The sequence below is a fragment of the Haloferax sp. ATB1 genome, from assembly GCF_000730175.1.
The window spans coordinates 1-54,638 of record NZ_JPES01000054.1 but is presented as its reverse complement, the minus strand read 5'-3'; the positions used below and the strand labels follow the sequence as shown (position 1 = coordinate 54,638).

The following is a 54,638-nucleotide window of genomic DNA, read 5'->3' as shown; positions in this document are numbered from 1 at the left end:
AGCCGATGTMCCATTGCCAAACAGCTTGATGAGACCGTTCAACGTCAAGCAATCGAAGAATTTCTTTTGTCTCTCTGAGAGAACAGCCGTCCAGCTTCACGCTCCCAAGTTTCTTCTAAATCCGTCGCAAAGCACTCGCTGAGCAGGTCTGCGAGCGACATAGCCAATTCACTCAATGACCTGCTCGCTTCTCAAACTGGCTTAACTAGACAGTGCCGGTAGTGCGTGCAATACAGAGTACGTATTCAACGGGGCCTCGCACCCACGGAGGGAGATTTGGCGAAGTGACGTTTGGTCCCACAGGCAGGCTAGTAGAAGCCCTATCTGATCATCCTCTTAGACTACACGCGAATCCATCGACAGATTCCGCCGTTTCACTGTATCCGGTAAGAGTCGATTCGGTATTAGAGTAGTTGGCTCTGGTAAATCGCCATACTGCGGTTGATTTGGCTATATTGCGGCACGCTTGATGTTATGAACGACATATTTCAAGATGAGTTCACGAAACTCTCAGTATAGTCTTTCGAGTGCATTGGGTCGTGCTTTTGGCGACGGCCATTTCGGTGCAGAATTCGAAGCAGCTTCCGCTGAGCTCCCAGATGTAGGTGTAGAGGTTGTTGTCAACAAGGAGGTGACCGATGCCGCTTCGAACTCCATTCCACGTCCCGCCATAGTGTCAAGGAATACTTTCAGGTGGCCAATGTCGTCGAATCCCCAGGCGACGTGGTGAAGACTCGTGTGGTCGGGGTTATTCGGAGGCATGGCTTTGAGTGCGATATCGTGGTGAAGGAGGCCACAGCGGGCGAACGCCATTTGATGTCGTCTATCGGCTAGCGGTGTTCGAGAAACACATACTGACGCTATCTCGGCGGACTTCGATGTCCACGTCGATGCCGGGTGTGAACAGCCGGATGTGGTCGATAGAGGACGGTGCTTGCCCGACGCGACCTGCTGCAGAGACGTTTGGGTGAGGGCAGTCCTCGTCAGCGATAGTCACGATCTCGAGGGGGTGCCAGACGGAATTTTGAACCGGACGCAGGCCAACTGGCTGGGTTCATTGTCGTCGACCCACTGGTTTCGACGTCCGCCCCTTCGAATTCATTCTCGTAGTCGTCGACGACAGCATCGTTGTCCGCACGGACCGCAACGTGTTCGATGCCGACTCTACCTTCAGTTACGGCTAGTTCGAAATTCTCTGTGAGGCTAGTACCGAGGTAGACCGTCCCATCTTCCCGGGCGATTTCGACGAGGCCTAGGCCGTCCGTGTAGAAGTCAATCGCCTCCTCGATATTCTCGGGTTGAATACTAGCATGTTCTATCCGCTGTGGGTCTGCTATATACTGTTATGTGGTAATAAGTCAAAGACCCCCCCGATTTATACAATACAAATGGTCGAATAACAGAGCCTAGGAAGATCTTTTAATTTGTGAGACGGAATTTCTTGACGGACACTTGGGTTTAGATTCAGCTGTAGCGTGCCTAATCTACCTTCTGGGTAGAACATGGTGTCGCGAATGTTGTAGACTACTATATCATCTGTGCTTGTATTTCTTCACACAATTCAATTACAACCGATGAATCCATGTTCAGAGAATAAACATTGGAACGGCCGCCAGCACGGCCTTGATTATCCTCCTCTTGAGTCAAAAACCCCAACATGACTAAGTCACTCAGATGATTTCGTAGCCCTTCAAGCGTTGTCAGCGGCTCCTCACCGTATTTTTCTGCTGTCTCTTCATATGATTTCTTTATGACCTTCGACTTCACAGGAGTTTTGTTGTGGAGATCGAGGTGAGCAATCGCTTCAAGTGCTAGACGAGTATGTGCAGGTTGATCACTAATTTTATCACTTAATCGTCCTCGTTTTACTTCTTCCCGGGCTTTTTTGATGTCGGATTCAGTAATGTATGGTGTTGATGTGACCTCTCGTTCCGCTATTTCGCCTCCTTTTCGAAGAAGGTCGATTGCTTGACGAGCACTTCCAGTATCTTTTGATGCAACTGCAGCTGCAAGTGCCAACGCACTATCATCGTACGTGTCATGGTAGAACGCAAGTTTGGCTCTTTCTTCCAAAATCCCCCGTAATTCGTCTGCATTGTATGTCGAGAACCGAATTTCGTCCTCCTGGAATGAGGATTGTACTTTTGGGGATAATTGACTGCGGAAGCGGTAGTTATTCGAGATCCCAATCACAACAATATGAGCATCAATAAGGTGTTCATTCGAGCGTGCTCGAGTGATATCGTAGAGTAGTTCATTGACTCCATCTAGATGGTCGATTTCATCAAGTACGATAATGTGGTTTTCGTCTGTTGCATCAATTGTGTCGAAGAACCGATCTCGGATATTGGAGTAACTAAACCCACGCTCTGGTACTTTCTCCACGTTGTCTGGTAGATAATTGTTTAGTAACGTTCGGATAGTGGAAAATATTGATTCTCTGTTACAATTATGCCAGTGGACGTGAACCGGCTTGGCGATATCGTGTTCTTCTGTTGCTTTGCATAATTCGTTGAGAATATACCGGGTGACTGCAGTTTTCCCTACACCTGCTTTCCCGTACAGAATGATATCGTTCGGCTCGTCACCCGGGTGAATGAGCCTTTTAGAGAGTATTTATATGACTCAATTTCTTTTTCTCGTTCAAGAATGTCGTTTGGTTGATACTCCTCCTTAAGCGCATACTTCGCTTTCCAGAAATCTCCTGTAGTATCTGCAAACAACCCCATTGTGATATTGTGTAACGTGGCCTTGCAACTTATAGCCACTGTTTGTTTGTTTTTTCTGTTCGCCTCATTTAAGTAGGTCTGGTAGGGGCCGTTTTGTTTGTTTTCAGATTCGTGAGAGTCTATACTGTACTATGTCGGCCTTTGCCTGTAACAGTGTTCCCTCTCAATTGACGGCGGCCATTTGTTGCCAACTTCTGATTTGGGTGTACAACACTCGAACAAACAAAACGAGCCCTCTTACATGTTGAAATATGGGTTCAGTTCACATTTACCCCGTATTTATTTCAAATAACTGTTCAGACCTATTCTTTGTTAAAGAAGTGTATGGGTGTGATCGTGAACTCGATTTGTGACTAATCTGTATTTCTATTACCCCGGCTAAAAGATGCCTGACTTTGGGAAGCCAGACATTGCCCAATGGCGAAGTAGTCCGGTACTGCAGAGACACCCAATTGGCACGGGCGAGATAGCTTCGCTCCCTCCCGGGACTTTGTGGGATTGTGTGGGGCGATCAAAGCTAAACCCCATAATTACCATTATTCTATATCGTATTAAATATGTGGGCGATCTCAACAAACAGGTGACCGGACTGATTATCGCAGGCTGTTCGATATATCCAGACTGAGGATTGATAGCAGACCTCAACAATGGTTACACCAGTTCTGCGCTGGGCTATATTTAAAAACTGTTTTTATTGAGATGTAGTTTGAGGATCTGAGTGAATAGAAACTGTGTGTTCCTCAAGACGAGATAAAATAAACCAAATAGTAGGATCTACAGTCGGAATTCAATTTGTATCATACTCTTCTAGGAATTACAACCATAGTATTGTTATGTAGTTCAAAATCACAGCAGTAGTATTGTAATGGATTGCCCTCTCTCTCGTTCGGTATTCTCGTCTTTGTACAGATCCGAACTTGGTCCAGCATGTGTCCCTTACGTTGTGATCTGAGAGAGGGGGTCTCATTACGAAAGTCGAAAGCGCTGACTGTACATAGTGCTCGAATTATGTTCGGTATTCGAAGAGATTGCTACTCAAAAAGAACCGAAGAGCTTGAATTCAGAAAGACTCAGTATAGTGGTCTTAGGATGTGGTTTTCGGGTAGTATCGGTCTTTGGTTCGATGATAGTTCTCAACTTCCATTACACCTATACGAGTGTAAAAAGCGCTATTCAGGACTATGGAAATATCGAACGTCCCTGTGCCCCATTGGCACGGGGTAGTTTGCTCAAAACAGCACGGAGGTATTCGAGGTTGTGCGTGCCGGTTTGAACCAGGGCCGAATCAATTAGTGAACTGTAATCTGAACTCCTCACTACACGTACTGTTGGCCTGAGCTGTATGCCAGACGAAAATGTGTCTTTACCATTCCGACCGTAGGATGAACCCTAGTAAGTTGGTAGTGTAGAGTTTGATTGACCCTACGAAAACCAATTTGACAGACTAAAACGTAGGGCGGTGACGAAGTATTAGTCTCTCATCGTTGTCACGACTGGGCTTTGAGCGTTTAGGAGAACATCCTGTATCGTATTGCCGAAAATTGCCTTCCCGACAGGTGACTTTCGACGTCCACCGATTACGATGAAACGTGGTTCGAGCGAATCGGCTTCGTACAGAATCTCTGAGGAATGGTTCCCCACCCGTCCCCGCGTTTCAACCATTGTCGAGTCAAAGTCGTCAAGATAAATCTCGAGGATTTTCTCGGCGATGTCTGCGGCCTTGTCTGCCTCTTGCGTGAACGAATAGTCGTCGAACTCGGGCAGAGAAGTCAACGATTCCTTGTACGCTGCGAATTCCTTGTTGGGGATCACGTGTAAAGCGACGAGCGTGTCGTCGTACTTCTGTGCGATCTCATACGCTAACTGGACCGCTTCTTCTGAATTCGGTTCCTCACCAACTGGTACGAGTACAACCATATTCAATGGAACCACAGGACACTATAAGTAATTTTTGCCACTAGTTCTGGGATGGGTATCGTGACAGACAATGTTTAACTTGCTCTAGTTCGTACCCCTTTTCATGACCGAACAGCCAGTCGACCCTACGTTTCCGGAGTGTTGCACTCAGTGTCCGTTCCTCAAACCATTGAATGCGTCGTGTACGCACGACCTACGACAATCATTAATCTGGGAAGTAAGTACTGACCGGCCGTGTCCCGTCTTTTTGTCAGAAAAGAGCCAGAGTATGCGAAATCTGAGCGACTCGCTATAACCAGATCCGAACAAATCGTCGCCCGGGACGACCAATCATAATCTCCCGTTAGTCAAAATTGGGTGTCCCGGATGTGTGGCGCATGCTGTACGTATTGGGCTGGCTGTAACTCGTTATCACGAGATGCCATAGAATATCGCGACGATTACGTCGCTGGCAGGGGCCCGGGGGATTTGTCCCTCAAATTGGGAACTCGCGAGACTTGTTCTGGATTGAAATCCACTTCGTTTCGGTGAACTCATCGATGATCGCGTCGGTATTGTAGCGCCCGAGGCCCGAGTTCTTTACCCCACCGAATGGGATATGGGGTTCGTCGTTGATCGGTTGATCGTTGAGGTGAACCATCCCGGTCTCGAGTCTCTTCGCAATCGACTTTCCACGCTGAACGTTAGTGGTGTGAACGGAGGCAGTCAACCCATACTCCGTATCGTTCGCGATGTCGATAGCTTCCTCGACGTCTGAGAACGTAATGATGGGTGCTATAGGACCGAAGTGCTCGTTACACGAGATTGGCATATCGTTCGCAACGTTTGTGAGGACCGTTGGCTCGACATACAGTCCGTCGTTGTCACCGCCGGTCTCTATTGTTGCGCCTTGCTCAACGCTTTCTTCGAGGAATTCCATCATCTGGTCGCGCTGGGATTCGTTGATGATCGGTCCAATCTCGACGGCGGGGTCGTCGGGATTCCCGACGGTCAATCCCTTGGCCCGTTGCGATAGCCGTTCAACGTATTCGTCGGCGACCGATTCGTGAACGATGTGGCGGTTGATCTTGATGCAGACCTGTCCTTGGTGCATGAACGAACCAAAGCTTGCTGCATTGAGCGCGATATCCATGTCGGCGTCGTTGAGGACGATTTGAGGGTTATTCCCGCCCAGTTCGAGTGCCTGGACCTTCAGATCCCTCCCTGCGACCTCTCCGATTTGTTTACCGACTTCCGTCGAACCGGTGAAGGACACAACGTTCACATCCGGATGTGAGACGGCTCGCTCTCCGGCCTCAGTGCCGCCGGGGACGACATTGAGTACGCCAGCTGGTAACCCCGCGTCCTCGAATAGTTTGGCGAGAAGTAATCCACCCGTAACGGGCGTGTGAGGGTCGGGTTTCAACACGACGGCGTTTCCAAGTGCGAGTGCCGGAGCGACGGCCCGCATTGAGAGGTGGAAGGGGAAGTTCCACGGCGTGATGATACTCACGACCCCGGCCGGTTCTCGGTGAACTTCGTGTTCTTTGCCAGGGATAACGGAATCGGCAGTCTTCCCGACCATCCTTGTCGGGAAACTTGCGGACTCCGCCATAATTCCCGGAGCCAACTGCTCGAGTTCGACGCCCGCTTTGAATCTCGTACACCCACCTTCAGCAACTAGACTCTCTGCGATGGTGTCGCCATTTTCCTGGAGTATACCGAGTGCTTTCTGAATAACCTCAGCACGCGCTTGAGGGGGCATTGCAGCCCACTCTGACTGAGCTTCGACGGCTGCTTCGACAGCGTCGTCAACGTCGTCCGTCGTACTGACGGGAACTTCGGCGATGACGTCACCCGTTGCGGGGTTATTCACTTCTAGGGTTTCGCGGCCACGAGGCTGCAGTCGTTTCCCATTCGTGTAAATGTGGTCCCAGTTGCTGTCCAAGGCGTACGGCTCTATGGGGGCTTGTGCCATGTTATACTGTGGTCCATATCTAATTATAATGATATTGGCAAGCGTTATTCTTGCCGGTTAATTACTGACGCAGCCGGAGACGTTCGGTGTAATCCGAGACGGCTACCGAGCACAGATTGAGAACGAGCCATCACGGAGAGATCTCTTCAGGTCGTCCAACAGGTTCTGGACAATGATTAAGAAGTACCCCGCTCGATTAGAGGATGAGAGATGAAGGGAATTGAGAGTACGCCATTCGACCCAAGAAAATGAACCAAGAGCAACACGGAAGTAAGGAAGTCGCGGTTGGAGGCACGTTTGACCCCATTCACGACGGGCATCGGGTACTCCTTCGTCGTGCCTTCGAATTAGGAAACGTGACCGTCGGGGTGACTAGTGACACGCTAGCCCCAGAGACCCGGCACATGGACCGATATATTCGTTCATTTCGGGTCAGAAAATCCGGACTCGAGGACGAATTAACTGACCTCGCTAGCGAGTTCGACCGCGAGTTCGAGGTTCGTGAGCTCACGAAGCCGACCGGTATCGCCACGGAAGAACAGTTCGAGGTACTCGTCGTCTCTCGAGAGACTAGGGGAGGTGCTGAACGAATAAACGAGATACGGCAGGACGCGGGACAGGACCCCCTCCATATCGAAGTCGTGGACCACGTACCTGCTAGCGATGGCAAGCGCATCTCTTCGACTAGAATCGCTAAGGGCGAAATCGATGAACACGGTAATCTCACACCCGAACGCACCGGGCGAGAAATGTTTGGGGCGGGATCTGAGAACTCAGTATAGACAAGCTGCTGTTTCTCGACGGCTATTGAGACGGGACGGGTGATGATATCGCTCGACCGACATTCCCTGATTTGGGTGCGGGTAGCACGTTGAACCCTGAGTACTCGATACGTATGTTATTCATCGACGTGCCGCGATACGGCTCCATCTCTCACGAGTGGCGCAGAGCTGTTCCGACATCGGAAGCAAGGTTGTGATCCACGACGGGAGTCGTGGTGTACTGGCTTAAAAATCACCTTCGATTATGCGGACAGAAACCCATGGAATATCCGACGATTGGGACCTCTGGGGGTCAACTGCCTGCAGTGTTCGGTTTCTCGTTTCGATTAAACCAGGAGATAGATCTCGTCGTCCTGAACCCCAAGGTCGTACGTCATGCACGACAGGTCGTCTGAAAACGCCTGAACGTGTTCACCGGATTCGAGGTCGAACTCATACCCGTGCCACGGACAGTGAACCGTCTTCCCATTGACCTGACCATCTGCCAGCGGGCCACCCTGGTGTGGGCACGTGTTAGTGATAGCGAGGTACTCTCCATCAACCTCGAAAATGGCAATCTGCTCGTCGTCAACGGTCACGACATGGCCCTCGTCATCTGGGATGTCGTTCGTCTTGCACACCTTACGGTACGCTTCAGGGAACTCTTCGTTTCCTTGCATATGTCGAATGACCCCATCCACCAATATAAAATTAATTAGATTTAGTTGTCAATACCAGATTGTTAGTAGCGTCATGTCCTGAGGGTGAAAAGGGGCTGGCGCCCGAGACGCTGGTCTGAGCGTTCAGACGTCCAAGTCGGCGAACCGGAGATCTCGCTCCGTAACGGACACCTCCATCGAACCGATGTTTTCGATTTGTGCGTAAATTCGGTCTCCCGCCTGCAACTCACCAACCCCACTTGGTGTGCCAGTCGTGACTACGTCTCCTGCTTTGATAGTTGCGCCAATGCTTGCGTACTGGACGATGTCTGCACAGGAGTAAATCATGTCATCGGTGTTCACGGCCTGCCGCGTCTCACCGTTTAGCTGGAGTTCCATATCGAGTGCCTGCGGATCGCCCACTTCGTCAGGTGTCACCACGAACGGTCCAACGACGGTGAAGGTGTCGAAGGACTTCCTGTTTGAACGGTCTTGGTCGCCACGAAGTGAGATATCGAGCAAGATGGTGTAACCTAAGACGTTATCCCATACCTCTTCGGCCGGAATGTCCTTGACATCACTTCCCATGATGAACGCAAGTTCGACCTCGTAGTCGAACCGTTCATCAGAGTATGGGAGTTCGATCGTATCATTTGGACCGATGAGACTTGAGGGGGCTTTGAGGAAGTACCCTCGTTCGGCGATGTCCATGTCAACTCCCATCTCAGCGACGTGTTTTTCGTAGTTCAGGGGTGCGGCCACGATTTTACCGGGGCGATGAACGGGGGCCTCTAACCGAATCTCTGAAAGCGGTTGTTTGGTCCCTGACCCCTCGATATCTGAGAGATCGTACCCTTCGCTGAGGAATTCCCGGAGAGGGTCACTAGAGGAAAGTTCGAATTCACCAGTTATGTCAATGATCGTTCCACCATCGACTAAGCCAAGCTTCTCGCCGTTATAGCGTGCGAGCTTCATTGCCAATGAACCGATTCTCGCGGGGAGATAAAAAGATTGAGGCTTCAAATTTCGTCCTGGCCGGGCGGAACAACTAAACAATTGAGGTTGCTAGCAAATCTATGCAGCGGACAGTTGAACATCCGCAGGACTTTGGACGGGTCCTCTCTTCGATGTGTACATCTCCACATCCCGTCGCCCAAAACGCCGCACAACGCTTCCAGGCAACTAACCCGGGCGACCCGGAAACATACAAGGCGGTGAGCGATCTCGAAACTAGAACCGTCGAGGCACTTGGCCATGTCGTGGGGCTGGACGGTGCGAACGGATACGTGACCTCCGGTGGGACGGAAGCGAACATTCAGGCAGTGCGCTCTGCTAGAGATCGTCTCGATGTGGACGAACCGAACGTAGTCGGCGGCGAACACCTACATTTCAGTTTTCACAAAGCGGCTGATTTACTCGGCGTCGAACTACGAACGGTTCCCCTCACGGAAGACCGTATAACCGACTTAGACGCGGTTGCGGCGGCAGTGGATGAAAATACCGTTCTCGTCGTCGGAGTCGCTGGCTCGACGGAGTACGGTCGCGTCGACCCGATACCTGCCTTAGCTACACTGGCTACTGAGGTCGGTGCATTCGTACATGTCGATGCGGCTTGGGGCGGCTTCGTACTTCCCTTCACGGAGTACGATTGGAACTTCTCCGACGCACCCATCGATACACTCACCATCGACCTCACAAGTTCGGTCAGGCAGTCGTTCCCGCCGGTGGATTCATTGCGCGTGAGCAGGCTGCCCTTGACGTACTCGCGGTCAACACACCGTATCTCGAATCATCCGCCCAAGCTACCCTCACTGGTACCCGATCCGGCGCGGGAGTCGCGAGTGCGGCGGCTACACTTGCAGAATTGTGGCCAGACGAGTACCGCGCCCAGTACCGGCGGTCGATGGCCAACGCTGAGTGGTTAGCCGACGAACTTGAGATGCGCGGGTTGAACGTGGTTTCGCCGACGCTGCCTCTGGTGGCCGCTGAGCTTCCGAAACCGCTGTTTCGAGACCTTCGTGCGGAGGGGTGGCGAATTGCCCGAACGGCAACTGGGAAACTTCGCATTGTCTGTATGCCACACGTTACGCGAGCAACCTTGGCCACCTTTCTCGAGGACTTCGACCGCCTCGAAGAGGCTATTACGTAGAGAGATCTCGTCATCAGAGTCTAAATCACTCTCTCCAGCTTACTCTAGCTATACTCCTCCAAACGTGACGTTCCGCGGGCTGGATCTAGGAAAAATATAAGTAGACTATGCGAAATCATCTCATATGGGTTCGACAGCTCAAGCGGACAGAGAGTTGACTGAAGATCTGACTGTGTACGACGCGGAGGTTCACACGTCCGAGACGTGGGAGGAACTGATGGAGTACATGGAAGACGAAGAACTCCGAGAGCGTGAACAGAACGGCTACGGGAACGCACCGGAGGACTGGGGCCCGATCCCTTGGGACGGCTGGGACCGGACGAACGGCGGTCGTCACAAGTACGATCTCGGTGCCATCTCGAAAGCGGAAGACTACGAAGAGACACGCCAGCAATTCAACATCGACAAGGTGATTTTCTCCCCGGGGACCGGATTCAAGATTTTCCAGATCCCCGAGGCTCGAGCCCGAATCGGGTACATGCGTGCGATGAACAACTTCACGCTCGATCGGTTCGTCCGCGACGACGACACCTACTACGCTAAGGTCCACATCGTCCCGGACCATCCAGAAGAGAGCGCTGCGGAGATTGAGCGACTCGGCGACGAGGACGGCATAGTCAGTGTCTTCATGGCAGACCTAGGACTCGACTTCCCCCTCGGACATGAGCGATACGAGCCAATCTACGAGGCGGCCGAAAAACACGACCTGCCCATCACGCTGCACGCCGATAGCTCTGTGTACTCTGGGTTCCCAACGAACGGGTTCAAATTCAATACCTTCCTTGAGCTACACACACTTGTCCACCCAATGACGAAACTCTGGCACGCTACCAGTATCATCGGAGAGGAGATCCCAGAGCGGTATGACATAGATTGGTGCTTCCTTGAAGCAGGTCAGTCGTGGGTACAGATGCTTGCGAATCGAATGGACCGAGAGTTTATGGAGCGGTCGAGCGACGCACCAGGACTGACGAAACTCCCGAGCGAGTATCTGAGCGATTTCTACTACGGAACGCAACCACTTGAGGAGCCCCGGAACACTGATCTGGGTAACATTATCGAACAGAACCAGCTCGAAGATTCACTGGTGATGGCGACTGACTGGCCGCACCATGACTTCGATTCGACGACGTCAGTGTCGCAAAACGATGGTCTCTCCCGAGAGCAGAAGGTGAAAATTCTCCAGGATAACCCTGCTGAGCTGTACGGAATATAGGCACACAGGTTTTTTTTTTAGAAGCCACGGCGTTCCGCTTTCGCCGAGTGACGGTAGTAGAGTGGGTGACTGGTGATATTTCTAGCAGGTGGTTCATACCCTCCCGAAAATCAAGGTAGAAGCCGAGATAACACAGTTGGAACTGGGAGGGCAATCGAAACGGTTCGACAATGGGCGCGTTCTAGCCGAACCGAGAGAATGGAGACGAAACGTGGGATTACGCGCCCTTCGACTCGCTGCGGTGGAGGTTGAACGCCTCGAAGATCGGTCTGTCGGTCATATTGAAGAGTATAGCGTCGTCGTCTGACGTGACGCGGTGGTGGTGCCACCGATTCGGTGGAACGACGAAAAAGTCGCCTTCCTCCCACTCGAAGGTCTGGCCTTCGATTGACGACTCACCGGCACCCTCTACGACGTGATAGATCTCGGTGTTGTTGTGCCGGTGTGACAGCGTCTCGTCTCCAGTTTCGAGAAGTTGCAGACCGAGGGCGATGGTCTGGAGCACCGGACCGTGCCCAGTACGCGGATTCACGTATTCGAGGAAGTAACCATTGTGCGGGTCGTAGTGTTCGTCCTCGTCGACCGCCATCTGAAGGGATCGTCTCGCGGATTCCCAGGAGAACCGGTACGGTGGGGTATCATCAGACGGGTTCTCCTGGACTGGCCGCATCGTTCCGAACTGCGACTCGTAGTAGCCTGAGGTGTGTTTCTCGGATTGTCGCGCAGACTTGTACTCCTCGAAATGCATATCGTGCAGAGCGTCCGTGATGAACGGTGTGTTCAGACCGTCGATCCAAACGACGTCCTCGGAGGAGTTGTTAATATGGTCGTGCCACGCCATCCTCGGGGTGAGGAGGAGATCACCTGTCTGAACGGGGAGTGCCTCACCGTTGACGTTGGTGATTACGGAATCGTTGCCCTCGATGATGAAGCGAAACGCCTCGAAATTGTGGCGATGGGCACGAGCGACCTCCCCTGGAACGATCATTTGGACGGCCGCGAACAGTGTCCAACTCGGTCCCCTGAGGTCGGCCCCTTCCGACGGGTTGTCCAGAACGAGGGCTCGGCGCGAACCGGCACCCATCTCGTCAAGCGAGATGTGGTTCTTGGACTCGTTCAACAGTTCAATAATCTCGTTCCACTTCCAGAGATACGGCTCGAGTCTCGGTTCCCTCTCGTCGCTCTCGTGTTTCTCCCACTGTCCCTGGTAGTTCCGCTCGTGTAGTTCTCGATGAAACTCTTGCAAGTCGCTCTCACTCATGCGCGTTCGTGTGATGCACTACCACTATCCTATATCTTTCGATGATGCGGATAAACGCCGAGTGGGACCACTTGCCGATTACGCTTGTAGCCGGGGAATACCGGGCTACCAATACGCTATGGAGTGAGAACGGCGGTCCAGTTGAGGTCGTGAGAGACGAAACAGGCCAGTTGCAAGGTACCGACGAACCAGGGACGTTGCCAGGTTCGGCGACGAAAGTTATTAAAAGCAACTCACACATTGAGTAGGTATGTCTGTCGTACTCCAAGCCGGAGGTGAAGTCACCCGTCCGACGTTTTGGCAGATCAGCCCGGTCGGGAAAGCCGTGTTCTACTACCTCGCCGCGGTGGCCGTCATCGTGTTCGTTGTGGGACTGTACGAGCAAATAAAGAGTTACAGCCAAGGAAGTGAAGACGAGTTCGATCGTCTCGACGAGTTACCCAGTCGCGTGTTTGCCGCGGTGAGGGTCGTCCTCTCGAACAGATCGATATTCGACCGTGATTTCGTTGGGGGGGTCATGCACACCTTCATCATGTGGGGATTCCTGACGCTGCTCGTCGCGACCACGATACTCGGGATCGATATTGACCTCTATCGACCACTCACCGGGCAGTCGTTCTTCGTCGGGGACTTCTACCTATCATATTCGCTGATCGTAGACGCGATGGGATTGCTGTTCGTTGTCGGTCTCAGTGTCGTCCTCTATCGACGATACGCAGCGCGGAACCAACGTCTGTGGGGTCGCCACACTGGTCTTGAAGACGATCTCTTCGTCTGGACCCTGTTCCTCTTGGGGGTCGGTGGCTACCTGACAGAGGCCGTTCGAATCGTCGGACAGGGGTTCCCTTCGTTCGAGACGGTGAGTTTCGTCGGCTGGGCGGTCGCGCTCGTATTGAGCGAACTCGGTGTAACCGCAGCATCGGCCCGCGCGGCCTACCCGTTGGTGTGGTGGGCACACTCGGTACTGGCACTGGGGTTCATCGCGGCGATACCGATGGGGAAACCTCTTCATATGCTTTCCTCGTTCGCTAGCGTCGTCACGAAGGATGACGACGCCGGAAAGCGACTGCCGGGCATTCCGGCGGATCTCGAAGCAACCAATGCAGAGACTATAGGTGACTTTTCTTGGAGGAACATGCTCGAACAGGACGCGTGTACGAAGTGCGGGCGGTGTTCATCGGTCTGTCCGGCGAACGCCTCGAGTCGGAAGCTTGACCCGCGGGACGTGATTCTGGATCTGAAGCGCTACCGTGAGTCGGTGGACAGCGGCGGCGAAGAGATACCGATCATCGCCGACGGAGGAACGAGTGTGATCCAGGCCGAGACGATGGAATCCTGCATGGCATGTATGGCGTGTATGGATGCCTGTCCAGTCGACATCGAACACCTCAACAGCTTTACGAAGCTCAACCGCCAGCTCGTCGACGACGGGAACATCGATTCGAACGTCCAAGATACCTTCCAGAACGTGATGCAGCGGGGGAATACTTTCGGAAACCCGCAACGCAAGCGCGCAGACTGGTCGGACAAACTCGACTTCGATATCGACGACGTTCGCGACACCACGGTTGAGTACCTCTGGTACGTCGGTGACTTCCCGAGTTACGACGAACGGAACAAACAGGTCGCTCGCTCGTTAGCAACGCTGTTCGAGGCAGCCGATGTCGAGTACGGCATCCTCTATGAGGACGAGCAATACGACGGAAACGACATCCGCCGACTGGGTGAGGAGTTCCTCTTCATTGAACAGGCGGGCCACCACGTCGAATCTTTCGAGGAGTGTGACTTCGATAAAATCGTCTGTACCGATCCCCACTCGTTCAACACGTTCAAGAACGAGTACCCGGAGGTCGATTTCGATGAATTCGCCGATGACCCGATGATGGCCTTCGACGTCGATGGGTCCTGGGATGGTGTACCAGTGCTTCACTGGACACAGGTCGTCGAAGAGCTCGTCAACGACGAGGCGCTCGGTCTGGGCGGAACTGAACTCGACTACACCGTAACTTACCACGACCCCTGTCATCTCGGACGGTACAACGACGAGTATGAAGCCCCACGAAAGTTAATCGAGGCGACCGGCTGTGAGCTCGTCGAGATGCCGAGAAACCGTGAGAACTCGTTCTGTTGTGGCGGTGGCGGCGGGGGTCTCTGGATGGACTTCGACGATGAAACCAAACCGAGCGAAGAACGGCTCCGGGAGGCGCTCGAAGACACCGGTGCTGGAGCAGACGTGGAGAAATTCGTCGTCGCGTGCCCGATGTGTATGACGATGTACGAGGACGGTCGGAAGACGGGGGGCTTTGAGGACCAGATAGAGATCGTCGACGTGGCAGAGCTATTGATCGAGGCCGTCGAAACAACGGCTACCGAACCCACGGACTAACCCGCTCGACACGGTGTATTGACTGTCGGAAACGGCATCCAACCGTTGCTACAGACTCTCTTCCCCTTTGGTTGCTCGGCAGTGGTCCACTCGAGCCCAGAAGGGGTTCTGTCGTCTGTGCACCCCCGACGCGAATGACCGCTCCGACTCGCTACGAGACGACAAGGAGTATTGGCCCGCGAGGTGGTACCTAGTGCTCGAGTTCAGAAAGGTGGCTCGTGGTTCGAAGCGCCAGTCGACGGGGACGGTGAGTTCCATGAACTGCCGTCACTCGACGCGCTGAGTATCGACCGCAAGCCGAAACCCGACGTTTCCTGCGGAGCTATCCGGAGTGTTCTTCGACCGCGCAGCGACGCGATACCGGTTACACCACGACCGATGGCAGAGGTACGAGCCCCCACGCATCACGCGATGGGTGCCAGAATTGGGGCCGGTCGGATTCATTCGTGAGTAGCCGTCCGTCGTGTGGTAGTCCGGACTGAACCAGTCTGCACACCACTCCCAAACATTTCCAGCGACGTTGTAGAGACCATAGTGGTTCGGGCGAAACTCGTCGACAGGAGCGGTTCGGAGGTACCCATCTTCGGCAGTGTTCTGGTCCGGGAACGAACCTTGCCAGATGTTACACCGGTGTTCTCCGCCGGGAGTGATGTCGTCGCCCCATGGGTATCGCTTGTTTTCGAGACCACCACGGGCTGCGAACTCCCACTCTGCCTCCGTAAGCAGACGTTTCCCCGTCCACTCCGCGTAGGCGACGGCGTCGTTCCAAGAAACGTGCGTGACCGGATGAGTCAACAATCCCTCGTCGATGATGGTAGAACTCGGCCCAGTGGGCCGGAACCAGTTCGCCCCTTGGACAGCAACCCACCACGATGTATCAACCACGTTTTGGATGACGTGTGACCGGTTCCCGTCGGTGACGAAGTCCTCGAACACAAACGACCAGCCGTACCGCTCAGCATCGGTCGTATAGCCTGTCTCGCGGACGAATGAGAGGAACTCGGCGTTCGTCACCGCGTGCTGGTCTACGTAGAACGAATCGACGATCACGTCCCGAGTTGGTCCCTCACCATCTTCAGGGAAACCGACCTCGGAGTCTGTTCCCATCCTGAACTGTCCGCTGTCAAGTCGGACCATTCTCGCCGTGTTCACATCTCCACCGGAGGATCTTGATTGGCTGGGAGGGTCTGTATCGCCTCCCCCGTCTCGAGACGGTGAACAGCACGATGAGTCGTCACGCATACGCCATCACCGGCCCATTCGTCGGTCCGAAACCTGTTCGGTGCTATTGCCCGAACGCGAATCATGTTCTATTCTGATTCGGTTCGAGTCAGATGTTGATGTGCTTGGAGCTTCGTCTGTTATCGCGTAGGTGAGTGTCACGTGTGGGCGATTTTTGCACCTTGGTGTGACATGGTTGGAAAGCACATGTCGGTGAGATCGGATCACCCCTCGACGTAGACCACACCGTCTTCGATGGTGACGTCGTAGGTCGGAATCGAGATGTCGGACTGTCCGAGATGGACACCGGTTTCGAGGTCGTAGTCCCACCCATGCCAAGGACACGAGATGCGTAGTGAATCTTCGCTCAAGGTCTTTTTGACCCGTTTTCCAGGCTCGACGAACTCGCCCTCGAGTTGGGGCTTGATCTGACCTTCACAGACTGGACCCCCAGCATGAGCACACTCGTTCAAGATGGCGTAGTACTCTCCGTCGATGTTGACGACTCCGACAGACCTTCCATCCACGTCGACGATAACGCGTTCACCGTCCTCAAACTCGTCTTCGGACTTGACTTGGATACGGTCGCTCATAGGCCGAACACCTCCGCGGCGTTATCCGCCAAAATCGCTTGCTTCTCGTCCTCCGAAAGGAAGGGGAGTTCCGTTATGGACTCCGGTAAGTCGTAGTCCCAGTGCGGATAATCGGAGGCGTACATCAAGCTGTCCACTCCAACCATCTCGATACACTTCTGAAGGAACTCCGGGTCAGTACTCACTTCGAGGGGCTGGGTGCCGTAGTAGATCTCTTTCAGGTACTCGCTCGGACGCTTCTCCAGGAGCGGTGCCTCCTCGGTTCGTTTGAGGTACTCCTCATCGAGCCGGGCCATGAGTGCGGGAACATAGGTGATCCCCGACTCCATCACGATGATGTCGAGGTCGGGAAACTTTACCGGGACTCCTTGCATGATGAGGCTGACTAGTTGAGACATGTTCGATTCGAGAAATCCGAGGACATGGGTTTCGGTAAACGACTCGTATCCCGCCCGTACGTATTCGTCAAGGCCGGAACCGCTAGTGTGAAACACGAAGGGGAGACCCATCTGTTCCCCACGCTCGTAGATGGTGTCGTACTTCCGGTTACCGAGTGGGGGAGTCGCGCCTGCAGCGACCATACAGGCACCAATGATTCCCTTCTCACCCTCGATCATGTCGAGTACCTCGTGGGCAGCGTCGAGGTCGTAGTAAGGAATTGGGGCGAGCGTGTAAATACCATCCTCTGGGGCGACAATCTCCTCGAGCATGTATCGAACGTAGGCCTTACAGAACTGGGCTTCACGTTCGTCGTCAGAGTTGATACCCCCAGTAGCGAGGACCTGGTGGGAGATCATAATCTGGATGTCGATACCTAAGAAGTCCATCGCAGCCGGGATGTTCTCGACGTCTTCAGGATCGTCTGGATAGTTCGAGTAGTCTCGCTTGATCTTCCCGTGGGCCTGCCGGTCACCTGTCGATATCGGGAAGTACGCCGATGCGTTCTGTTTCGTCCCGCTTTCGCCGAACCCGCTGTCTAAATACTGCGACTTGTGAGGTTCATCCATGTACTCAGCGATATCTTCGTACGATTCGAGATAGTGCGCGTCGACATCTATCACTCGGTGTTCCTGTGTACCACTCTCTGGCATGTGTTATCACTGCTTTCCGGGTAGGTAAGTAAATTCCGGTGCTGGTGAGAAAGCAATCAGGTCAGCAAAAGAATTCCTGCCTGCACGCAACTACTGTCATAACTCGCGTGATAACGGTTAGATGATTCCACCGTCACGGAGTGACCGTATTTCATCGTCGGTATAGCCAAGCGAGCGAAGGGTCGATTCAGTGTGTTCACCGATGTCGGGGGCAGGCTGTACTGAGTCCACGTCTTGGGTGTGGCTCGAAAATCGAACCGGTGGACGCGGCACGAGGTGGTCTCCCGTCTCCGGATGGTCAATAGTCCAGACCTGTTCCCGTTCAATGATGTGTTGATCGTTGACGACGTCATCGATCCAGTACACAGGACCACAAGGAACCCTAGGCGCCACCGAGTTCAGGTGCGTCAACCACTCGTCAGCAGTTCGCTCACAGAGGACTGCCTCCAGTTCCGTTCGGAGGTCATCCGGGTTGTCGAGCCGGTAGGATTCCTCCGCAAAGCGATGCTCGGAGTCGGCCCATTCAGGTCTCTCGATGGCGTTAGTGAACGCTTCCCACTGCCCCTGCGTGACGACGAGCGTAATGTGTCCGTCGGCGACTGCGTAGTATCCTCCTGGTTGAATCGGTGTCTTGTAGGGGTCGCCGACATCGTATCCCGATCGAACCGCTGAATATCCAGCAAATTCCTCGCCGGCACACGACATCATCGCGTCGAGCATTGAGACTTCTACTTTCTCACCTCTCCCGCGTACACCGCGGTTGACCAACGCAGTGAGAACACCTCCCCAAGCACAGAACCCGGTGATGTGATCCGCAGCGGCGACGGGCGAACCAGTCGGGTTGTCCTCCCCAGACAACCATCCACTCATTCCGGTGACGACACCGTTGAAGGCTGGACGGTCTGCATACAGACCGGTATCACCGAAGCCGCTGACCGAACAGTAGATCAGACCCGGGTTCCGCTTCCGCATCACCTCCCAATCGAATCCAAGCCGCTCTACGACGCCGTTTCGCATATTCTCGAGGAATACGTCGGCCTCGCTAATCAGTTCCATGAGTATATCCTGTCCTTCTGATGACTTTAGGTCAAGAGTGATCGCGTCTTTCCCCACGTTGTACGTCGCAAAGGTATAATTTGGGGCGCTCGGACTTGACGCCATCTGACTTCGGTCCGTGTCGGGCCGTTCGATTTTGACAACATTAGCTCCATAGTCCGCGAGGAGCTTCGTCGCAAACGGCCCCGCAAGCGCAGTTCCAAGCTCAACGACATCGACGCTCCCCAGTGGCTGCTCAGCGGCCATATTAGTCACTCAATATTGCGAGCTACCCCTGCATAAACCCTGGTATCAGCACGATCTGATGGTAGTTTACGAACCTCTGTTCGAGGTCGCTAATGTGGGCTCGGGATCGCAGTTCACGTGGAGTTCAGATAGTGGCAGATTTTAAATATTCGTATGTAGAACTCATACCAGATGTCCGACTACAGTGATATCACCGTGGAGATCGAGGACAGTGGACGAGCGAACCTCATCTTAGACCGGCCAAAGAAGCTCAACACCATCTCGAAGACGATGACCGTTGAGCTAAAAGACGCACTCGACGACCTCGAGGCAAACGACGACGTGTTCGTCATCGTGGTTCGAGGACGAGACGGAAACTTCTGTGCTGGCGGCGATGTCGGAGACGATGACGAGGATTCGGATCCTGCCCCTCACGATCGACTGAGTCAGAGTCGTCGAACGACCCGGGAAACGTTCAGAAAACTCGAGAACGTCGGGAAACCTACGGTCGCGGCGATAGAGGGGTACGCTCTCGGAGGTGGATGCGAACTCGCGTGCTGTTGTGACACGCGGATCGCCACTGAGGATGCTCGAATTGGTGTGACCGAAACGAAACTTGGCCTCATTCCGGGCGCGGGAGGTACCCAACGGCTCCCCCGACTCATCGGTTTGTCTCGTGCAAAAGACATGGTCCTCCGCGGCAAGCAGTACAGTGCAAGTGAGATGAGCCAGTTCGGATTCATTCACGAATTGGCTCCGGAAGACGAGTTCGACGACCTCGTCGACTCTGTCGCGGGCGACTATCTGAACCGCTCACCGGTCGGAATGGAGATCGCCAAGCATGTCATGAATCGTGGAATCGAGTCGTCACTGGAGTCCGGCTTGGAGATGGAGGCGTGGGGTGTTGGGATCGTAACGAACACCGAAGACTCCGAGGAGGGGGTCAAAGCGTTCCACGAGGACCGCGAACCGGACTTCCAGGGGAAGTAACCGTCCGGACGAAGTAACCCATGTGTTAAAAGTGTACACCCATGGGTAATTTCTTTATAGTAGGGGAGAATCTACCTCATACGTTATGCCAGTTGTAGATAGCGCTGCCATCATCGGCGGTGGCATCATGGGTCGCGGTATCGGACAGACTCTGCTTCAGAACGGATACTCCGTGACGATCAGGGATATCGACGAGGACATCCTCGCCGAGACTAAAGAGAAGATGATCAACGGGAGCTATGGTCTGAAGCGGGCCGTCGATAGTGGGTATCTCACCGAGTCCGAAATGGAAGACGCCCTCGACCGGTTGACACTGACGACCGACCTCGAGGAGACTGTCGACGGCGCAGACTTTGTCCTCGAAGCGGTGACTGAGGATCTCAACCTGAAGGGTCAGGTCTTTCAAGAGATCGACGAGGTTACTGACGATATCCCGATATTCACCAACACGAGTGGTTTCTCGATCACTGGCCTTTCGAACGTCGTCGAGGACTCTTCCCGGGTCGCCGGAACCCACTTCTTTAGCCCTGTCCCGGTGATGAACCTGGTCGAAATCATCCGAGCACCCGCAACAGACGACGAGGTTATCGAACTTGCCGAGTCTATCGTCGACGATGTCGGGAAACAAGGTGTCACGATCACCGACGACCCCCACCACTACGGGTTCATCGTGAACCGGTGCTGGGCGGCCATGCGTGAAGAGGCGCGGAAAGTGGTCCGCGAAGGTATCGCAACCGAAGAACAAGTAAATATTGCCCTACGTGAGGGTCGGAACCTCCCGGTTGGACCACTGGAAGGCCCCGGTCTCGGTGAGGAGTGGGACTAGTCGACTCCGTCAAGAGCACGAATCCCACAACCGGAAACGACGAGCCCATTTTTAGAGGATAGGTGAGATCTCGGGAGCTTATCGTCGGAGGATGTTGATCGACGTACTCGCCAGGGGATGATACGAGAAACACGAGAGGTGGGGTTCCGGTATACTTATGCGAATTCACGCGCCAAATCAGAGTATGTCAGACGGAGCGATGAGCTTTGAGACTCCCGAACAGGTCAAGCTAATAAATAGCCAAATTGACAGATTCATTGAACAGGAAGTAAAGCCGCTGGAAGAAGAGTATCCACAGTTCCTGGGCGAAGATAGGGAGCGCAATATGGTCGACGGTGATCATCGTCTCGTGGACGAATACCTCGAACTCAGGGACAAGATTCACCAGAAGTCGGTCGACGCGGGATTCTACACGATGGCCATGCCCGAACGGGTCGGTGGAGGTGGACTCAACGCCTTGGAAGATACCATGGTGATGGAGCACCTGCACAACCGGGACCCCGATGGATACCATACGCTGATCTTTGACCGACTCTCCGTCGACCACTCGATCATTCCATTGTACGACGACGACTACCAGCGCGAGAAGTACTTCGAACCGGTGATGAACGCCGAGAAACACATGACTTTCGGGCTGACCGAACCGGACCACGGCAGCGATCCGACGTGGATGGACTCAACTGCCGAGAAGGGCGGCGACGAGTGGGTCATCAACGGCACAAAGGCGTTCATATCCAACTCGGTAGAGGCCGATTTTATTATGGTTCACGCGCGAACGTCAGGTGAAGACGGGGACGCCGATGGGATCTCCACCTTCCTCGTTGACCGAGACAATCCTGGCTGGGAGATCGGGAAAATCCAGCGATCGATGGGGACGAAGCAGGGTGCACAGGCGATCAACCACTTCAACGACTGTCGTGTCCCTGAGTCGCAGATGGTCGGTGAGGAAGGACAGGGTTTCCGTACTGCTATGACGTGGGTCGGAGCGGGCCGACTCCACATTCCGGCGAAAGCTGTGGGGATCTCACAGTGGATGTTCGATCGATCCGTCGAGTACGCCGAGAACCGAAAGACGTTCGGAGAGCCGATCGGCAGCCGCCAATCCATACAGGAACTGCTCGTCGAGATGCGCGTCGCCATCGAACAGGTTCGGTGGTTGTACCGGTACACCGCGTGGAAGATGGACCGAGGCGAAGAGTATCGGTGGTTGCAGAGTGCAGCCAAACTTCAGGGGGCGAACCTCTGGTGTGATGTCGCTGACAACGCTATCCAGATCCACGGCGGCGCGGGCTACATGAAGTCACTCCCCTTCGAGGGGCTGTACCGTGACGGTCGCGTGACCCGTATCTACGAGGGATCTGACGAGATCCAGAAACGGACGATAGCCCGTCGATTCTTAGATCTGTAATCTCCAGACCGGGGACGTCGTTTTTCACGTGGGCGCTACTAGGGTGCGGTGATCCTGTCGTTCCGGACCATTCGAAGAGAAACAACTAATGCACGTCCACGTTCACATGACTGCATGGAAGCGGAATTCGAGACTATCACTCTCAAGTACGACGAAGAAACCGGAATTGGCCACCTTACGCTCGACCGTCCAGAGGCGCTAAACACGCTTAATCCGCAGCTGAAACGAGAGATCGTCGCGGGGCTTGAGGAACTCGAGGCCAAAAACGACGAGACCGACGGCGTTGCACTCCGTGCTGTAGTAATCGAAGGTGCCGGGGATCGGGCGTTCTGTGCCGGTGTCGACGTCGGTGGATTCGAAGATAAGTCCAAAGGGGCGCGTTCCGAACGCTCCCCGTACGAATTGATCAAGGAGTTCCCGGCACCGGTTATCGCGAAGATCCAAGGGTACTGTCTCGGCGGCGGGCTCGAGATGGCTTTCGCCTGCGACTTCCGCTTTGCGAGCGCAGACAGTACCTTCGGACTTCCGGAGGTCGGACTCGGGATCATTCCGGGTGCCGGTGGTATTCAGTACGTTGCCCGACTGGCGAGTCCAGCGGTTGCGAAAGAGCTGGTGATGACGGCCAAACACTTCTCTGCGGAACGAGCCGCCGAGGAGGGCCTCGTCCACGATATCTACGAGGTAGACGCACTCGACGACGAGGTACAGACCTTTACCGAGTCTATCGCGTCTCAGGCGCCTCTCGCGGTGCAAGCGACCAAGAAATCGGTCGCGATAGCGATGGAAAACGGACTTGACTCCGGCCTCGTGTACGACAGGAGCATTTCTGAATCGTTGGTTGAGACGCAGGACGCGAAGGAAGGGATGAAAGCCTTCGCCGAGGACCGCGAACCGGACTTCATGGGTAAATAGCGACTCCGAGCCTGAGTGAACGAAAGCAACGAGTCGATCTGACAGACTCAGCAGAAGAATTTTGGAGACAAGTTCGATTACGCATCGAACGACGTGTCGGCAGCGGAGTGGAATATTGTCACACCGGTCCCCAGTCATTCCGGAGAATATCGGTTTCATTTTCGACGACTACCTGATGATGAACACCGACGAGTCGCGTCTCGACCGAACCATCGCGGACGAAGAGGACGATAGGTGCCCCGTAGGCGTCGTATGTTTCCCACAAGGAATCGGCGTACTCCGGCCCGTAAACTGAGAACAGTGCTACGTCTTCTGGTGGGTCCGAGAGTACCGCCTCGAGCGTCTCGCACATTCTATCACACGGTTCGCAGTCTTCACGCCAAATGTACACGAGCGACCGAGGATAGAGGGATAACAGCACCTGGAGACGGTCCCCGTGAACGGGGAAGAATAGTTCAGGAGCGCCCGACGAACGAGGTGTGGTGTCCGCAAGCTGGTCAATGATGGGAATCGCGCGGAGCCACTCAGATGTCACAGTCTGATCGAGAGCAGACTCAAGAGCGCGGGCAATCGGAAGGTAGCGTTTCTCGCTCTCCTTGGAATCCAGAAACGGCTGTAGCGTTTCGCCGTCGGTGCGAATCTCTTCGAGTACATCGCGGGGCTCACTGAAAGACATCGTCGATCGACACTCCTCAATGGCAGAGTCGAACGACTCGGATAGACGGAGTCGGTTGTCTGATTCGACGAGAACGCCCAGACGTGTCAGCCTGTCCACCAATGTGCCGTTTTTCATACGTTGAACAGAGAGCGAACGACACTATACTTTGTGGAAAATGGAGCTGAAGTCGAACGTCCACTGGTTACTGAAGACAGGGATACTCTTCGGGAGAAGGCGATTCACCCTGGGGCCACAGTGGCGTCAAATCCGCGTCCGGCGGGTAGTGCAGTCGCCCGTTGTTGTCCCAGCCCCAACCAGCCTCACGGAGCAGCTGTCGACCGCGCTCTTCGTTCCCTGCTGGGTCGTCAGTGTGCTTGTATAATTGGTCCTCCGAGGGAAGGGACGGATGGCTTCCGCGGAAAATCGTTGGGTACAGGGATGGGTCAACCTCGCCGTACTGTGCTTGGGCGATCATCTGCTGGCGGTCCAGCACTGCCCCTGCCGCCTGGCGGAACTTGAGGAACTTCGTCGCTCCGTAGCTGTGCTGGGGCCAGATCTGCGCGCCGAGGTAGCTATCCTGCGTATGCGTCTTTGCATTCTCCATCTCGTCCCGAATCCTTGTGATGGTATCCATACCCTGCATGAGGATCATGCTAATCTGGCCGTTCTGGAACGCTCGGAAGACTGATTCGGACCCCTGAAACACCTGCATGACCTGACGCGATTTCGGGTTGAATACTGGGTGATCCCCGTATGGCGACAGCTGAATCATCTGACCTTGGCGGAACGAGTCAACTTGGAACGGACCGGATCCGATGATGTTGTCGGTGTCGAGGCTGAACTCGGCGGGGTTCTCCATTGCAGGTTTCCAACTTTCCTTGTGGAGGATGCCCCACCGCGGCCACACCTTTGTAAAGAGTACAGGCGTCGGATTCTTCATGTTGAACTCAACCGTGGTCTCATCGACTGCCTCGATGGACTCGTATGGCATCGCCGTCACCTGCGGGTAGGCGTCGGCGTTGTCCCAGAGTAACTTGTACGTGAAGCGTACGTCCTCGGCCGTCACCGGATCGCCGTTGTGGAACGTCGCATCGTCGTGCAACGTGACGGTGATCGTAGTGCCATCTTCCGAGGCCGTGTACTCCTCTGCAAGCACGTTCCTGAGTTCTAGTGAGTCGTCGTATTCGACCAGCGGCGAGTTGATCAGATGGCTCCAGATGATGTGGATACGGGGGGACGCAACGGTCGGGAAGTTCGTCGTCGAGACCATGACTGCGTTGGCATTCGAGACGACAGTATCGCCATCGGTGGCCTCCGATTCGTAGTAGACGTACGGATTAAGCGGGTCCATCCCAGCACCACTGTCATGACCACCGACGGAGACCTGATCAGGGTGCCATGCACCGGCAATGACCCGTGGGGAGATGGCAATAACGCCCACGTCCTCACTGAACTGCTGAATCGCGCTGTGGATGAGGTCGGCCCGTTCCGCCTCATCAATGGTGGTACGTTGTTGTTGTGAGAACTCGGTGTAACTGCAGTCGGCATAGTTAGCAATGTTGCCGGGGTTCCCCGCACCCGCGCGACCTGCTTCGTACATGCCTAGAACCTCTGTAGGGTCCAATCTGGACGGATCGGGGGCATTGGTTCCGAGGATCATGTCGTATTCGCGTTTGTCTCCCATCGCCGACCCGAGGACCGCCGTTAGCTCCCGCCCCTGGACTTCGACATCAACGCCGAGTCGGTCTTGGAGGTTCTTCTGGACGACCGGTGCCATCGTTTCGAGTGTGGCGGTCGTCCCACCGAGACCGGTCCAGTATGCCAGCGTCTGGGTCGGAACGCGTTCGCCAAGTTCATCATTGCTACCTGCAGTGTTTCCACCGTTACTCCCAGTACCACTACACCCCGCGAGGCCAGCAACAGTTGTGGTACCCAGAGCCTGAAGTATGCGGCGGCGGTTCACAGTGGTATCACTGTCCTGCTCTTCACTGTCAATTACAGGCATGGTAATGTCACGTTCTTACATCAATAAATAGGTTCGCATACATTCATACATCAACGACAATATCAGGTGTCTCTACTTCCCGATATGTTTGTCAATTGTCTTTAAAAAAGGATCTCGGACAGTGCCACCCCACAGAACAGTTGATCAAGACGCCGAAGTCGACGGTAACACCCAGTCTCCATCGGAATGGCAACGAGGGGATAGAGTATCTAACCCTATTCGGGAATCGTCACCATCGGACTATGGGTGGTCATCGAACACAACATCTGGGTCCTCGGCCAGTATGTGCGGCTGGTAGAGTGGCGTGTCAGCATCGACGAGACGGCCGTCTGGTAGATAGTACGCGTTTCCGGTTCCAGATGGAATTCCCAGTTTGTGATCTTCCCTGTGTTCACGATCTGCCGCACGTTCGACGGCAGCCTCCTCAAAGTCCAGCGTGTCTTCGGCCAGCGTTCGGAGGCTTGTTTCGACGGAACCGTACTCCTCTTTCCCAATCTGGTCGTGCTCCTCAAGTGGGTCCGCCTCCAGGTCGAACAGGCGGTCAGGAGCATCTTGATAATGGACGTATTTGTGACGTCCATCGATGATTGCACGGTACACGTACCCTTCGTCGGCGGAGTAAGAAGCGAGATAATCAACAAAGACAGGCTCGCGGGATGGCTCAGCTGTCCGCCGAATGGAGCCCGAAAGATCAACACCATCGACACTGTTTGGTGTTGGCACACCACTAAGTCCGCACACTGTCGGGAACAGATCGATGAGACTCACGGGCGTTTGAAGGCGACCAGGAGAGCACTCGCCGGCTCGATGACTCGGAAGTTGAATGATCCACGGGACACGTATGGAATCCTCGTGCCACGTTTGTTTTTCCCAGAGACCGTGCTCACCTGCCAGTTCACCGTGGTCGCTGACGTAGATCACGATGGTATTCTCGAGGAAGCCGTCGCGTTCGAGCGTGCCGAGTAAGTCCCCGATAATTTCGTCGAGGTAATCGACGCACGATGCGTAGGCAGCGCGCGCATTTTTTTGCGCAGATTCGTCAATGCCGTCTGGGATATGTACCGTGCGCAGTTTCTCTACATGTGGATGTTCGTCGGCCGCTGTTGGGCCGGTCCGTAACGGGGGCAAATCGTCCGATGGATGTCGGTCGATGAACCGTCGAGGTGCAGTTCGTGGCCAGTGTGGGCGGCTGAAGGAGACGCAGGCGAACCACGGTTCGCTGTGGCTGCGATGCCGGTGCTCCCTGAGGAAAGAAACCGTCTCCCAGGCGGCGTTGTGTTCCTGCATCATGCTTTCTGGTATCCCTGTCACTCCCGCATCTGTAATACGAGAAGCACGCTCCCAACCGCCTTCGAGTCCGGCCGTCGGTGGGTCGGCTTGGTGTCCGGTTTGGCCTGTGAGGTCACCGTACCCGCGGTGGTCAAAGCCGGCGAACTGTCGGTCACCGCCGAGGTGCATCTTTCCCTGCAAGCACGTTGCGTATCCCGCCTCGGAGAGAGTCTCCGGGAGCGTGGGAAGTTCCGGCTTGAGCAGCGAACTATTCTCCCAAGCCCCGGCATTGCGGGCCTCTCTCCCCGTCAAAATGGACAACCGAGATGGGGTACAAATTGGAACCGGGCAATACGCTCGGTCAAGGGTTACTCCGTTTTCAGCGAGGTCGTCAAGAGTCGGTGTTCGAACCGGTACGTCAGTCTCTCGGTGGCTGAGATACCGCGAATTGTGCTGATCGCTCATCAGCAGTAGGATGTTAGGTTGCTCATCTACCATGTGGTGTGTGTTACCGTAGATATCTATAAATCCCCCGTGGGTAATGATTCGAAAGCATCACTGAGAGTAGAGGCCGAGAAGGCTTCGAAAACACGAACACAGCGAAATGGGGGTCGCGATTCCTACGCTGCCGTCGTATCGCCACCGACCTCGACGCGTGGGTCGATGATCCCGTAGACGATATCGACCGCGAAATTGCCAAGGATGACAAAGGCCGCGGCGAGGAAGAACACGAACTGGACGACCGGCACGTCGCGAGCAACTACAGAGTTAACAAGAGTGTATCCAATCCCTTGCCAGTTGAAGACCATCTCAATGAGTACGAGCCCACCAATCGCACGGGTCATGGTCACCGGGTACAGGGTGATAACGGGGAGGCTCGAATTCTTCATGAGGTGCTTGAACAGATTCTGCTTCGGTAGTCCGGTGAGGCGGAGGTAGTCGAAGAACCCCTGTCCGGAGACTTCAACGACGCTCGTCCGCATTATTAGCGTCGGCGGGCCGAGGTACCGAATGACCACGACAGAGAATGGTAAGATGTAGTGATAGAGGAAGTTACTCGTCAGGTACGGTCGCCACCACGCACTCTCGGAGAACTGGTTAATAACTTCGTGTGAGAACATCCCGGAGGCCGGAAACAGGTTCAACCAGCCGGCAAACACGATGACCGCGAGGATCGCGAGGACGAATGCTGGAACCGACCCGGTGAGGAGGACCGCAGTTAGTCCGTAGCGTTCGAACTTGGAGCCACGGTTGTTTCCGAGTACAGTTCCCAAGACGGCGCCAAGGACATACGCAACCGTGATTCCGGGTGCGATGAGGATAAACGAATTGAATATTCGCTTTCCCACGTACTCTACGACCGGTACGCCGTATTGTACCGACGACCCGAAGTTCCCCTGGACGAAATTCGTGATGTAGCGCAAGTACTGAACGTACAATGGGTCGTTGAGGCCCCATTGTGCCTCGAATGCGGCAACGGACTCAGGACTCGCTCCCTGCGATAGCATGATGCTCGAATAGCTACCCGGCAGGAGGCGGAAAAAGAAAAACAAGAACGTCAGGACTGCAAAGAGCAGTACCACTGTGACGATGCTACGTCGAATAAACCAGCGAACGCTGCTCATCGAACTGACCTCCCGTTGGTCTCCACCGCAGGGGGAGTAGTCAAGGACTCGTCTTCCCTGCCGTGGTGGTCGTAGTATAGATGGCAAGCGACCTCATGCTGGTCGTCTGCCTCGAGGCCGACGTCGTCAGGGCGGGTCCCACAGACCTCCATACTCTCGGGACATCGGTCCCGGAACCGACAGCCGCTATTGAGGTTCACCGGGGTCTGGGGTGCACCTTCGAGTTGGGTCCGCTCCCGGTTCGTATGCGGATCCGGAATCGGTATTGCTTCGATCAGCTTCTGGGAGTAGGGGTGCTTGGGTTCCGACAGAAGCGTGTTGGTGGGTGCCGACTCCACGAACCGACCTAGATACATGACATGAATCGCCTGGCAGATATACGAAACCGTCGAGAGGTCGTGTGAGATGTACAGCATCGAGACGTCTGACTGCTCGATCTGGTCCTCAAGCAGATTGAGTACCGCAGCCTGTGTGGAGACGTCGAGCATCGACACTGGTTCGTCAGCCAAGATGAGGTCTGGTTCCAGAATGAGCGCGCGAGCGATTGACACACGCTGCTTTTCGCCGCCGCTGAGCTGTCGTGGACGTCGGTCTCGGTATCGCTCGGGGGGGTCGAGTTCGACTCGTTCGAGTACATCCCTGATCCGACGGTCGTGGTCGTCGATTCCGTGGATCTTGAGCGGTTCGAGCAATGTCTCATTGATGGTCATCTTCGGGTCGAGCGAGTTGAATGGGTCCTGAAAGATAATCTGGACGTTGCGACGAAAACTCTTCCAGTCGCTGCGATCGAAATCCGAGATGTCTCGACCCTTGAAGAGTATTTGGCCGTCAGTCGGCTCGTTCAGCCCCATCAACGTCTCGAGGAGTGTCGTTTTTCCACACCCACTCTCTCCGATTACGCCAATCGACTCGTTACGGCCGAGGGTGAACGAGACGTTGTCGACTGCTTGGATTGGTGGCTCTTCTTTCCCGCGAAGCGAATCGAGGAAGCTCGTCGTCTGGCTGAAGTATTTCTTGAGGTTCCGAACCTCCAGAACTGGGGTATTTGATGTCATTATTTATGTCCCTCACTCACTTGCGGACCTTCTTGATTTCGGTGCTGTGACAGCAAGTCTTCGTCACTGCGGAAGCACGCTGCAGCATGGGAGTTTCTGTTCGGGTCGTCCACATCTGCGATCGGTTCGAGTTCTGGAGCGTGTTGGGAACACTCCTCGACAGCCCATGGACATCGATTGGCGAAGGTGCAGTAGTCGACTTCGCCAATGTTCTTCGGCGGACTGTTTTTGATAGTGTTGAGTTCTCGATCCGGGTGTCTGATGTCCGGAAACGCATCTTGTAGGAGAATTGAGTACGGATGACGCGGAGAGTCGTACAGATCAGTGACGGATCCACGTTCGCTCACCTGACCTGAGTGCATGATCGCCATCGAATCACAGGTCTCGAACACCACGCTGATGTCGTGGGTGATGAGGATCATACTGGTGTCCTGCTCCGATTTGATCTTGTCAAAATACTTCAGTACTTGATCCTGCATGATGACGTCGAGCGCGGTAGTCGGTTCGTCCGCGATGACGATAGACGGTTCGAGGAACAGCGAGAGAGCGATGAGTGCCCGCTGTTGCATCCCACCAGAGAATTGGTGTGGGTAATCGGTGATGCGCTCTGGCTGTAGGCCGACGATATCGAACAGTTCGCGGAGTTTCTCGAGAGCGTCTTCCTTTGATAAGTCGGTGTGGACGCGCGCGATCTCCGCGGCCTGATCGCTGATGCGTTCGAGTGGGTCGAGACTGCTCATCGAACCCTGTGGAATCCAGGATATCTCGTTCCATCGAATCTCTTCGTTGAGCTCTCGTTCGGACATGTTGTGGATCTCCTTTCCACGATATCGGATGGAACCCGACGTCACCTTCCCGTTCGGATCGAGACCCCCAAGGAGTGACGAGGCGAGAGTACTCTTCCCACAGCCAGATTCACCTACAAGCCCGAAGTAGGATCCTTCCTCAACAGTGAAGGTGGCGTTTGAGACGGCGGTCAGGTGACCTTCGTCCAACTGGTACTGGATCGTTACGTCGTCGACTTCGAGTAGTGGTTTGCTCATTGAAGATCACCCCGCTCCTTCGACAAAAGCTTCGTCATCACCGTGCCCGACAACTCGCTCGTAGCCCCGGCCGAACATGAACGTCGACAGCACGGTCAAGGCGATCAAGAACATCGGTGGAAGTGACCACCACCACGCCGAATCGATGAGCGTGGCGTTGTAGACGTTCCTTATCATCACGCCCCACGATGGGACAAACGGGCTCGAAATACCGAGGAACGCGAGGCTTGCTTGGATGATGATGGCGTACCCGACCCCGAGCGAGAAAAACAGCACGGCCATAGTTGCAATGTTCGGTAATATGTGTTTGAAGACGATACGCGGACCGCTCGCCCCACTCGCCTTCGCAGCTCGGACGAAGGGCCGTTCTTTGATTTGCAGGACCTGTGAACGTATTACTCGGGCATTACCACGCCAAAGTAAGAGGCCAATCACCACGACGGACTCGATGAAGCCGACGCCAAAGAACCCCACCAATACGATAGCGAACGGCAAGAGCGGGACGCTGTAGACTCCATCGGTAAACCGCATGAGGGCATTGTCCACAGCTCCGCCCATGTAACCGGCAGTGATACCGATAGTTAGGCCAATCCCGATAATCAGTGTCCCACCGATAAGTCCGGTTAGTACGGTTGGCCGTGCACCGAACAGGACCCGCGAAAGAACGTCATATCCCGCGCTTGTCGTTCCGAGCGGATGTTCTACCGTTGGCGAAGCATTCCGGAGGAGATCTCCGTTGTCGCCATACATCGGTTCGTCGTACTGGTACGGGGCGAGATGCGGTCCAAAAAGACCCAAAAAGAGGATGAACAGGAGGATGACGAAATACGCCGTAGTGGATCTGTCCTCTAACATCACGCTGAGACCGTCCGAAACGTTCCTAATAATAGGTGTGTTCCTGACCTTGTGGGAAAGGGAATTCTCCACCATGTGTTCTGCGTTCCAAGATTTCCTCCAGTACAATAAATCTTGCTTCCACCCCTTCGCTTTTCGAGAAATCATCTGAAAGAAACGAATAACCAAGGGCGAATGAGTCACTCATCGATAGTTACGAACGCGGATAGTGATCCCTCCGACAGAGCCGATGTAAAACAAACGAAGAAACCGTCAGAGAAAATCTAGCGGGATTGCATGAGAGTCGACAATTGCGTGCGAAATTTCAGTTAAAATCGAGGAATTCGCGAGCAATCGTTCGCTTCTGGATCTCGTCAGTTCCCTCAACGATTCGGGACATCCGCGCCTCACGGTATTCGCGTTCGAAGGGAAGTGAACTCATGACACCAGCGCCGCCGTGGATCTGGATGGCGACGTCTGCCGCCTTGTTCCACAACTGTGCGCCCCTGAGCTTTGCCGCACTAATCTCCCAGCGAGGGACCTCGCCATTATCAGCCCGCCATGCCGCGTGACGGTAGAGCCACCGGGTCTGTTCGATGTCGGCGCGGAGGTCGGCCAACATCCCCTGGACGAACTGGTTCTTCCCGATCGGCTCTCCAAACGTCTTGCGGTTCTCGGCGTACTCGACGCACTTGTCGAACATCCATTGAGACCGACCGACACAATGAGCTGTAATATAAACACGTGCACCGCCAAAGTTTTTCAACTGATCGAGGAGGCCGCGGCCCTCCGCACCGATCATGTTCTCTTCGGGCACGCGGCAGTCATCTAGGTGCACGAATGCTTGGTGAGCCAGTGGGTCACCCATATACCGCTGGTACTTCCCGACTTCGATTCCCGGGTTATCTCGGTCGACGAAAAACGAGGAGATACCCCGAACGTCGCCGTCCTCGCCAGACGTACGCGCGTGGATCACCCAGAAATCCGCGATTGGTGCCATCGTATTGTACGTCTTCGTGCCGTTGATGACCCACTCGTCGCCATCCTTTTGCGCCGTTGAGTCCATCCACGTCGGATCGCTGCCGTGATCCGGTTCGGTCAGCCCCATCCCATTGGTCAACTCACCCCGTATCGATGGCTTCACCCACTTCTCTTTCTGATAGTCGGTCAACTTGTCAGGTTGGGGTGCGACCGGACCTCCCATCCCTTCTGAGTCGCCAGACATGATCATCCGGTGGAAGCCGTCCGGGTTTCGGTTGTGCAGATGTTCGAAGACCATAGAGTAAGCGAGGTCACCCATCCCCTCGCCGCCGAGTTCTTCGGGCATCGCCATCGAGAGGAAACCGGCTTCGGCTGACTTCCTTCGAATCGTATTCCGAATCTCTTGGAACTCCGGAGTCATCTTTCCGTCCTCGTCGGCCCGGTTGAACATCCCGTCCTCACCGAGGTACTGGTCGTGCTCTTCTTCCAGTGGCTTGACCTCTCGCTCTATGAACTCGTCCAGTTGCTTCTTGATTATCTTGATCTCTGTCGATGGCTCAAAGTGTAGTCCATCAGGTGTCGCTGCTGCTTTCGCCATAGTACCTTGTCACCATAGGTCATGAAATAACTTGTGTCTCATTGTGTCGAACAGCACTATCCGGTCATATAGCGTAGTCGTCCGTCGGCTACTGAGGTTCTGACGAACGAAACTGAGATACCCTTCGGCACAACATGGGGAACGCCCTGGTTGAGGTACGCCGACGTGGTAGCCAACACACGTTCAGTGTGTAGAGGTCAATCGAAATTCAGCAAGTCACGGGCCATGTTGCGCTTCTGAATTTCGTCTGTACCTTCAACAATGCGCATCCGCCTGGCGTGAGTGTACTCTGCGGCGAACGGCAAGGAGTTCATGACGCCCGCGCCGCCGTGGATCTGGATGGCGACGTCTGCAGCCTTGTTCCACAACTCCGCACCTCGGAGTTTGATAGAACTCTCTTCCCACCGCGAGAGCTCCCGCCGGTCGGCGAGCCATGCCGCGTGACGGTAGTGCCACCGCATCTGTTCAATGTCGGCGCGGAGGTCGGCCAACATCCCCTGGACGAACTGGTTCTTCCCGATCGGCTCTCCAAACGTCTGTCGATTCTCGGCGTACTTGATGCACTGATCAAACATCCACTGAGACCGACCGACGGCCTCCGCGCCTATTTCCACACGCGTCGATCCAAAACTCTTCAACTGATCGAGGAGGCCGCGGCCCTCCGAACCGATCATGTTCTCTTCGGGTACGCAGCAGTCATCCAGATGCACGAAGGCTTGCTGCATTAGCGGATCTCCCATGTAGCGTTGATACTTCCCGACTTCCAATCCCGGGTTGTCGCGGTCGACGAAAAACGAGGAGATACCCCGAACGTCGCCGTCCTCGCCAGACGTACGCGCGTGGATCACCCAGAAGTCCGCGATCGGTGCCATCGTGCTAAAGCACTTCGTGCCGTTGATGACCCACTCGTCGCCGTCTTTTTGCGCCGTTGAGTCCATCCACGTCGGGTCGCTGCCGTGATCCGGTTCGGTCAGCCCCATCCCATTAGTCAGCTCACCGGCCATGGACGGCTCAATCCATTGTTCGATTTGATATTTAGTAAGATTGTCCGGCTGAGGTGCGACGGGGCCACCGACACCACCCATTACCATATTGTGAAATCCATCGGGATTGCGGTTGTGGAGGTGTTCGAGAACCTGAGTAAACGGGAGCCCCCCCATCCCCTCGCCGCCGAGTTCTTCGGGCATCGCCATCGAGAGGAAACCGGCTTCGGCTGACTTCCTTCGAATCGTATTCCGAATCTCTTGGAACTCCGGAGTCATCTTTCCGTCCTCGTCGGCCCGGTTGAACATCCCGTCCTCACCGAGGTACTGGTCGTGCTCTTCTTCCAGTGGCTTGACCTCTCGCTCTATGAACTCGTCCAGTTGCTTCTTGATTATTCGAACTTCGGTCGACTGCTCGAAATGCAGCCCATAATGAGAGTTGGTCACACCTGACATGATTGAAGTGGTCTACTAGAGAGCAAATAGTTTTCGTCTAAGACACACCATGGTGCCGTGAGTCGAAAAACCGCGGAACTGAGGATTGAACTTCGTCCGATGGGCCGTTACTCGACGGGCGTGAACACCGGGATTGCAACGTCTTCCACGTCGGTCTCCTCAAACTGCACTTCAACCTCGTCGCCGATGCTGACGTCTTCCGGGTCGGCGCCGACGATGTTAGTTACCATCCGCGGCCCCTCAGCAAGCTCGACCGTCGCATAGATTAGCGGCAGGGCGTCCTCAGGCCACCCGGCCGCCTGCTGGGACACCGAGAACGAATAGACAGTTCCAGTACCCTCAGATTCGATGAACGAGACATCGTTACCGAGACACTCTGGACACGTGCGTCGCGGGTAGAAATGGACGAAGCCACAATCGTTGCACTCTGGTACAACCAGAGTACCGTCAGACGCGGCCTCCCAGTACGCGGCGGCCTCGTCGTCCTCAGACACCGGTGGAACTGGGCGAGGTTCCCACGTCATTGATCCGCCCTCCCAAAGATGAGCGTCACAGCTGCGTGACCGCCGGGGCCTCCACCAAGACCGTGTGCCATCGTGTATTCTGGGTCTGGAACCTGTACCTCTTCGTTTGCTTCGCCACGGATTTGGCGAACAGCTTCGATAATTTTAGTCATGCCACCGCGGTTGGGATGGTTCGAACAGAGACTTCCCCCGTCCGTATTGTACGGCAACTCCCCGTCTGGTGCCTTGAGAGCGCCACCTTCGACAAACTTACCGCCCTCACCGGGCTCGGCAAACCCGAGGTCTTCGATGGAGCGAAGCACGAAGAACGTGAATGCGTCGTAAATAGACGCATAGTCGATATCATCCGGTCCGACACCAGCTTCTTCATAGGCCATCTCACCGGACTCGACACCACCCTGAGTCAAGATGTCGGTGTATCCGGCGTTGCTGGTCTCGATGTGTTCGCCGTACCCGGTGATTTCGGCACAGTCACGGTCTAGCTCACTTTGGACGTCCTCAGACACGACAACTACCGCACCGCCGCCGTCACTGATCACACAGCAGTCAAGCATGTGGACCGGATCAGCTATAATTCGGGATTCGACGACGTCTTCGACCGTGACCGGGTCCTGATACATCGCATGCTCGTTGTACTGCGCGTGGTGAGCGGCAGCCTCGCGAATCTCAGCCAGTTGCTCGCTGGTGGTCCCGTATTCGTGCATATGCCGCCGTGCGTCGTGGGCGACTTTTGCGATGATTGTTTCCCCGTAGGTCGACGTGAAATGTGATCGGAAGTTGTCGAACCCGTGGACACCCGTTCCCGTGTCTTGGCTTCGAGAACGAGGACGACCGGCGAGCGTCACCAACGCGACATCACATTTCCCGTTTCGAATTGCATTCACCGCGTGTCCGACGTGGCTTACGTATGACGAACCGCCGACTTCCGTCGATCCGAAAGTCGTCACGTCGAGGTTCATATAATCCGCGAGAAGAACCGGACCGTTGTCCGGTTCACCGGCGGTGTAGTATGCATCGATATCATCTTTCGTCAGGCCGGCGTCTGCGAGTGCTCCACGAGCGACGTCCGCGTGTAGTTCCTGAACGGTCTTATCAGGCGCCTCGCGGGTTGGGTGCTCGTATGCACCGGCAATATAGGCTTGTCTAACTGACCCCATGGGAGGAATTTTTCCCGAGTCAATTATAAAAATACCGGTGGTAGCAACCCACGTGCTAGCACGACAACACTCTATCAGTGAGAGCAGAATACGATCTGTCCCTAAACCGAGAACGTCCCGGACGAAAGAGCGAGAGCGCAGGTGTTTCTGAAATTCCAAATCACAGTCGGAATACTCGAAGGCCCGACGGAGACTGACGACCGAGAGAAAATATAAATAACTACAGAAACATCTCTGAATACGATTTATGAGCGAGTTGAAACCCCTTTCAGGGGTCAACGTAGTCGAACTTGGGACGGCTATCGCCGGTCCATTCGCTACTAAAATGATGGCGGACTACGGAGCGAACGTTGTCAAGATCGAACAGCCGAACACCACCCGTATGCAGATGGCATCAGGGAACACCGACTTCGAAGGGTTCTCACACACCTTCGCTGCGTACAATCGTGGGAAGGACGCTATCACGCTTGACCTGAAGTCCGAAGCTGGACAGGACATCTTCATCCAACTCGTTGAGGAGGCCGATGTGTTTCTTGAGAACATGCGCAATGGCGTCGTGGAACGGCTTGGATTCGACTGGGGGGAGTTACGGGAGCGGAACCCAGAGCTGGTCTACTGTTCGGTTAGCGGCTTCGGCGATACCGGTCCTTACCGGAACCGTCCGGCTTTCAATTCGGTCGTGGAGGGAATGAGCGGATGGTTGTCGGGACAGGACGATGGGGTCGGATCACCCATCGCAGTCGTGGACCACCTCGCCGGATTCAACGCACTCGCCGGAGTCCTACTGGCCCTGCTCAACAGAGGCATCAATGGGCAGGGTGAGAAGGTCGAAGTGTCGATGCTCGACACAGCCATCGCGTGTTCGGGCGAGGAGCTCGCGGGATATTCGGAGGTACAGGCGGGATTCGACGTCGAGAATCCATATCAACCACCCATGCAGCCGTCGGGGTACTACGAAGTCGCTGACGGCCACATCTCGCTAATCATTCCCGACACGATGTGGGAGACGTTCGCTGATGCCATCAGCAAGCCCGAGTGGGCCGAGACTGATCACCGCTTCTCCGAGGAGAAGTATCGCCTCACCCACGGCGACGAACTACGGGAAGAACTAGAAACCGTCCTGGGGGAACGAACCGTAGATGAATGGTTGGAGTACTTTGACGATGAGGCACCCAGTGTTCCGTGTGGACCGGTGTACTGGATCGAAGATTTAGTCGAGGATCCGCACCTGAAACAGAGAGGCCAGATACTCGAACTAGATCACCCCGTACTGGGGAAACATTATCTCCCTCGGCCTCCGCTTCGGTTCTCGAACTGTGAGGTCGACGGCACAGACGTCAAACCGGCTCCTGGAGTCGGCGAACACACCGATTCGACACTCGAAGAACTCGGTTACACCGACGAACAAATCGCCGCGCTCAGAGAAAGCGGTGTGATCTAAGATAATCTGGTGTGGACAGTCGAGCCGTTCGTGAACGATCGCGCGTGTTCCTCGGCGACAAACGATGTGAAACCGCCACTCCGTAACTAGATCTCGAACCGACGGCCGCGTCACTTCTCAGTCGGATATTCTGATGACGTCTCGTTCGGCTAGTTCCTCGATCTCATCGTTAGAACGAATGCGTTCGAGAACAGCCTCGGTGTGTTCACCGAAACCGGGCGCTGGCGAACGAATGGAGTGATCATCGCCGCTACCAGTTCTCACTGGGAAGCCTATCTGTTCAAACGTGGTGCCATCGGAAAGCTCTATCTCGTCGACGAGGCCACGAGCTTCGATCTGGGGGTGTTCGAACACTTCCTCGAACTCGTTGACTGGTGCTGCCATCGCATCGTCGGACAAGAACGATTCCCACTCTTCGAGGGTCCGGCGCTCAAATTCGTTTGTGAGTTCCTGCATTGCATAGCGTCTGTCGTCGCCGGTTGCGAACTGATACTCCTCGAGGTCGAGACGGTCTAGCTCTGTCAACAGTTGCTTCCAGAACTTCTCTTCTGGCGCCGAGACACTGAGGTAGCGCCCATCTTTGGTCGGATAGATCCCGCTGCACGGGTGTGTGCGCCGAATCGCCTGTTCGGCCTCCGGGATCTGCTCGCTCATGAACGCTCGCCAGCCGTCGCCGGTCGCCAAGGAGACGAGGGAATCGGTCATCGAGACGTCAAGATACTCGCTGCCACCTCCTAACTCCCGACTCAAGAGCGCCGATACAACGGAAAATGCTGCCATCAACCCCCAGACATGTCTGCGACTGGGTAGTCTGGAATTGCCGGTACGTCGCCATCGCGAGAGCGGGTGCCGTCGAGGATGCCACCGACGGCTTGGTACATCGGGTCGTGTCCGACCTGATCGCTATACGGCCCGGTCTGACCGTACCCAGAAAGCGAACAGTAGACGATGTCGTCGTTTACCGACCGGACGTCCTCGTAGCCGATACCAAGTCGGTCGACGACGCCAGGGCGGAATTGCTCGAAGACCACGTCCGCCTCCGCAGCGAGTTCGAGGAACGCCTCACGTCCCTCATCGCTCTTTAAGTCGATGGCTGCGCTCTTCTTGTTTCGATTGACGCTGTGAAACATCGGTCCGTAACCAGTGTCACCGACCTCGACGGGACCGAGCCACCGGGCGTAATCACCCCGCTCGGGCTCTTCGATTTTGATTACCTCTGCACCCATATCGCCGAGGAGCATCGTTGCGAACGGGCCGGGTAACAACCACGACAGATCCAGTACCGAAACGTCAGTCAAGTCCATTGTCTGTGGGCCTCTCTGTCACGAGAGACATTCTGACGTTACTTAAGCCTATTTCCTGGCGAGGGGACGACGTATCATGGAGAGTGGTACACACGGGAACGCCTCAAACCGGGCGCGTCAAGACACACCCGCGGCGACGAGCGTGAACACGTTGGTTGACATCCCTTTGGTCCGAAACGAGGCGGGAGTCGAAGCGTGGCCCCGAAGTAGTAACCGAGTCAATACCCGTAATGGCGTCCGGCACCCGCGAGCAGCGTCCTGTACCGCCTCGGTCACTGACTGCTGTTCGAGAGGCATGGATAGCTTTCGCCGGACGGCGACTCGCCGTCCGGCCACAGAGGAGCCAGGTCGGCGTCCACCGGGTAGTGGAGACGACCATCGTCGTCCCAGCCCCACCCAGCGTCGGTCAGCGTTTGCCGCGCCAGTTCTTCGTCACCCGTCGGGTCGTCCGTGTGCTTGTACAGATGGTCGGTCGGTGGTCGATACGGATGCGCCGAGTGGAAGAACGAGGAGTAAAACTGTGGTTCTGCGACATCGTACAACGCCTGTGCAATGATCTGCTGGCGGTCGACCGATGCACCGACCGCTTGACGGAACTCGAGGAACTTCGTCGTCCCGTAGTTGTGTTGAGGCCAGATCTGATACCCGAGGAACGATGCCTGGGTGTGTGTTTCGACGGCGTCGTCGTCGGCGAGCCTGTTCACGACGTCCATGTTCTGCCTGACGAGCATGTCTACGTCGCCGTTCTGGAACGACCGAAACAGCGACTGCGACCCTTGGAACACTTGGAGGACGTGTCTGGTGTCCGGTTGGTGGACGGGATGATCATTGTACGGCGAGAGATGAATGGTTTGACCCTGCTTGAACACATCGACTTCGAACGGACCAGACCCGATGATATCATCGGTGTCGAGGCTGAAATCGGCGGGATTCTCCATGGCTGGGTCCCAACTTTCCTTGTGGAGGATGCCCCACCGTGGCCACACCTTCGTGAGCAACACTGGCGTAGGCTTAGACATCGTGAACTCGACCGTGGTCTCGTCGATCGCCTCGATAGAGTCGTACGGCATCGCCGTCACGTAGGGGTAGTCGTCGGCGTTGTCCCAGAGTAACTTGTACGTGAAGCGTACGTCCTCGGCCGTCACCGGATCGCCGTTGTGGAACGTCGCATCGTCGCGCAACGTGACGGTGATCGTAGTGCCATCTTCCGAGGCCGTGTACTCCTCTGCAAGCACGTTCCTGAGTTCTAGTGAGTCGTCGTATTCGACCAGCGGCGAGTTGATCAGATGGCTCCAGATCGTGATGGGTTCTGGCGAGGCGAGCGTAGGGAAGTTCGTCGTACGTACAGCGATAGTCTGAACGTTAGAGACGATTGTATCACCGTCGACCGGGGTCGAGTCGTAATACAAGTACGGGTTAGTCTGGTTGATACCCGCGCCGTTGTCGTGGCCCGATACCGTAACCTGGTCAGGGTACCACGCACCGGTGATGTACTGCGGGCACAGCGGTATCTCCCCTACGTCCTCGCTCCACACTTCGAGCGCGCTGTAAACTAGTTCCCTTCGTTCGTCTAAGTCGGCGGTCTCGCGTTGTCTCTTCGAGGCGCGCGTGTACGCACAGTTCGCGTAATTGACGAGGTTCCCACGGTTCTCCCGGCCGGCATTCTGAATCTCGTAGGTACTTAGTATACCGGTCGGATCGAGTCGACTCGGACTGGGAAGACGTCCGCCCACTACCATGTCGAACTCGCGCTGATCGGTCTGGAGTGACTGCTGAATCGCGGCGATCTCACGTCCTTCGATTTCGACCTTGACGCCCAATCGCTCTGTGAGGTTCGATTGGATGACCTGGACCATAGTCTCGTAGACGGACGTCGAACTACCCAGACCGGTCGTGTACCCCAGCACCTGTGTTGGGACGCGCTCGCCGAGGCTATCTGACTCGCTAGTCGAATTCTCGTTCCCTCCCGCCGAACACCCTGCGAGGTTCACCGCAGTCGCCGCCCCGAGAGCTTGAAGCACTTGCCGTCTACGCACGCCGCTACTCTCGGTTTGATTGGTCTTGCTACCAATTACCATGGAGACGACAATGAATAGCTCCAAGAAAAGTGTTGTGTGCAGATAGCTTTCGGGCCTCGGACGTCAACACTCAATTTTCAAGGGGTCCGCAGCGTCGCGGGACACCCCTCCAGTTGACGGACGGATTCGAAGTCGTCGCTCGGCCGTTGAACGACATCGATGACCTCAGTCGAGATACTCCTTTTTCGCCGAGCGTCGGTCGAGTTTGCCGCTGGCCGTCCGGGGGATGTCGTCGTCGATGAAGTGGTAGACTCGTGGCCGTTCGAACCGGGCCAAGTTGTCACTCGCCAAACACCACTCGTCTAGCGTCTCCGCCTCCACGTCGGTGCCCGAGGTACGGACGAGCGCAGTAACTCGCTCACCGTACTCGTCGTCCTCGACGCCGACGACGGTCGCCTCAGCCACGTCCGGGTGTGCGTTCAGACGCTCTTCGACCGGCGTCGGAAAGACCTTCATTCCCTTCGATGTGATCATGAAATCCGAGCGCCCCTCGAGATAGAGATAGCCGCTCTCGTCTTTGTATCCCAAGTCACCGGAATACCACCACCCATCCTCGAACTCGGCCTCCGTCTTCTCGGTGTCACCCCACGCCCACACTGGGGCATCAGGCCCCTTAATGATGATCTCACCGATGTCTCCTACGTTCAACGTGTCTCGTGGAGTACCGCCCTGCTCGATAACGCGAACCCGTTGTCCGAGTATGGGCTGACCGACGCTCTCGATGCGGTCACCTTCCATCTCGGCGCTCGAGATAGTCGTTCCCAGAATTTCGGTGGAAGCGTACCCGTTGTGGACGTTCGAACAGATGTTGGTTTGCAACTGCTTGAGGGTAGTCAAATCCATTTTCTCGCCGGTCGACACGATTTTCTCAAGCGAGCTCAAGTCGTACTCATCGAGGGAATCAAGCCGAAGTACTTCCCGCCACATTGTCGTTACCAGAGTGACCAGCGTCAGCTCCTCACGTTCGATGAGAGCGACGATATCTTCGGGGTCCCATTCCGGCCAGAACACCACCGTTCCCGTGGATAGTATCGTGTTGATGAAGTTCTGCCACCACGATGCGAACCCAGGGCTCAATACGAGCAGACGGCGTGTAAGCCGGTCGTCGGAAGCCGATCGTTTGTGGCCCTTGTACATGATTCCCTCATGGGTATGACACCAGCCCTTGGGACGACCCGTCGTTCCCGAAGTCCACCAGATTGCCGCGACGTCGTCCGCTTCGATCCGGATATCCGGTTCTATTCTGGATTGTTCCGCCATGAGCGCTGGTAACGATTCCTCGTAATCAGCTTGGGGTGATCCCAAGTTGATTACTGTTGGCTTCGCACCGTCGATGATGTCGAAGACGCGCTCCTCAAAGAACTCCGCGTACTCCTCGTCGACGACGAGTACCCGCGGACGAATAGTTTCGATACAATAGGCGAGGGTGTTGGGAGACGCGCGGACGTGAAGGTTTGACGGGACACCGCCGGCTTTGAAGACGCCGTTCAGTGCCACAGCGTGGTCGACAGATGACCCACAGAGGAATGCGACGCGGTCTCCCTGGGAAATGTACTCCTGAAACGCGTTCGCAGCGTAAACGCTCTCCCTGTCGAACTCGGCCCAAGTGACGCGCCGGTCGGGATCGACGAATGCGGTCGTTTGCGGATTACTTTCAGCGGCGATACTCGACAGTTCGGCGAGTGTCTGGGATTCAATTTCCTGTTTTCCGTGCATAGACGATTACCTGTAGTTGATTTCGTGATTGGAAGTAGTTATTTCTGTGGCCTGAACCGATAGAGCGAGGCTTCGTCATCGACGTCGTCGAACACTACCTCGACCGCCTGACCGATTTCGAGGTCGTCCGGGTCGCATTCGACAATGTTAGTGACGATTCGCGGCCCCTCCTCGAGTTCAACGTACGCGAGGACGTATGGCGTGGCATCGCCGTACGGGCCCCGTGTCTGGCGTGTTACCGTATAGGTGTAGATTACACCTTCACCAGACGCCTCGGTCCACTCTGTATCTTCGCTCAAACAATCAGGGCAGAGTTCTCGAGGGTAGAAATACACCGTCTCGCAGTCAGTGCAGCGACGAAGGAGAAGGCGTTCCTCAGTCGTTGCAGACCAGAATAGCTCCGTTTCTGGTGTAATGAAGGGCCTCGGCGTGGGTAGGTCGCTCATAGGTATCCCTCCTTCCCGAGGACGAGAGTAACGCTCTCCATTCGAGATGCGATGCTGCCGCCAGTTCCATGGGCGAGGGCGACATCGCAGTCCTCGACCTGAACACCGGGATTTGCCTCGCCTCGTAACTGTCGAACCGCCTCGATAACTTTCGTCATTCCGCCCCGATTCCCCGGATGATTGTTACACAGGCCGCCACCGTCAGTATTGAATGGTAACTCGCCGTCGGGAGCTTGTAAGGTTCCCCCTTCGACGAACTCACCACCTTCACCTTTGTCGCAGAACCCCAAGTCCTCCAGCGTCTCGAGGACGGTGATAGTGAACGAATCATAGATAGACGCGTAATCGATGTCGGCCGGACACACCCCCGCCTCTTCGAATGCTCGGGGACCTGAATCGACTGCACCGGTGTACGTGAGGTCTAACCGACCGGCATCCCGGTGTTTCGGTGCCTCTCCGTGACCGAGTACCACGGGTGAGTCTCGGTCGAGATCGTCAGCCACCTCTGGGCTGACGACGAGTAATCCTCCTCCGCCGTCACTAATCACGCAGCAATCCAGCAAATGGAGCGGATCACTGATCAACCGCGAGGAGACGACGTCCTCGACCGCGACCGGGTCTTGGTGCATGGCATTATCGTTGTACTGGGCGTGTTGTGAGGCAGCGACACGAATCTCGGCAAGCTGTTCGGGCGTCGTACCGTACTCCGACATGTGTCGCTGCGCAGCGAGCGCGTACAAGCCGACGGTAGACGGACCGAAAACGTTCTCAAACGCACTCCCGGGGGAGGGTGAGGGACTCCCGTCAGGGTCTGCCCCGCCCGATTCGGAACGCGGCCGACCAGCGAGCGTAATCAACACGACGTTGGCTTTCCCGGCAGCGATGGCGGCCGCGGCGTGGCCAACGTGTGAGACATAGGAGGATCCACCTACATCAGTCGTGTCGACGTACGACAAGTTATCCAAGCCAAGGTAGTCCGCCATAGTGAGCCCCTGCAACCATCCGGGAGCTCCTGCAGTCATATATCCGTCGACCGAATCCTTTTCGATCCCGGCGTCTGCGAGCGTCCCACGAGCGATTTCTGCGTGGAGTTGGGCTGTCGACTTGTCCGGCGCCTCTCTTGCCGGATGCTCGTAAGCACCCGCAATGTGTGCTGCACCACGTATACTCATACCACGAAAGTCAGAAACATGCAAGAAGAACCTTTCGGTAGTTCAAGAACTAATTACCAAATAGGGATACTCGAAAACCACTAACGTGTTAGATCCATAGAGATCATTGACTGAAAATAGATCCTGCGCAAGTTACTGCGACCACAACACCTAAATAAAATAATGGGATTGACTAACATATGCGGGTACTCGTAGCAGTCAAACAAGTGACTGAGGTCGCTGACGACTTCGAAATCAGCGGGACATCAGTCGAACAACAGTATCTCGAATACGATCTCAACGAATGGGACGACTACGCGATTGAGGAAGCGGTCCAACTCAGCGAGTCGGGAATTGCCGACGAGGTCGTCTCTGTCACTATCGGTCCCGAGCGCACCGAGGAGACTATCAGAACAGGTCTCGCAAAGGGCGTAGATCGTGCTATCCGAGTCTGGGACGATACGCTTGCCGAGAAAGATCTTCCCAACGTCAGAACCAAGGCGAACATCCTCGCCGCTGTAGTCGAACAAGAGGAACCGGACCTCATTCTCACTGGCGTCCAGGCGAACGACGACGGATTCGGTGCCACTGGTGTGGCCCTGGCTGACGAAATCAGTTCCGAGTGGGCAAGCGTCGTGACTGAACTTAACCTGGATCTCGAAGACGAGGTAGCCCGTGTTCACCGGGAATTAGAGGGAGGCATCGAAGAGCTTCTTGAGGTCGAACTCCCCGCTGTGCTCACTATCCAGACGGGAATCAACGAACCCCGATACGCTAGTCTCAGGGGTATCCGTCAGGCCAGCCGGAAGGAACTCGTCCATCAGACACTCGACGATCTTGGAGTTGAGAGCGACACAGAGGACAGTCTTCGACTCGTGAGCATGAACGAACCCGAAAGCGAAAGTGAAGCACAGTACTTCGACGGGTCCACCGAAGAGCAGGCCAATGAACTGGCTGGCGTCCTCGAAGAGAAAGGGGTGGTTGGCGAATGACCGTCCTCGTCGTCGCGGAACATCGGAACGGAACGCTCCGAGACGTCACCTTCGAAATGATCACAGCCGGACGGGACCTCGCCGACCAACTCGACAGTGATCTCACTGTCGCCGTCATTTCGGGAGATGTCGATCGACTCGCCGAGCAGGTCAACTGCGAAGGTGTGGACGCGGTGACTACGGTGGATTTCGGCGATACATTCAACCACGGCGTTTACACCCAGGTGGTTGAACAACTCTACGAAGAGCTTGATCCCAAGGTCGTTGTGCTTCCGAACAGCGTCAATGGTCTCGATTATGCGCCGGCCGTTGCGAATAGACTCAACCTCTCACTGGCAACCGACACGATAGAACTCACCGCTGCAGACGACTCGCTCCGGGTCGTCCGTGAGATGTACGGGTCGAAAGTAGAGACAACGGTTGATATCGACAGACCAGCTGTGGTGACAGTCAGACCTACCGAGTGGCCCCCTGCTTCAGGGGAGGGGTCCGCCGACATTAGTTCGTTTACGGCCGATATCGACGAATCGGCCCTCGGATCAAAGTCGACCGGGTTCGAAGAAGTTGTGGCCGGTGGCGTCGATATCTCCGACGCTGAGTTCATCGTCGCTGTCGGTCGCGGTATCGAGGATGAGGAGAACCTTCCTCTGATAGAGGAGCTGGTCGACGTTACCGGTGCGACGCTGGCAGCATCACGACCGATCGTCGATAACGAGTGGCTTCCAAAGAACCGCCAAATCGGCCAGTCTGGAAAGGTCGTCACACCGGATGTGTACATTGCCGTCGGTATCTCCGGGGCAGTTCAGCACGTAGCTGGAATGAAGGGCTCTGATACTATCGTCGCCATCAACTCCGATCCCAACGCACCGATATTCGACATCGCAGATTACGGCATTGTCGCTGACCTCTTCGAGGTGGTACCGGAACTAATCGAAGCGTTCGACGGCGAGTCACCCCTGTAGCAAAGGGCCCCCATTCTTCGGGAGAATAGGCAACTGAACCGTTTTCGGGAGAGATCGCAGACGAACGTTACCTCGACGAGTTCTCCCAGTCGTATCGGAGCATGATCTCGTCGACCGCACTCGTCAGGTGGTCGGGGAAGTTAGACTCAAAATTCATCCGGTCCATCCAACCGGCGGGACCATCGATCGCCAGCGCACCGATAATGGTGTCATCCTGCGAGAGAATTGGTGCGGCGATTGCCTTGACCTTTCTATCAGTCTCCTCGTCGTTTATCGCGTACCCCTGTTCCCGTACTTCAGCTAGCTCTTCGAGGAGTTCCTCAGGATCCGTGATTGTGTTTACTGTCCGCTCGGGTAACCCGTGGCGTTCGATAATCTCGTAGACTCGATCCGTGGGCATGTGGGCTAAAATCACTTTGCCGGCCGCGTGACAGTGGAGGTGTTGGCGGTGTCCAACGCGCTTGTTTGCGGGCGTCTCCACCGAATGTTCACCCATCGCGGTTTCGACGATAATCGCTTTTCCGTGCTCCTCGACGATGACAGCAACGCCGCCACCCGTTTCTCTAGCCAGGTTTTCGAGAAATGGTTCCGCAGTAGGTAAGAAATCGTACCGATCTTTTGCAGAGAGGCCATGGTTATAGAACCGAAGTCCGAGGACGTATACTCCGTCCTTATTGACAAGGTATTCACGGTCGGTCAGAGTGTACAGATATTCGTGGACCGTACTCTTTGCGAGGCCCACTTCTTCGGCTATCTCACTGACGCCTGCACCACCCTGCTCGTCGATAAACGAGATGATGTCAAGGAGGTTGTCTGCCGTTTTGAGTCGTCTCCTGTTTCCGGATTCACGTCCCATACCATGTAATTAGTTGACACTCATCATAAATCGTTCGGCATGTCCAGAGTTCAAATACGGACATGGACTGACAGTTAAATCGAAACAAGATGTTGTGTTGCGGGCTGAGATACGGTAACTCAATTATTGGACTTACAGATCGTAGCGGAATTATACTCACCACACAGTACTCTTTGCATCGGTCACCTGTGTGAGTTGAGACAATTATAAAGGATGTGACGAAGCCCATTTCAGAGTCTTGAGGCTAGCTGAATGTCATCGATTCGCAATTCGAAAATATCGAACAGGATTTGAGGTTAAAGCCGTTCACCAAATCTTGGAGAACTGATATTTACATCCATATGTGTGTAATGCTACTTGCTGGTAAATAACATGCCAATATCATACTGAAATGACGTATAGGGCCGCAGTCGGTGGTGGCAATTTATACAATTCATCGGTGGATACAACGGTGTTGTCAGGCAATGTCTCAAATCAGACTTCCAGTTCAACTATGGAAATACCGAACTAACACGTAGTAATAATTAGCAACTGCGCTATATTTATATGCCGGTGTTTTATGGTATCTCGTACACTCGCTTCAATTACTCAGATTTGCCATCACCTGAATCAATTCCCCAATAGTTTTATATTGTAGTGTTTGCTTTCCTTGAATATGAGTTCAAAACATATGTCAAAATCGGAAGTCCATCTATCGGTAAAAAACATCGGTGGCATCAACGAACTCTCGACATCATTTGAGCCAGGCGTATCGGTCCTCGCTGGACGGAATGCAACGAACAGAACATCCCTCCTGCGGTCCATAATGGCTGCTCACGGAAGCGATGATGTGTCGCTTAAAGGCGACGCAGAGGAAGGCTTTGTTGAACTCACTATCGGCGACAAAACGTATACTCGAAAGTTTGAGCGAAAGGGAGAGACAGTAGTCTCTGGGGGAGAACCGATTCTCGATGATACAGAACTTGCTGACCTATTTGCGTTCTTGCTCGAAACGAACGAAGCTCGTCGCGCAGTCGCCAACGAGGGTGACCTCCGTGACCTCATTATGCGACCAGTTGACGTCGAGTCCATCAACGAGGAAATCAATGCTCTCCAACAGCAGAAACGAGAGATATCCAACGAACTTTCCACCCTCAGTAATCTCTCGGAGAAGCTTCCGACTCTCAAGCAACGTCGGACGAAACTCCAAGACGAAATCGATAAAAAGAAGACGGAACTCGTCCAGAAAGAACGCGAGGTCGAAGAGTATGACGAGAATATAAGCGAACAGCAGGAAGCAGAAAGCGAGCTCGAGTCGAAACTGAGCGAGCTTCGAGACAAGCGGGGTGAGCTTGACGAGGTTAATCGCCGGATTCAGACTGAAAAGCAGAGTCTCACCGCACTTGAGTCCGAACGGGACGAACTACACGAGGATGCTGAAGAACTTCCGGATGCCGCTGGTGGACAAGTAAGTGAAATCAACTCCAAAATTAGTCGACTTCGTACACGTCGGCAAGAGATCGAGTCAACTGTCAGTGAACTCCAGAGTGTGATTCAGTTCAACGAAGAAATGCTCTCTGGGACGTCTTCTGACATTGTAGAAGCACTCCGTGGTTCGGAATCGAGTGAGGGAGGGAATGTAACCGATCAACTTGTCACCAATCAGCAGGTCGTCTGTTGGACGTGCGGGTCAGAGATCCACCAAGGCAAAATCGAATCAGCTATTGATCGACTTCGAAGTCTCCGCCAAGAGAAACATGATGAGAGCCGTTCGTTAAAACAGGAGCTTTCTGATCTACAAGACGAGAAATCGACGTATGAACAGCGGCAGCGTGAACACGATCGTATCGAGCGACGACTCTCTGAGATCGAAAGCGAACTGACAACTCGCGAAGAGCGCACCGAGGAACTGAAAGAACGACGAGCCGGCCTCGAAGACGAAATTGACTCACTTGAACAGACCGTTGACGAGCTGGAGAATGAGGAACATGGTGAATTACTCGATCTGCACCGCGAAGCCAATCAGATAGAGTACGATCTCGGACGACTCCGTTCCGACCTCGAAGACGTTGAAGATGAGATTGCATCTATCGAAGTAAAACTCGACGAACATGATGAATTAGTGGCTACTCGTGACGATATCGACGAGGAACTCGCAGAACTCCGCACACGAATAGAACGGCTCGAATCGGAAGCAGTCGATGAGTTCAACACCCACATGGACGAGGTACTCAACGCACTTGAGTACGAGAACCTCGAAAGAATTTGGATTGAGCGCACGGAACAGCGTGTCCGAGAAGGTCGCAGGAAAGTAACTAAGTCGGTCTTCGAACTGCATGTAATTCGAACGAACGAAGAAGGTGTGAGCTACGAAGATTCGGTATCTCACCTTTCAGAATCAGAGCGTGAGGTTACCGGCCTCGTGTTTGCGCTCGCAGGATACCTCATCCATGAGGTCTACAAGACGGTTCCATTCATGATACTCGACTCACTTGAAGCAATAGATTCTGCCCGTATTTCTCGGCTTGTGGACTATTTCGCGGATTACGCTGACTACCTCGTCGTCGCACTGCTTGAAGAGGACGCACAAGCAGTCGACAGTTCGTATCTGCGGTATTCACCAGCATAAGCCGCGCGTCAAACACTGTTTTTGAACTGACAAAATATAATAATATTATTTTATATATCTCCCCCGTCCTCGAACTCGCTCTCGGGGAGTGGTAGCGTGTCCTTGATGTGAAACTAATCCTCCGAAACTGTGTTCTGTGTACGTGTAATGCGTTGCAGATACGATCAAGAGTTAACAGCGGTAGGCGTAGGTGTTTAGACCAAGTCTACGCTTGTTGGGCTCGTCCCCCAGTAGAAGAGGATTGCTCCAAGAATGACGATGGCACTTAGCGTGATGAATGGAAGTGTCCTTCCGCCGGCCATGTGATGGAGTTCGTTTATACCGAGTGGCGCAAGGAACGCAGAGCCAGCTAATGCAATATTGATCAGACCAACTGTCGCAACTGCATTCTCAGAGCCAAAGCAAGTGAGGATAATCGGCGACCAAAGAGATGCAAGAGGCCCAAGGGCGACTCCAAACCCAAAGAGAACGATGTAGATGAGGTGATTCGAGTGAACAAATGGAAAAACGAACGCGCAGAGACTGGCGAGAAAGACACTTACGCTAAAGGTTTTACGCTGACCTACCCAATCTCCGATAAGTCCACCACTAATACGAGTGACGATGCTGACACCACCGATGATACTGAACCCAGCAGCGGCAGTCTTGGTATTAATACCGCTCGCTGTGAGCATCCTAACGAGATGGGCAGAGAGGACGTAATACCAGCTAAAAGTAAGGGCAAAACCAATCGCCGTGCTGAGAAATCGTATGTTCTTGACTCTTTTACCAAGCCATGCGATATCAACTGCGGTTGGGTTCTGCAGGTTCTTCGGTGGCCGACGGTAGAGGCGACTCGATACGAATACGAGAATAGTGGTCGCACCGATAACAACCGCAAAGGAAAGTCGGAGACCAACCTGATTGAATAACCAGATCCACACAAACGGCAGCACTAATGGGCCAAGACCGATTCCCGTCATTGTGAGACTCGTTGCAAGCCCTTGATAAGAATCAAACCATTGAGGCGTGAGTGAAACTGTAATAGTAAACGCGGTCCCCCCTGCGATGCCAAGAAGTGAAAACACTACAACAACACCAGGGTATGAATTGACAATTTGGAGTAGTACGGTAGCAGCTATGAGGGCGGCACCGACCATTACGAGGACCGGTTGAAGAGAGAACCTGGCGGCGAACACGCCAAATAGCCCACCAACCATGAGAAAGACTGCAGTTGTGATTGAAAAAATCGATGACACTTGTAACTGAGTAAGGTCAAAGATTGTGACAAGGCGATCTGCATAGACGGTGAAGGTGAAAATAGTCCCCCAAATCATTGTGAGGACGCAGATACCGAGCCCGACGATCAGCCACCCCTGCGTGGAATCAAGTGCTTCTTGATGAGCTGTTGGCTCTCTGGTTCCTGTCATAATCTATCTCTCCCACCGTCGTATTGAGTAGTTAGTCTACAGGATATAGTCATCCTTTGAAGTAGCTGTACACTCGCAAGGTTTTAATAAGCAAGGTTGTACTGTTCGGTTCTCATCTGGTGTTGCAAACGGTCTCGAATAGCCTACTCGTACGCTAATCGGAGTTCGATTTCATTTGACCCTGTTGTGACAAGTTCAATGAGCTGCTGACGGTATTCATCGTTTTCGATGCGTGCATGGGGCGCTGCGATGGCGAGCGCGCCTCGAATATCGTCGTCGACCACGATAGGTGCAGCGACTGCAGAGACTCCCTGTGCGGTCTCATTGTGGTTGACGGCGTACCCTTGTTCACGAATCTCGGCAAGTTCCTTCTGTAGCTCATCTCTCGATGTGATTGACTCTGGAGTCTGCTGCGGGAGACCATGGGTCTCGACGACATTCGCGATGTGTTCGTCCGACGAGAACGCAAGCATCACTTTTCCGGATGCTAGACAATTCATGAACTCGTGTTTACCCAATCTTTCATGGGTCTCAATCGAATTTTCTCCTAACTCCTGTGCTAAGTAGACTACTTTTCCACTCTGTTCGACCGTCAACCAAACTGCAGCACCACTTTCTTCAGCCAATTGCTTGAGAGTATCTCTCGACTTCGAGCATATCGAAAATGTATCACGTGCGGCAATACCGTGATCCAGAAATCGGAGTGAGAGACTGTACTGCCGTCCTTCGTTCACAAAGTAGCCGAGGTGGGTGAGTGTCGTCAGGTAGTCGTGCAGTGTACTCTCAGCCATGTCGACATGTTCGGAAATTTCGGTAAACGTCGCAGATTCTAGGTCTTGGACGATCTGGACTAACTCAAACACTCGAACTGCTGTTTTGATGGGCCGCTTCGGTGAGTCAGCGTTTGTCATAGTATACCTAATGATGATTTCACGTATAAGACTTGTTCAACCGTCTGGCGTCTGTCGTAGAGTACGGCGTATCTTATTTGAGATAGTTCGTAGTTCAATTTGTAGAGTTACGACACTATGTTTGTAATTATGTGTCCCCCGAAGATATGAAACTTCGAATATACCGAAATACGGATTCAGTATACTGTAGAGGATTCTAGCGGACTCAGTGATTACTTTGAGTTGACTCTCGTCGTTGGGTATCAGGATCGACTCGGATATTTCAAAATCAGCTGAGGCAGTCCTACCCAACTCAAACTCTACAACCAAAATAGAGCCGCAAAATGAGGTAACTTCTAACTTCGGGTGGATAACCAGTTTTCTCGGGTCAGATCCCGACGTAGACGTCGCCGTCGACGGCCTCGGCGTCAAACGTACCGATACACTTCCCTGAAACCTCATGCTCACCGGACTCGATATCCAGTTCCCAGAGATGCCACGGACAACTCACGCTGAGCTCCTCTTCGTTGACCCCGCCGCGGGACTTCGTCCACGTATGTTCCGCGTTAATCTTCTCCTCACCCGCCTTGTACAGCGGCGCGTTTTGGTGTGGACAGCGGTTCGACAGGGCGTGAAATTCGCCCTTGACGTTGAAGATCGCGATTTCGATTCCGTTAGCATTCACCGCAATCCCACGGCCACGGGGGATATCTTCGACCGATGCGACCTTTGTGTAGTCGTCTTTGATCTGTGAATCTGCGCTCATGGCTGGTTAGATACCGAGTATATCTTCGGCGTTCTTGTGTAAGATCGCGTCGCGAAGGTCCTCGTCGAACGCGCGGGACGTGTAGAACCACGTCGGCGGGTCGAGCGTCTGGTGCGGCCAGTCGCTTGAGTAGATGAACGTGTCCTCCGCCATACTCAGCTCGAGTAGATTCCTCGCTTGTCCGGACCCTCGCGGAAGTGCGAGCGGTTGGGTCGTCACGTAGATGTTGTCGCGGAGGTATTCGCTCGGACGTCGGTCAAGGTACTCCTCGCCGTCTTCGTGCTTCCGGGGGGTGATTCTGATGTCGTCGGGGTGCATTTCGTAGAATTCGTCCATTCGGTAGCGCAGGAACGGGAGCCACCAGTGGCCACCCTCCTGAAAGACGACGTTGAGGTCGGGATACCGGTCGAACACGCCTCGCATAATCATGTTCACGATGTTTACCATCGTGTGGACGGGCCAATCGAACCCGAGTACCTCGGTCCACGTCAGCATCTCGTCACCGACGTAGGAGTGCTGTGGCCAGTACGCGAGCGACCCGTGCAGGAGGAGTGGAAGGTCGTGTTCGACGAGTGCTTCGAACACCGGCTCGAACTGTTCGCTTCCCCACGGCGTCTTGGGGTCGAACCACGAGTACGCGGCGACGATATTGTCCTCCGATGCGACGCGCTCGATTTCTTCAACCGCGTATTCGGTGTCCCACTTCGGGACGAGCATCGAGGTGTAGACACCCTCGTCCGCGAAGTTGTCGAGCATGTAATCATTGCCCGCCTGCACGATTCCGTTCTTCAGGACGGGATGGTGCTGAAGCGGGAGATTGTTGATCCCGGCGTTGACGATGGGATCATCGATGGCGAATTTCTCGCAGGCCTCGTGGACGTCTTCGGCATACTCCGCACGTCCCTGCGTGAACAGTCCCTCATTGCCCTCTTTGATACCGTAGGCGGCGTCCCACTTGCCCATAATCGGTGTCGGACCGAACTCAGTCGTCAGCTTGTCTCTGACGACGTCGTCTTCCACGTACGACAACAACTCGTCCTCCAGTGGATTGACATGGAAGTCGAGATCGATGACTCGATCGTCGAACGCTTGATCGGGTACCTCTGCTTGAGCATCTATTCGGCTAATTGGCGAGCCCATGATAAACAACTGTGATACTACCGCATAAATAAGTTATGTATATTAACCAATATTTTCAGTCACAAGTCGGGCAGTTCGGGTGAGTCGCTCCCTGCGACGGGGGGTCGGTGAGAGAGAAAGGCTGTGGCTGGAGGACGGCTAGTGAGGCGAATCAATGACTGGGAACACGATACCGTCGGAGAGTCGCGAACCTACGGAGCCGATTCGTCGCTGGAACAAGACTGCTATTGAAATAGGTTATAATTATTTTCTCAGGTATGTTTTATACCTGATGATGAAACTCTGACGAGTTATGCTCGGTAGCCAAGCATGGGAGAGCGAAGCCACGTATCCG

General features: G+C 54.6%; 43 protein-coding genes and 3 pseudogenes. 12 read left to right on the top strand and 34 right to left on the bottom strand.

The genetic code is table 11. From position 1 onward, the window contains the following. The 6 genes and pseudogenes from ATB1_RS20615 to ATB1_RS09050 form a co-directional block, all read right to left on the bottom strand. Positions 1-161 (bottom strand): annotated as a pseudogene (locus ATB1_RS20615) (IS6 family transposase); the annotation flags it as partial. Positions 162-823: 662 nt separating this feature from the next. Next, complete coding sequence (locus tag ATB1_RS21980; RefSeq protein WP_157837731.1) at positions 824-997, bottom strand: hypothetical protein; 174 nt, start codon at positions 995-997, stop codon at positions 824-826. Further along, positions 984-1,319: a VOC family protein gene (locus ATB1_RS24575; RefSeq protein ID WP_394324769.1), complete on the bottom strand. Its 336-nt coding sequence runs from the start codon at positions 1,317-1,319 to the stop codon at positions 984-986. Before ATB1_RS24575 ends, ATB1_RS21980 begins: the two co-directional genes overlap by 14 nt. Before the next feature lie 208 nt (positions 1,320-1,527). After that, the gene (locus tag ATB1_RS20610; protein ID WP_277813219.1) at positions 1,528-2,598 is read right to left on the bottom strand and encodes a Cdc6/Cdc18 family protein; all 1,071 of its coding nucleotides are present in this window, start codon (positions 2,596-2,598) and stop codon (positions 1,528-1,530) included. Positions 2,599-4,199: 1,601 nt separating this feature from the next. Continuing rightward, a complete protein-coding gene (locus tag ATB1_RS09055) occupies positions 4,200-4,646 on the bottom strand; it encodes a universal stress protein (protein WP_042663416.1) in 447 nt (148 codons plus the stop codon). Between the two features lie 475 nt (positions 4,647-5,121). Further along, on the bottom strand, positions 5,122-6,603 hold the full coding sequence (locus ATB1_RS09050; protein WP_042663415.1) for an aldehyde dehydrogenase family protein: 1,482 nt from the start codon (positions 6,601-6,603) through the stop codon (positions 5,122-5,124). Positions 6,604-6,851: 248 nt separating this feature from the next. Here ATB1_RS09050 and ATB1_RS20605 point away from each other — a divergent pair, with 248 nt between their 5' ends. After that, entirely contained in the window at positions 6,852-7,385 is a 534-nt protein-coding gene (locus ATB1_RS20605) for a phosphopantetheine adenylyltransferase (protein ID WP_082256360.1), read from the top strand. 326 nt (positions 7,386-7,711) lie between these two features. Here ATB1_RS20605 and ATB1_RS09040 read toward each other — a convergent pair whose 3' ends face one another. Together ATB1_RS09040 and ATB1_RS09035 are read right to left on the bottom strand one after the other, a co-directional pair. Then, positions 7,712-8,044, bottom strand: coding sequence for a Rieske 2Fe-2S domain-containing protein (locus tag ATB1_RS09040; protein ID WP_082256359.1), 333 nt, complete (start codon positions 8,042-8,044; stop codon positions 7,712-7,714). Between the two features lie 123 nt (positions 8,045-8,167). Further along, a complete protein-coding gene (locus ATB1_RS09035) occupies positions 8,168-8,998 on the bottom strand; it encodes a fumarylacetoacetate hydrolase family protein (RefSeq protein WP_042663413.1) in 831 nt (276 codons plus the stop codon). A 101-nt stretch (positions 8,999-9,099) separates the two neighbouring features. On the opposite strand from ATB1_RS09035, the pseudogene mfnA reads away from it, so the two are divergent. After that, a pseudogene (gene mfnA / locus ATB1_RS09030) lies at positions 9,100-10,172 on the top strand (tyrosine decarboxylase MfnA). A 172-nt stretch (positions 10,173-10,344) separates the two neighbouring features. Next, on the top strand, positions 10,345-11,388 hold the full coding sequence (locus ATB1_RS09025) for an amidohydrolase family protein (RefSeq protein ID WP_042663425.1): 1,044 nt from the start codon (positions 10,345-10,347) through the stop codon (positions 11,386-11,388). 217 nt (positions 11,389-11,605) lie between these two features. Here ATB1_RS09025 and ATB1_RS09020 read toward each other — a convergent pair whose 3' ends face one another. After that, complete coding sequence (locus ATB1_RS09020) at positions 11,606-12,649, bottom strand: cupin domain-containing protein (protein ID WP_052367905.1); 1,044 nt, start codon at positions 12,647-12,649, stop codon at positions 11,606-11,608. A gap of 250 nt (positions 12,650-12,899) precedes the next feature. Here ATB1_RS09020 and ATB1_RS09015 point away from each other — a divergent pair, with 250 nt between their 5' ends. Beyond that, the gene (locus ATB1_RS09015; protein WP_042663412.1) at positions 12,900-15,035 is read left to right on the top strand and encodes a (Fe-S)-binding protein; all 2,136 of its coding nucleotides are present in this window, start codon (positions 12,900-12,902) and stop codon (positions 15,033-15,035) included. A 267-nt stretch (positions 15,036-15,302) separates the two neighbouring features. Here ATB1_RS09015 and ATB1_RS09010 read toward each other — a convergent pair whose 3' ends face one another. The 4 genes from ATB1_RS09010 to ATB1_RS08995 form a co-directional block, all read right to left on the bottom strand. Beyond that, positions 15,303-16,277, bottom strand: a complete 975-nt coding sequence (locus ATB1_RS09010) for a formylglycine-generating enzyme family protein (protein ID WP_042663411.1) — start codon at positions 16,275-16,277, stop codon at positions 15,303-15,305. Positions 16,278-16,480: 203 nt separating this feature from the next. Further along, a complete protein-coding gene (locus tag ATB1_RS09005; protein WP_042663410.1) occupies positions 16,481-16,849 on the bottom strand; it encodes a Rieske (2Fe-2S) protein in 369 nt (122 codons plus the stop codon). Continuing rightward, positions 16,846-17,940 carry an amidohydrolase family protein gene (locus ATB1_RS09000; protein WP_042663409.1) on the bottom strand — a complete coding sequence of 365 codons (1,095 nt, stop codon included), beginning with the start codon at positions 17,938-17,940 and terminating at the stop codon, positions 16,846-16,848. Before ATB1_RS09000 ends, ATB1_RS09005 begins: the two co-directional genes overlap by 4 nt. 117 nt (positions 17,941-18,057) lie before the next feature. Beyond that, positions 18,058-19,242 (bottom strand): CaiB/BaiF CoA-transferase family protein, encoded by a 1,185-nt coding sequence (locus tag ATB1_RS08995; RefSeq protein WP_042663408.1) that lies wholly within the window; start codon positions 19,240-19,242, stop codon positions 18,058-18,060. Positions 19,243-19,413: 171 nt separating this feature from the next. Here ATB1_RS08995 and ATB1_RS08990 point away from each other — a divergent pair, with 171 nt between their 5' ends. The 4 genes from ATB1_RS08990 (at position 19,414) to ATB1_RS08975 (ending at position 23,357) form a co-directional block, all read left to right on the top strand. After that, positions 19,414-20,211: an enoyl-CoA hydratase/isomerase family protein gene (locus tag ATB1_RS08990; RefSeq protein ID WP_042663407.1), complete on the top strand. Its 798-nt coding sequence runs from the start codon at positions 19,414-19,416 to the stop codon at positions 20,209-20,211. 85 nt (positions 20,212-20,296) lie between these two features. Beyond that, positions 20,297-21,037: a 3-hydroxyacyl-CoA dehydrogenase family protein gene (locus ATB1_RS08985; protein ID WP_042663406.1), complete on the top strand. Its 741-nt coding sequence runs from the start codon at positions 20,297-20,299 to the stop codon at positions 21,035-21,037. A gap of 184 nt (positions 21,038-21,221) precedes the next feature. Beyond that, positions 21,222-22,445, top strand: a complete 1,224-nt coding sequence (locus ATB1_RS08980; protein ID WP_198526071.1) for an acyl-CoA dehydrogenase family protein — start codon at positions 21,222-21,224, stop codon at positions 22,443-22,445. 114 nt (positions 22,446-22,559) lie between these two features. Beyond that, positions 22,560-23,357, top strand: a complete 798-nt coding sequence (locus tag ATB1_RS08975) for an enoyl-CoA hydratase/isomerase family protein (protein WP_042663404.1) — start codon at positions 22,560-22,562, stop codon at positions 23,355-23,357. Between the two features lie 118 nt (positions 23,358-23,475). Here ATB1_RS08975 and ATB1_RS19880 read toward each other — a convergent pair whose 3' ends face one another. The 11 genes from ATB1_RS19880 to ATB1_RS08920 form a co-directional block, all read right to left on the bottom strand. Beyond that, entirely contained in the window at positions 23,476-24,033 is a 558-nt protein-coding gene (locus tag ATB1_RS19880; protein ID WP_128081449.1) for a hypothetical protein, read from the bottom strand. Between the two features lie 184 nt (positions 24,034-24,217). Beyond that, positions 24,218-26,020 (bottom strand): ABC transporter substrate-binding protein, encoded by a 1,803-nt coding sequence (locus ATB1_RS08965; RefSeq protein WP_082256358.1) that lies wholly within the window; start codon positions 26,018-26,020, stop codon positions 24,218-24,220. A gap of 240 nt (positions 26,021-26,260) precedes the next feature. Further along, positions 26,261-27,787, bottom strand: a complete 1,527-nt coding sequence (locus tag ATB1_RS20600) for a sulfatase (RefSeq protein WP_082256357.1) — start codon at positions 27,785-27,787, stop codon at positions 26,261-26,263. Between the two features lie 122 nt (positions 27,788-27,909). Further along, positions 27,910-28,914: an ABC transporter permease gene (locus tag ATB1_RS08955; protein WP_082256356.1), complete on the bottom strand. Its 1,005-nt coding sequence runs from the start codon at positions 28,912-28,914 to the stop codon at positions 27,910-27,912. After that, a complete protein-coding gene (locus ATB1_RS08950) occupies positions 28,911-29,969 on the bottom strand; it encodes an ABC transporter ATP-binding protein (protein ID WP_052367902.1) in 1,059 nt (352 codons plus the stop codon). Before ATB1_RS08950 ends, ATB1_RS08955 begins: the two co-directional genes overlap by 4 nt. Next, positions 29,969-31,012 carry an ABC transporter ATP-binding protein gene (locus tag ATB1_RS08945; protein ID WP_052367900.1) on the bottom strand — a complete coding sequence of 348 codons (1,044 nt, stop codon included), beginning with the start codon at positions 31,010-31,012 and terminating at the stop codon, positions 29,969-29,971. Before ATB1_RS08945 ends, ATB1_RS08950 begins: the two co-directional genes overlap by 1 nt. Positions 31,013-31,018: 6 nt before the next feature. Beyond that, the gene (locus ATB1_RS08940; protein WP_157837730.1) at positions 31,019-31,942 is read right to left on the bottom strand and encodes an ABC transporter permease; all 924 of its coding nucleotides are present in this window, start codon (positions 31,940-31,942) and stop codon (positions 31,019-31,021) included. A gap of 229 nt (positions 31,943-32,171) precedes the next feature. Beyond that, positions 32,172-33,425 (bottom strand): acyl-CoA dehydrogenase family protein, encoded by a 1,254-nt coding sequence (locus tag ATB1_RS08935; protein WP_052367898.1) that lies wholly within the window; start codon positions 33,423-33,425, stop codon positions 32,172-32,174. A gap of 197 nt (positions 33,426-33,622) precedes the next feature. Next, entirely contained in the window at positions 33,623-34,864 is a 1,242-nt protein-coding gene (locus ATB1_RS08930) for an acyl-CoA dehydrogenase family protein (protein WP_052367897.1), read from the bottom strand. Between the two features lie 107 nt (positions 34,865-34,971). Continuing rightward, positions 34,972-35,358: a Zn-ribbon domain-containing OB-fold protein gene (locus tag ATB1_RS08925; protein WP_198526070.1), complete on the bottom strand. Its 387-nt coding sequence runs from the start codon at positions 35,356-35,358 to the stop codon at positions 34,972-34,974. A 26-nt stretch (positions 35,359-35,384) separates the two neighbouring features. Further along, positions 35,385-36,704 (bottom strand): thiolase domain-containing protein, encoded by a 1,320-nt coding sequence (locus tag ATB1_RS08920; RefSeq protein WP_198526069.1) that lies wholly within the window; start codon positions 36,702-36,704, stop codon positions 35,385-35,387. A gap of 88 nt (positions 36,705-36,792) precedes the next feature. Between ATB1_RS08920 and ATB1_RS08915 the strand changes: the two genes are divergently transcribed. Further along, positions 36,793-37,986 carry a CaiB/BaiF CoA-transferase family protein gene (locus ATB1_RS08915; RefSeq protein WP_082256355.1) on the top strand — a complete coding sequence of 398 codons (1,194 nt, stop codon included), beginning with the start codon at positions 36,793-36,795 and terminating at the stop codon, positions 37,984-37,986. A gap of 117 nt (positions 37,987-38,103) precedes the next feature. Here the strand turns inward: ATB1_RS08915 and ATB1_RS23175 are convergent. The 5 genes and pseudogenes from ATB1_RS23175 to ATB1_RS08890 form a co-directional block, all read right to left on the bottom strand. Further along, positions 38,104-39,227 (bottom strand): annotated as a pseudogene (locus tag ATB1_RS23175) (CaiB/BaiF CoA transferase family protein). A gap of 335 nt (positions 39,228-39,562) precedes the next feature. Beyond that, entirely contained in the window at positions 39,563-41,368 is a 1,806-nt protein-coding gene (locus tag ATB1_RS08905) for an ABC transporter substrate-binding protein (protein WP_082256354.1), read from the bottom strand. 165 nt (positions 41,369-41,533) lie between these two features. Continuing rightward, the gene (locus ATB1_RS08900) at positions 41,534-43,084 is read right to left on the bottom strand and encodes a class I adenylate-forming enzyme family protein (protein ID WP_042663393.1); all 1,551 of its coding nucleotides are present in this window, start codon (positions 43,082-43,084) and stop codon (positions 41,534-41,536) included. A gap of 38 nt (positions 43,085-43,122) precedes the next feature. Beyond that, positions 43,123-43,530: a Zn-ribbon domain-containing OB-fold protein gene (locus ATB1_RS23850; protein WP_042663392.1), complete on the bottom strand. Its 408-nt coding sequence runs from the start codon at positions 43,528-43,530 to the stop codon at positions 43,123-43,125. After that, positions 43,527-44,702, bottom strand: a complete 1,176-nt coding sequence (locus tag ATB1_RS08890; RefSeq protein ID WP_042663391.1) for a thiolase domain-containing protein — start codon at positions 44,700-44,702, stop codon at positions 43,527-43,529. Before ATB1_RS08890 ends, ATB1_RS23850 begins: the two co-directional genes overlap by 4 nt. A 179-nt stretch (positions 44,703-44,881) precedes the next feature. Between ATB1_RS08890 and ATB1_RS08885 the strand changes: the two genes are divergently transcribed. Continuing rightward, positions 44,882-45,673: an electron transfer flavoprotein subunit beta/FixA family protein gene (locus ATB1_RS08885; RefSeq protein ID WP_042663389.1), complete on the top strand. Its 792-nt coding sequence runs from the start codon at positions 44,882-44,884 to the stop codon at positions 45,671-45,673. After that, complete coding sequence (locus ATB1_RS08880; protein ID WP_042663386.1) at positions 45,670-46,635, top strand: electron transfer flavoprotein subunit alpha/FixB family protein; 966 nt, start codon at positions 45,670-45,672, stop codon at positions 46,633-46,635. The genes ATB1_RS08885 and ATB1_RS08880 overlap by 4 nt, the downstream gene beginning before the upstream one ends. A 67-nt stretch (positions 46,636-46,702) precedes the next feature. Here the strand turns inward: ATB1_RS08880 and ATB1_RS08875 are convergent, their stop codons facing one another. After that, entirely contained in the window at positions 46,703-47,491 is a 789-nt protein-coding gene (locus tag ATB1_RS08875; protein ID WP_042663385.1) for an IclR family transcriptional regulator, read from the bottom strand. Positions 47,492-48,146: 655 nt separating this feature from the next. On the opposite strand from ATB1_RS08875, the gene ATB1_RS08870 reads away from it, so the two are divergent. Then, positions 48,147-50,099 (top strand): archaea-specific SMC-related protein, encoded by a 1,953-nt coding sequence (locus tag ATB1_RS08870; RefSeq protein ID WP_042663384.1) that lies wholly within the window; start codon positions 48,147-48,149, stop codon positions 50,097-50,099. 194 nt (positions 50,100-50,293) lie between these two features. Here ATB1_RS08870 and ATB1_RS08865 read toward each other — a convergent pair whose 3' ends face one another. From ATB1_RS08865 to ATB1_RS08850, 4 genes are all read right to left on the bottom strand, one after another. Next, complete coding sequence (locus ATB1_RS08865) at positions 50,294-51,508, bottom strand: nitrate/nitrite transporter (protein WP_042663383.1); 1,215 nt, start codon at positions 51,506-51,508, stop codon at positions 50,294-50,296. Positions 51,509-51,651: 143 nt separating this feature from the next. Then, positions 51,652-52,419, bottom strand: coding sequence for an IclR family transcriptional regulator (locus ATB1_RS08860; RefSeq protein WP_042663382.1), 768 nt, complete (start codon positions 52,417-52,419; stop codon positions 51,652-51,654). A 367-nt stretch (positions 52,420-52,786) separates the two neighbouring features. Then, positions 52,787-53,164 carry a Rieske 2Fe-2S domain-containing protein gene (locus ATB1_RS08855; protein ID WP_042663381.1) on the bottom strand — a complete coding sequence of 126 codons (378 nt, stop codon included), beginning with the start codon at positions 53,162-53,164 and terminating at the stop codon, positions 52,787-52,789. A 6-nt stretch (positions 53,165-53,170) separates the two neighbouring features. Then, the gene (locus tag ATB1_RS08850) at positions 53,171-54,304 is read right to left on the bottom strand and encodes an amidohydrolase family protein (protein WP_042663380.1); all 1,134 of its coding nucleotides are present in this window, start codon (positions 54,302-54,304) and stop codon (positions 53,171-53,173) included. Between the last annotated feature and the right edge of the window lie 334 nt (positions 54,305-54,638).

Excerpts from the sequence above, each read along its gene's own strand:
- ATB1_RS09055 (WP_042663416.1), bottom strand. The coding sequence starts at position 4,646 with ATGGTTGTACTCGTACCAGTTGGTGAGGAACCGAATTCAGAAGAAGCG.
- ATB1_RS09050 (WP_042663415.1), bottom strand. The coding sequence starts at position 6,603 with ATGGCACAAGCCCCCATAGAGCCGTACGCCTTGGACAGCAACTGGGAC.
- ATB1_RS20605 (WP_082256360.1), top strand. The coding sequence starts at position 6,852 with ATGAACCAAGAGCAACACGGAAGTAAGGAAGTCGCGGTTGGAGGCACG.
- ATB1_RS09040 (WP_082256359.1), bottom strand. The coding sequence starts at position 8,044 with ATGCAAGGAAACGAAGAGTTCCCTGAAGCGTACCGTAAGGTGTGCAAG.
- ATB1_RS09035 (WP_042663413.1), bottom strand. The coding sequence starts at position 8,998 with ATGAAGCTCGCACGCTATAACGGCGAGAAGCTTGGCTTAGTCGATGGT.
- ATB1_RS09020 (WP_052367905.1), bottom strand. The coding sequence starts at position 12,649 with ATGAGTGAGAGCGACTTGCAAGAGTTTCATCGAGAACTACACGAGCGG.
- ATB1_RS09015 (WP_042663412.1), top strand. The coding sequence starts at position 12,900 with ATGTCTGTCGTACTCCAAGCCGGAGGTGAAGTCACCCGTCCGACGTTT.
- ATB1_RS09010 (WP_042663411.1), bottom strand. The coding sequence starts at position 16,277 with ATGCGTGACGACTCATCGTGCTGTTCACCGTCTCGAGACGGGGGAGGC.
- ATB1_RS09005 (WP_042663410.1), bottom strand. The coding sequence starts at position 16,849 with ATGAGCGACCGTATCCAAGTCAAGTCCGAAGACGAGTTTGAGGACGGT.
- ATB1_RS09000 (WP_042663409.1), bottom strand. The coding sequence starts at position 17,940 with ATGCCAGAGAGTGGTACACAGGAACACCGAGTGATAGATGTCGACGCG.
- ATB1_RS08995 (WP_042663408.1), bottom strand. The coding sequence starts at position 19,242 with ATGGCCGCTGAGCAGCCACTGGGGAGCGTCGATGTCGTTGAGCTTGGA.
- ATB1_RS08990 (WP_042663407.1), top strand. The coding sequence starts at position 19,414 with ATGTCCGACTACAGTGATATCACCGTGGAGATCGAGGACAGTGGACGA.
- ATB1_RS08985 (WP_042663406.1), top strand. The coding sequence starts at position 20,297 with ATGCCAGTTGTAGATAGCGCTGCCATCATCGGCGGTGGCATCATGGGT.
- ATB1_RS08980 (WP_198526071.1), top strand. The coding sequence starts at position 21,222 with ATGTCAGACGGAGCGATGAGCTTTGAGACTCCCGAACAGGTCAAGCTA.
- ATB1_RS08975 (WP_042663404.1), top strand. The coding sequence starts at position 22,560 with ATGGAAGCGGAATTCGAGACTATCACTCTCAAGTACGACGAAGAAACC.
- ATB1_RS19880 (WP_128081449.1), bottom strand. The coding sequence starts at position 24,033 with ATGTCTTTCAGTGAGCCCCGCGATGTACTCGAAGAGATTCGCACCGAC.
- ATB1_RS08965 (WP_082256358.1), bottom strand. The coding sequence starts at position 26,020 with ATGCCTGTAATTGACAGTGAAGAGCAGGACAGTGATACCACTGTGAAC.
- ATB1_RS20600 (WP_082256357.1), bottom strand. The coding sequence starts at position 27,787 with ATGGTAGATGAGCAACCTAACATCCTACTGCTGATGAGCGATCAGCAC.
- ATB1_RS08955 (WP_082256356.1), bottom strand. The coding sequence starts at position 28,914 with ATGAGCAGCGTTCGCTGGTTTATTCGACGTAGCATCGTCACAGTGGTA.
- ATB1_RS08950 (WP_052367902.1), bottom strand. The coding sequence starts at position 29,969 with ATGACATCAAATACCCCAGTTCTGGAGGTTCGGAACCTCAAGAAATAC.
- ATB1_RS08945 (WP_052367900.1), bottom strand. The coding sequence starts at position 31,012 with ATGAGCAAACCACTACTCGAAGTCGACGACGTAACGATCCAGTACCAG.
- ATB1_RS08940 (WP_157837730.1), bottom strand. The coding sequence starts at position 31,942 with ATGGTGGAGAATTCCCTTTCCCACAAGGTCAGGAACACACCTATTATT.
- ATB1_RS08935 (WP_052367898.1), bottom strand. The coding sequence starts at position 33,425 with ATGGCGAAAGCAGCAGCGACACCTGATGGACTACACTTTGAGCCATCG.
- ATB1_RS08930 (WP_052367897.1), bottom strand. The coding sequence starts at position 34,864 with ATGTCAGGTGTGACCAACTCTCATTATGGGCTGCATTTCGAGCAGTCG.
- ATB1_RS08915 (WP_082256355.1), top strand. The coding sequence starts at position 36,793 with ATGAGCGAGTTGAAACCCCTTTCAGGGGTCAACGTAGTCGAACTTGGG.
- ATB1_RS08905 (WP_082256354.1), bottom strand. The coding sequence starts at position 41,368 with ATGGTAATTGGTAGCAAGACCAATCAAACCGAGAGTAGCGGCGTGCGT.
- ATB1_RS08900 (WP_042663393.1), bottom strand. The coding sequence starts at position 43,084 with ATGCACGGAAAACAGGAAATTGAATCCCAGACACTCGCCGAACTGTCG.
- ATB1_RS23850 (WP_042663392.1), bottom strand. The coding sequence starts at position 43,530 with ATGAGCGACCTACCCACGCCGAGGCCCTTCATTACACCAGAAACGGAG.
- ATB1_RS08890 (WP_042663391.1), bottom strand. The coding sequence starts at position 44,702 with ATGAGTATACGTGGTGCAGCACACATTGCGGGTGCTTACGAGCATCCG.
- ATB1_RS08885 (WP_042663389.1), top strand. The coding sequence starts at position 44,882 with ATGCGGGTACTCGTAGCAGTCAAACAAGTGACTGAGGTCGCTGACGAC.
- ATB1_RS08880 (WP_042663386.1), top strand. The coding sequence starts at position 45,670 with ATGACCGTCCTCGTCGTCGCGGAACATCGGAACGGAACGCTCCGAGAC.
- ATB1_RS08875 (WP_042663385.1), bottom strand. The coding sequence starts at position 47,491 with ATGGGACGTGAATCCGGAAACAGGAGACGACTCAAAACGGCAGACAAC.
- ATB1_RS08870 (WP_042663384.1), top strand. The coding sequence starts at position 48,147 with ATGAGTTCAAAACATATGTCAAAATCGGAAGTCCATCTATCGGTAAAA.
- ATB1_RS08865 (WP_042663383.1), bottom strand. The coding sequence starts at position 51,508 with ATGACAGGAACCAGAGAGCCAACAGCTCATCAAGAAGCACTTGATTCC.
- ATB1_RS08860 (WP_042663382.1), bottom strand. The coding sequence starts at position 52,419 with ATGACAAACGCTGACTCACCGAAGCGGCCCATCAAAACAGCAGTTCGA.
- ATB1_RS08855 (WP_042663381.1), bottom strand. The coding sequence starts at position 53,164 with ATGAGCGCAGATTCACAGATCAAAGACGACTACACAAAGGTCGCATCG.
- ATB1_RS08850 (WP_042663380.1), bottom strand. The coding sequence starts at position 54,304 with ATGGGCTCGCCAATTAGCCGAATAGATGCTCAAGCAGAGGTACCCGAT.